This window comes from Pseudarthrobacter cremeus (assembly GCF_051857465.1).
GTDB lineage: Bacteria > Actinomycetota > Actinomycetes > Actinomycetales > Micrococcaceae > Arthrobacter.
Map to the genome: position 1 here is coordinate 1 of NZ_JBPZHC010000011.1, position 56,072 is coordinate 56,072.

Below are 56,072 nucleotides of genomic sequence, written 5' to 3' on the forward strand. Positions count from 1 at the left end.
CCAACAAACTCAACAACCGGCCACGCCCCACACTGAACCTCGAGACCCCCAAACAACGTATGCGCCAACTCATCGCCGCCGCAGCCTAGCCCCAAAGTTGCAACGACCCATTGACTTTGAGCGCGGTTTTCGGGACTTATCTGACCCCGCGTTGCTGTGGCGCCTTGGCTTTGGGAGCCCTGGGAGTCTTGGGTTCCTTCGGCGGCAGGCTGGCAACGTGGTCAAGCGCCTTACTGATCCAGGCGCGGACGCGCGCGTCGTCGCCGTCGCCCTCTTCATTCCAGACCTCCGGCAGGCCGGTGTAGCCGCCCATGGGCCGCTCGGCGGGCCCGAACGGGACGGTCCGCTCTGTGCTTTCGAGTACTTCCCGGTCCGCGTCCGCCAGCTTCACGCCGATGGTGGGCCCGAACAGGCCGGCGAACATGTTGCCGTTCACAAACGCTCCGAGGTTGCCGAACATCGGCTTCACCACCACCTGCGGATGTTCCGGGACGACGGAACGGAAGCGTTCCTTGTCTGCATCAGACGCTTTGGCCATTTCCATAATTCCTCCAGGGTTGGTACGGCGTGGACCTGTTGGCAGGATATGCCTGCAGCAGAGGGAGGTACAGGACCCCCGAATGGGCAGTGGTAAATACTTCCCGGAAACTCCTGTACAGTTGATTTTGTTGTTGTGTTTATGCAGTTGGTAGTTCAGGCAGTACGCGCGGTCGAAAGTCCGCGTTCTTCTGAAGTAGCGGTTTTGAACACCCCACACCGGAGGACCCGAAAGTCGGGACTTTTCCTCCACCTTCACGAAGGACAAAAATAATGGCTACTGGTACCGTCAAATGGTTTAACGCTGAAAAGGGCTTCGGCTTCATTTCCCCCGATGACTCCTCACAGGACGTTTTCGCTCACTACTCCGCGATCGCCTCTTCCGGCTTCCGCTCACTCGAAGAGAACCAGAAGGTTTCCTTCGAAACCGAGCAGGGCCCCAAGGGTCCCCAGGCCGTCAACATCCAGGCACTCTAATTCATTAGAGACTCTGGGGCCTTAGGGTTTCATTTTCAAAAGCAGGGCCGGTCACTGACCGGCCCTGCTTTTTTGTGTTCTTTTAACCCAGGTGTGCTTTATTCGTCGCTGCTTTATTCGTCGCTCACTCGTCCGGGCTTGGACTCCGCACGTCTTCGTCGCCGATATCGGCAGCGCCCAGGGCGGCAGCCGCGGCCGTGTGGACGGCCTCATGCTCACGGACCCGGATCTCCGGGTGGTGCAGGTCAAGGGCCGGGCGTTCCGAGCGGATCCGGGGGATGGAGGTGAAGTTGTGGCGCGGCGGCGGGCAGGAGGTTGCCCACTCGAGCGAGGCGCCGAAGCCCCAGGGATCGTCGACTTCCACCCGGTGGCCGCGGCGCCACGTCAGGTACACGTTGAACAGGAACGGGATCATGGAGGCGCCCAGAAGGAAGGACGAGATGGTGGAGAACTGGTTCATCCAGATGAAGTTGTCCTCCACGAGGTAGTCGGCGTAGCGGCGGGGCATGCCCATGACGCCGAGCCAGTGCTGGATGAGGAACGTTCCGTGGAAGCCCAGGAACAGCATCCAGAAATGGATCTTGCCCAGGCGCTCGTTCAGCATGCTGCCGGTGAACTTGGGCCACCAGAAGTAGAAGCCGGCGAACATGGCGAACACCACGGTCCCGAACACCACGTAGTGGAAGTGGGCCACCACGAAATAGGTGTCGGAGACGTGGAAGTCCAGCGGCGGTGAGGCCAGGATGATGCCGGTCAGCCCGCCGAAGAGGAACGTGACGATAAAGCCCAGGCTCCACAGCATGGGCGTTTCGAACGTCAGCGAACCGCCCCACATGGTGCCGATCCAGTTGAAGAACTTCACGCCCGTGGGCACCGCGATGAGCATGGTCATAAAAGCGAAGAACGGCAGCAGGACCGAGCCGGTCACGTACATGTGGTGGGCCCACACCGTCATGGACAGGGCGGCGATGGCAATCGTGGCGTAGATCAGGCCCTTGTAGCCGAAGATCGGTTTCCGGCTGAAGACCGGGAAAATCTCCGAGACGATGCCGAAGAACGGCAAGGCGATGATGTACACCTCGGGGTGGCCGAAGAACCAGAACAAATGCTGGTAAAGGATCGGGCCGCCGTTTTCGGGATCGTAGATGTGGGCGCCGAAGCGGCGGTCCGCACCGAGGGCGAACAGCGCTGCGGCCAGCGGCGGGAAGGCCATGATCACGAGGATGGACGTGACCAACGTGTTCCAGGTGAAGATCGGCATCCGCCACATGGTCATGCCGGGGGCGCGCATGCAGATGATGGTGGTGATGAAGTTGACCGCACCGAGGATGGTGCCGAAACCGGACAGGACCAGGCCGAAGACCCACAGGTCACCGCCGACACCGGGGCTGAACAGCGTGTTGGAAAGCGGATTGTAGGCAAACCAGCCGAACGATGCCGCCCCCTGCGGCGTGATGAAGCCGGACATCGCGATGGTGGAACCAAAAAGGAAGAACCAGAAAGCCAGCGCATTGAGCCGGGGGAAAGCCACGTCGGGGGCGCCGATCTGCAGCGGCATGACAAAGTTCGCGAACCCTGCAAAAAGCGGTGTGGCGAACATTAGCAGCATCGCGATGCCATGCATGGTGAAGAGCTGGTTGTACTGCTCCTTGGTCTGCAGGATCTGCATGCCGGGCTGGAACAGCTCGGCGCGGATCAGCAGTGCCATCACGCCGGCAAGCAAGAAGAACACGAACGACGTGATCAGGTACATGTAGCCGATGGTCTTATGGTCCGTGGTGGTGATCCACTTGACCACGACGCTGCCTTTGCGCCGGGGTACTACAGCCGGCGCGGCGGTAGCTGCGACGCCTTCAGATGTATGTCCGGTAATGGCCATTTCTTACCTCACAGATCCCTCTGCAGAGCAGTCGGGGCCCCTTTCCTGAGCCCTTACTTTGCAGGCTACTCGGATGTGGGGCGCCCGGAAAGGGTTTCGGCAAGCTCAGCCGCGGTCAGTGCAGTCCCATGGCGTTCCGGACCTCGTTCAGGATGTGCTGCATGGCGGTTTCGGCAGCAATCGCGTCCCCGCTTGCCACGGCCGCTGCAACATCCTCGTGGGCCTGAATTGCCTCACTCCGCGGCTTGAACGGCATCAGCCCCTGCCGCGTCCGGCTGGTCAGCACCTCGGCCACCATGGCGTCCAGCGCCATGAACATCTCATTGCCGCAGCTCGCCAGCAGCAGGCGGTGGAACTCGATATCGGCCGCGAGGAAGGCCTCCAGTTCGCCGGCCTCGCCCAGGCGGCGCAGATCGGCAGCAAGGGAAACGAGCCTGGCGCGTTCAGCGGCGCTGGCCCGGCGGGCGGCGCCCGCCGCGGCGATGGGTTCGACGGCGATGCGGAGCTCGGTGAGGCTGCTGTACTGGATCTCGCGCCGGTCCGAGGCCAGCCGCCACCGCACCAGCTTGGGGTCGAACACATTCCAGAGCCGGCGCTCCTGCACGACAATTCCCACCCGCCTCCGCGAGTAGACCAGGTTCATGGACTCCAGGACCTTCATGGTGTCCCGCGCTACTGTCCGGGAGATGCCGTACTCGTGCTGCAGGAAATCAAGGGTGAGGCGGCTGCCCGGAGCGAGGGTGCCGCCGGCGATGGCTGAGCCAACCGCCTCAAGAACCCGTTCGTGCATTGCGGGGGAGGCCCCGCCGTCGTGCGTGTTATCCGCGTCCTGAAGTGTCGCCGTCGACATCTTTCCTGCCTTCCTCTGCGCTGCGCGCCCTCCCAGCGTACCCAAAAATAACCCAAAGGTATGACTTGTGACACCTAAAGATAGTATCTGTGGCAGAAAATGGTGATACCTTATCTCCCGGCGCACTTTCCACCGTGCGCTACGAGCTTCTTCCCTAAGCCAACGGCGTCTTCTTCGGAGGTAAAACATGCAGAATCAAGCCACCCACCTGGTGGTGATGGGCGTTGCCGGATCGGGCAAGTCCACCATCGCGGCAGCCCTGTCCCGGCAGCTTGGCTGGGCCTGCGCCGAAGCGGACGAGTTCCACCCGCAGGCCAACATCGACAAGATGTCCCGGGGCATTCCCCTGCAGGACGGGGACCGGTGGCCCTGGCTTCAGCTGATCCAGGACTGGATGACCGCCAAGGCCCAGGCCGGCGAGTCCACCGTCCTGACCTGCTCCGCCCTCAAACAGAGCTACCGCAGGCTCCTGTCCGAAGCCGACGGACGCGTGCTGTTCATCCACCTCGACGGCGGCCCCGAGCTGATCGGCGAGCGGATGCAGGGCCGTGAAGGACACTTCATGCCGCCCGCTCTCCTGCCCAGCCAGCTCGCCACGCTGGAGCCACTGACCGGCGGCGAACTCGCCGCCGGCAGCCTGCGCCTGGACATCTCGCAGTCCCCGGAGGAGCTCGTCCGGGCGGTCATCGCCGCGCTCAAGCTCCCCGCCCCGCACGCGTCCTAACTTTTCACATCCCCAATTAGTTCAGTTTCAAAGGAGAATCATGGTCATCGAAGGATGGACCCAAACGCTGGGAGCAGTCCCCCTGCTCCTCATCGCCGCGGCAGCAATTCTGGTGCTGCTGTTCCTGATCATCAAGCTGCGGATGCACGCACTCGTCGCCCTGATCGTGATCAGCCTCGCCACCGCCTTCGCCACCGGCATCCCCGCCAACCAGGTGGTGCCGGTTCTTATCAACGGCTTCGGGACCACCCTGGGCACTGTGGCGCTCCTGGTCGGCCTGGGCGCCATGCTGGGCCGGATCGTTGAAACCAGCGGCGGCGCGAAAGTCCTCGCCGACTACCTGATCGGCGTCTTCGGCGAGAAGCGCGCCCCCTTCGCCCTGGGCCTGGCGTCCCTGATCTTCGGCTTCCCCATCTTCTTCGACGCCGGCCTGGTGGTCATGCTTCCCGTGGTCTTCGCCGTGGCACACCGCCTGGGCGGGGGAGTGCTGCGGTACGGCCTCCCGGCTGCCGGCGCATTCTCCGTCATGCACATCTTCCTGCCGCCGCACCCGGGGCCCGTCTCCGCGGCCGCGTTCTTCGATGCGAACATCGGCCTGGTCCTGATCGCAGGCCTCATCACCGCCATCCCCACCTGGTACGTCACCGCCTACCTGTTCGGCCTGTGGACCGGCAAGAAGCTGGTCCTTCCGGTCCCGGAGATCCTGGGCCACGCCAGCGCCGAAGCCGAGTCCCACCCGCCGCGTTTCCGCACCATCATCGGCCTGCTGCTCCTGCCGCTCGTCCTGATCTTCATCAACACCGGCCTGAACACCCTGGCCTCCTCAGGCGTCCTGTCCGAGGGGGTCAAGAAGGAACAGTGGTTCCAGATCCTGCGCACCATCGGTGAAACCCCGGTGGCCCTGCTGATCGCCGTCCTGGTGGCCGTGTACGTCCTGGGCAACCGCCGCGGCAAGGACTCGGGCGCCATCGAGAAGCTGCTCGAATCCTCACTGGGCCCGGTCTGCTCCGTTATCCTGATCACCGGCGCCGGCGGCATGTTCGGTGGCGTGCTCCGCGCCTCCGGCATCGGCGCCGCACTGGCCGACGTCCTGGGCAACCTGGGCATCCCGCTGATCCTGGCCGGCTTCCTGATCTCCGCCATCCTGCGCATCGCCCAGGGCTCGGCCACCGTGGCGCTGACCACCACCGCCGGCCTGATCGCCCCTGCCGTGGCCATGGCCGGCCTGACCGGCATGCAGGTGGCCGCACTGGTCATCGCCGTGGCCGCCGGGTCTGTGGTGGTCTCCCACGTCAACGACTCCGGCTTCTGGCTGGTGGGCCGCTTCTTCGGCATGGACGTCAAGACCACCCTGAAGACCTGGACCGTGATGGAAACCCTGATCGGCGTCATGGGCTTCGCCATCGCGGCGGTCCTGTTCATGCTCGCCGGGGTGGCGGGCTGACGCCCCAACCCCAGCCAACGGCTGACTGATTTGCTGCGCGGGGCGGCCGGTGGGAACACCGGCCGCCCCGCCGTCGTTGTGCCAGCGGCACCCTTTTTCGGGAACGAACCAATCAAAGGACACCCCTTGACCCCTCGCACCATTGTGATCACCGGCGCCAGCGACGGCATCGGCGCAGCAGCCGCACGGACCTTGGCGAAGGCAGGGGAGCGGGTGGTCGTCGTCGGCCGTTCCGCGGAGAAGACGCAGGCCCTCGCCAAGGAACTCGACGCCGACTACTTCGTCTGCGACTTCGCCGACCTCGCCCAGGTCCGCACCCTTGCCGCGCAGCTGAAGGAGAACTACCCGCGGATCGACGTGCTGGCCAACAACGCAGGCGGCATCATGGGCAAGCACCTGCGCACCGTGGACGGCAACGAATCCACCTTCCAGATCAACCACTTGGCTCCGTTCCTGCTCACCACGCTGCTGATGGACACCCTGACGGCCAGCAAAGCCAAGGTCATCAACACCGCCAGCGGCGCCAACAGCTTCGGCAAACTGGACCTCTTCGACCTCAATGCCGAGCACACCTACTCCACCAACCGCGCCTACGGCACGGCCAAACTCGCCAACATCCTCTTCACCTCCGAGCTGCACCGCCGCTTCGGCGAGCAGGGAATCACGACGGCGGCGTTCCACCCCGGCGTGGTGCGCACCAACTTCGCGGCAGAGTCCACCAGCCCCTGGCGGCACGCCTACAAGACCCTGCTCAACCGCTTCATGCTGACACCGGACCAGGGCGCCGACACGCTGCTGTGGCTGATCAAGGGCACCGCCGGCACCGACTGGATCTCCGGCGCCTACTACTACAAGCGCGCCCTGGCCAAGGCCAACGCGCAGGCCTATGACGCCGAGCTGGCGCGCGGGCTCTGGGACGCGAGCGAAGAGCTGGTCAAAGTAGCCGTCTGACCGGTCCGCGCCTCAGGCTCCGGCCGCCAGGGCCTCGCCGATGATCCGGGCGCCTTCGGGAAAGGCGCCCGGATTCGGGCCGGAATAGTTCAGCCTGATGTACGGTCCGGCAGGTTCGGCTGGGAACCACTCCGTTCCGGCGGCGATGATGACCCCTGCGTCCTCGCAGCGACGGGCAAGCTTGGCGGCATCGGTCCCGTCGGGCAGGCGCAGCCACAGGTTCAGCCCGCCGTGGGGCAAGCCTTCAAGGTGGGCCTGCGGGACATGCTGGCGCAGGCTGGCGGCGAGAAGGTCGCGGCGTGACAGGAGCTGCTGGCGGAGGCTGCGTAGGTGCGTCTGCCAGCCGGGCTGGGTCACCACATCCAGTGCTGCAGCCTGCAGGAGGCCGCTGACGTACATGGACTCGGCGGCGCGCTGGGCGAGGATCCGCTCACGGGCGGGGCCGCGGGCGATGACGGCGGCGATGCGGATGGCCGGGGACACGCTCTTGGTCAGCGACCTGATGTAGACCACATGGCCGGAGTCGTCCCGCGAAGCTACGGGCACAGGACTGGTGGAGATGCCGAAGTCGTGCGCCCAATCGTCCTCCACCATAAAAGCTCCGTGCCGTCGCAGCAGCTCGAGGACCTCCTCGCCCCGCCCCGTAGCCCACTGCGCGCCGGTGGGGTTTGCGTAATTGGGCTGGGCGTAGAAAACCCGTGCCCCCGTCTCCTCAAAGGCGCGGGCCAGCTCGGCCGGATCTGGCCCCTCCGGACCGCTGGGCACCGGCACCACGCGCACGCCCGTCTGGGCTGCCGCCAGGATGGCACCCCAGTACGTGGGTGACTCCATCAGCAGCGGCTGGCCCGCGCCCACCAGCGCCCTGAAGATGGAGCTGAGCCCGCTCTGGCTGCCCGGCAGCACAATGACGTCGCTCGGCTGGGGCGGAGTGATCCCGGCCAATGTGGAGGTACCCAGCTCGTGGGCAAACCACGACTGCAGCTCCGGGAGCCCTGCCGCCGGAGGACGCGAGAGGGCGGCATCGCCACGTGCGGCCCGCGTCAGGGCAGCCCGGACCAGCCGCTCCGGCAAAAGCTCACGGTCCGGATACCCCGAATGGAACGAGATGGCGTTGTTCGGCACATCACGCATCGTGTTCGACGCGGAAGGCAGCACCGACTGCGGGGAACGCAGCGCAGCAGTCTGCCAGCCGTAATCCGAAGGGCGCGCCGTTCGGACGGCGCGCATGAACGTCCCGACGCCGGGCCTGCTCTCGATCAGGCCCTGGGCTGTCAGGGTCTGAAGCGCCTTCTGCACGGTCACCGGGCTGGCTTGGTACGCAGCCACCAGTGACCGGGTGGACGGCAGCCGCGATCCGGGGGCCGCCGAATTCATCCACTGCTGCAGTGCAAGAACAATCCGCGAACTGCTATCGTTGTTCATGAAGGCTAATAGTAGCGCTACTCTCCCGGTTAGCCCAGTGGTACTGCCCCGGTCCGTCACCGGGATCTGGTGGGGACTCTTGGGAGTTTTGGCATTTTCGTTCACCGTGCCGTTCACCCGCCTGGCGGTCTCCGGCCTGTCGCCGCTGTTCATCGGGTCCGGTCGGGCAGTGGTGGCCGCGGTGCTCGCCGCCGCGGCCCTTGCCCTGACCCGGCAACAGTTTCCTTCACCCCGGATCTGGGCGCGGCTTGCGCTGGTTGCCGGGGGCGTCGTCGTCGGCTTCCCGCTGCTGACCTCCTTTGCCCTGACCTCCGTGGAAGCAGGACACGGCGCCGTGATCATCGCCCTGCTGCCCGCGGCCACCGCCACGGCAGCGGTGCTCCGCACGGGTGAACGTCCGCCCGCAGCATTCTGGGCGGTCCTGATCCTAGGCTCGCTGGCCACCATCACGTTCGCCTTTGTACAGGCAGGCGGAATCGGGCGGCTGCAGTGGGCGGACCTGCTGCTCCTGGCCGCAGTCGTTGCCGGGGCGATCGGATACGCCGAAGGCGGACTGCTGGCGCGGGAGCTGGGGGCGTGGCGGACCGTCTCCTGGGCGCTGGTCCTGGCCTCGCCGCTGATGGTGGTCCTGGCAGCGCTGGCCATTGCCGACCAGCCGCCGTCGGCCTCACCCCTTCAATGGGGCGCTTTCGCCTATCTCGGCGTGGTGAGCATGTTCCTGGGCTTCTTCGCCTGGTACCGCGGTCTCGCCATCGGCCCCATGGCCCAGGTGAGCCAGATCCAGCTCATCCAGCCGGTCCTGAGCATCTGCTGGGCGGCAGTGCTACTGGGGGAGGCCCTGACCTGGAGTACGGTCATTGGCGGCCTGGCGGTCATAGCCTGTGCCGGCGCAGCCGTCCGTGTCCGGCTTTTCCGGCCGAGCACGCCCCCCGCTGAGATCCACCCTGAACGAATCCCCACCCCTTGACAGGACCTGCCATGTACATTCCAGCTCACTTCGCTGCCGATTCTTCGGACGTTGACCAGCTCCTTAGCCACCCGGCGGCGGCCAACCTGGTCACCATGACCGCTGACGGGCTCCTGGCGACGCTGCTGCCCTTCGTTTACGATCCTTCTGCGGGCGTGCACGGTGCGCTGTACGCGCACGTCGCCCGGAACAACCCTCAATGGTCCAGTGCGCCGATCGGCGATGCGATGGTCATCGTGCAGGGACCGGACGGCTACATCTCGCCTTCCTGGTATCAGTCCAAAGCCGAACACGGCCGGGTGGTGCCCACCTGGAACTACTCGACGGCGCACGTCTACGGCAGGCTGGTCATCCATGATGACACCGGCTGGCTGGCCGGGCACGTCCGGCAGTTGACCGACCTGCACGAGGCGGGCCGGGAACAGCCATGGTCCGTGGACCATGCGCCGGAACGCTTCATCGCCGGGCAACTGCGAGCCGTCGTGGGGATTGAACTGGTCATCAGCCGGATCGAGGCTAAGGAAAAAAACAGCCAGAACCGCTCCGACGCCGATGCGGCCGGGGTGGTGGCGGGACTTCTGGCGGGCGGGCAGGAAGCCAGCGCCGCCTCCGTCGGGCGTTGCCGCCGGAAAGCCTGACCCGGACGCCTGAGCCGGGGCTATGAAGCCGTTGCCCTGACCTGGCCGGTGGATTCGCGGAAGATGAGCTTCATCGGGGCCAGGGTCAGGCCGTCATCGGTGGGCTGCCCGCCGCGGATCCTGGTGATCAGTTCGCCCATGCTCCGGGCGCCCAGCGCCTCCAGGTCCATGTGCACCGATGAAATCGATGGGATGAAGTACTTGGATTCGGCCATGTCGTCCCAGCCGAACACACTGACCTGGTCCGGCACCGTGATGCCATGCTCGTGCAGCGCGCGGATCACTCCCATGGCCATGGTGTCGTTGGCGGCCACCACAGCAGTGACGTCCGGCAGGGCGGCGATGTCCTGCCCGGCGGTGTAGCCGGAGGCGGAGGACCAGTCCCCGGCCGCGATGCCCAGCGACGTCAGGCCCAGCTGGGCGATGGTTTCCTCATAGACCGCCAGGCGGTTCCGGGCGGATGGCCAGGCGGAGGGTCCGGCCACGTGGAAGAAATTCCGGTGGCCGAGGGAGGCCAGGTGCTCCACGATCTGGGCCGCTGCGCTGCCGTCCGCGAGGCTGCCACGGGCACGCATCCGGTTGTCATACTCACCGGCCACCACCATCGGCACATTGGGCGCCTCGTCCGGGGATGCACCGAGCTTGGCCGGCCGCGGAACGAAGGAGAGGATGCCGGCGATGTCATCAGCGGCGAGCAGTCCCTGGAGTCGGCCGGCGCGGGCCTGGGCTGTTCCTTCCATTGCCACCACGTCTATGCGGAAGCCGGCGGCATGAGCAACCTCCGCGGCGCCGTTGAGCATGCGGAGGGGGAAATACAGGGACGCCTCCGGCACCACCACCACGAGCCGGTACAGCTCGCGGGAACGCAGGGACCGTGCCGCGAGGTTTGGTGTGTAGTTGAGTTCAGCCAATGCCTTTTCCACGCGATCCAGCGTTGCGGGTTTGAGCTTGGCTTTGTCCTTGAGGTAACGGGACACGGTCTGGTGCGATACGCCTGCCAGCTCCGCCACGTCGTAGATGGTGGGTGCCTTAGACCGGCCAGGTCTTACTGCTGACTGCACCATGGCGTCCCTTCAGATGTTCTTCCAGCGGCCGTCGCGGGAGGGATCCGGCTCCAGCCTAATCCCTCCCGCATCACCGCAGCCCGCGCGGGCGTCCGTGGCTCAGGCGGGTCCGCCGGAGTCCCATTTCTGCAACAGGCCGCACATGCCGAAGATCCATTCCGGAGTGGCCGGCGCTGTCCGGGACACCCCCGCATCCTTGAAGTGGCTGAATCCGCCCTCGGCCAGGTCCGCCAGCCACTGTTCGGTCCGCGCGGCTTCGGGCGCGATCCTTTCGCGCCAGAGTTCCTGCCAGCCCGGGACCCGGTGCTGGATGAGCCGGACGGCATCGCGGTGGAAGCGTTCGACGGCGGCGAAGTCGCCCGCCTGCGCAGCCTCCTTGAGCCGGTGGTAGCCGGCAAGCGCCGCGTCCCGCCGGGTGAGTGCAGAGTCGCCCAGCGAGTCCGACGCTGGGACCGGACCGCCGTCGAGCGCTGCGGTCCGGGCGTACCGTTCCGGGTCAGCCACGATGTCCGCCTCAAAGGTCAGGACGGCGTCGCCTGCTTCGGGGAGTCCGGCGTTCTGCATGATGGCGAGGATGTCCAGCCCGCCGGTGTTGATGATCCGATGGATGGTTCCCGGGCTGAACCACAGCAGGTCGTTGGAAGCCAGTTCGTGGGATTCGTAGCCGGAGGCGGTGATGGTTTCCACCCGCCCGGTTCCGCCCAGCACCAGGTAGGCCTCGGTGGAGGCGGTGTGCAGGTGCGGGGAGCCGCCGCAGACGCCGTCGGCCGCCTCCCAGTCGTAGACGCCGAGCCGGGTGAGGGCCACCGCGCCGGGGAAGGCAGCGGCCTGCCGGGTGACGGTCATGCGGTGGCCTCCAATGGCTGCTGGCGGAGCGCATCACCGGCGGCGGCCGCAAGGTTCTCCAACCGCTCCCCGTCGGAATCGCCGTCGGCAATCACCACGGCGTACCGGTTCTTCATGGTGGCGCCGGTGGCGAAGATGACTTCGGCGCTGAAGAAGGGGGCGGGCCCGAAGCAGGCGAAGGGCTCGGACCGGGCGAACCATTCAGGCGGGTGCTGGGCGTTGGCAGTGTCGTCGACGATCAGTACGGTGGAAAATCGGCAGGTGTCATCGTGCTGGCCCACGAACGCGAGCCACGGACCGCGGGTGCCCCTCAGTGCCTCGCCGGTGGCTCCGCCCGGTCCGGCGATCCTGCCGCCGGCGAATTCGCGCGGTCCGCGCCAGAACAGTCCGCCGTAGCCGGCGTTCTCGCGGCCTTCGGTGGTGGGGGAGCCGATCTGGACATCGGCCCCGGAAACGTTGGTCATCTCCGTTTCGAAAACCAGCGTCCAGGAGTTGCCGTCCTGCCCGGGGCTGATCCGGATGCTCCGGGTTTCATCCACCACGTGCTTGCCGGCCTGGGTCCACCAGCTCAGCGCGTGGGTGAAACTGAACGAGCCGCCGTCGAGCCCTGCGTCGATCACCCGGTCGTGGCGCATGGCGCCGTTGTTGGGCAGCCACTTGTAGTCCTCGCCGCGGCGGAAGCTGGGGCCGCCCCAGAAGTTATCCTCGCCTAAGTGGGGCAGTGACCAGGCGATGCCCTTGTGCCAGACGTGGTCCCAGGGGCGGTAGACGCTGACGGTCTCGCCGGCGGTGGTCCGCAGCGGGTGGAAGAACGGCCGCGGTGATTCGCGCTGTTCGTCGGTGGCGTCGTAGGTGTAGGTGGCGATCTCCAGGTCCCCCAGGGAGACGGTCAGGGACTGGTTGTCATCGCGCCAGGACAGGGCGGTTGCGGAGTTCATGCGTTGAGTGCTTCCTCTTGTTTCCAGGGTTCCAGATGGCCGTCCATGCGGGTGAAGAACGGGCTGGCTTCGTCGATCTGGCCCCGGGCAATGGTGTTTCCGCTGACGCTGGACGCGTAGATCGCGGCGGCCAGTTCCATGGTCGCGTAGGCGTCACCGATGGAGACCGGCGCGGCCTCGCCGCGTTGCAGGCTTCGGATGACCGCTGCATATTGCGCCGTGTGCCCGCTTTGCTGGTCCTCACCCTGGGCCCAGAGTCCGACGACGGCGTCCTGGCCGGGTGCCGGGGTCACCGTCCAGTTGTCGTCGGTGTAGCCGTAGAGATGGTCAAGTTCAACGGTTGCGTTTTCGTAGTCCAGCCTCAGGTAGGATGTCTCGCGCGGCGAAATCACGGAGTTGATGATGGTGGCGATGGCTCCGGATTCGAACCGGACCACAGCGGCTGAAGCATCCTCGGTATCGGTCTTGCGGGCGAGCTTGCCGGCGAAGGCTGTGACCTCGGCCCAGGGTCCCCACATGTGGAGGAGGAGATCGAACTGGTGGATGCCGTGGCCCATGGTGGGGCCGCCCCCCTCCACGTCCCATAGGCCGCGCCACGGCACATCGAAGTACGGCTGGTCCCGGAACCAGAGGGTGTTGCACGTTCCCACCAGCTGCCTGCCCAAGGCACCTGAGCGCTGCAGGGCCAGGAGCCGCTGGGCGCCGGAGCCGAACCGGTGCTGGAAAATGCAGCTCAGGGACCCGGCGGAGGCGGCTTCGGCGGCTTCGAGCTGCCGCATCTCGTTCAGGGACAGGGCCGGCGGTTTCTCGATAACGGCATTCAGGCCGTAGGAGAGCGCCTCGAGAGCCAGGGGGAAGTGGCTCGACGGCGGGGTGCAGATGGCGACGAGATCCAGGCCGCCGCCGTCGGCCGCTTCCGCAAGGCTGGCTGCCGTGCGGGTGATGCCCCATTTGGCCGCGAAAGCCTCCGAGCGTGAGGCGTCGATGTCGATGGCCACGGCCAGCTCCACGCCCGGCTGCTGCAGGGCTTCGGCGTGGGCGTTGGCGATGCCGCCGGTGCCGATGAAGGCGACGCGGATTGGTTTGGTGCCTTGGGTGTCAGTCATGGTTACTTCCGGAGTGAGGACGAGAGTTCGTCGATGAAGGGCTGTGCGGCTTTTTCCGGGGTGGTGCGTTCGAAAAGGATGTCCGAGGTGTAGCGGCTGAGGATGTCCGTGATGGCGCTTCCGCCGGCCGGGGTGATGGGCGGGGCGGGCCGGACTTCGTCGGCGATGGCGTTGGTGAAGCTGATGGCGGCCTTGTCTGTGGCGCTGAGCTTGGGTGCGATGGCTTCACGGATTTTGGTGTTGGCCGGGATGCCGCGTTCGGTGAGCATGATGTCCGCGGCGGTCTGGTTGTTGGTCAGGTAGTTCAGGAACTTCTCGGCGGCCTTTTGGTGCTTGGTGCGGGAGGACACGGACCAGAACATGGAGGGCTTGTAGTAGGCGCCGGCTTCCTTGGACGTTGATTCGCCGGGCAGGCGCAGCAGCTTCAGCTCCTGGCCGGCAGCGCCCGAGTAGGCGGTCAGTTGGGTGCTGAAGACACCGGCAAACCCCATCTGGTTCTTGGCGAGGGCGGTCTGGTTCAGGGACGCCGAGGCGTTTTCGATGATGGCCGAGGGCTTGGGGCCGGCGCCGGACTTTGAGAGCTCCACGGTGTGCTTCCAGAACGAGACCAGGGTTTCAGGCTTGATGACCACCTTGCCGCCGTCGTCGTAGAGGCGGTCCCCATTCTGGCGCGCCCAGATGTAGAGGTCCTGGTCGCCGTACTGGACGCCGACGCCGGTGCCTGCTCCGCTGGCGCTGACCTGCTGGCCGATCTTCCGGTAGTCCTCCCAGGTCCACTTGGTGTCATCGGGCATGGCCACGCCCGCCTTGGCGAGGACGCTGGGGTTGGCCGCGATGCAGAAGGTGGCAACGCCGGTCACGAGGCCCACGAGTTTGCCGTTCACTTCGCCGCTCTTGAGGGTGTCCGGTGCGATTCCGGTGGTGTCCAGGCCGGTGAGCTTCTTCATGTCCAGGAGTGCGCCGCGGTCGCCGTATTCGCGGACGTATTTCTCGTCCATCTGGATGACGTCCGGCGCGTCGTTGGCCGCCACCTGCGTGGCGAGCTTGTCCCAGTATCCGTTCCAGTCGCTGTATTCGCCCACCACCTTGATGTTGGGGTTTTCGGCCTGGAACGCATCGATGACCTTCTGGGTGGCCTTTTGCCGGGCATCGCCGCCCCACCAAGTGAACCGGATGGTGACCGGACCGGTCTCCTCGGCGGCGGGCGTGCCGCCGGCGGCGCAGCCGGACAAGGCCAGGACCGAGGCTGCGACGGCGGCTGAGAGCTTCAGGTAGGTCCGGCGGGTGCGGATGTGGTTCATGGGGTTCCTTTCAGGAGCGGCGTCGACGTCGGCGCCTGATGTGGTGGGGAGCTACTTGATACCGGTGGTGGCGATGCCCTTGACCAAAAATTTCTGGCCGAGGAGGAAAGCGATGAAGACGGGGAGCAGGGAAACGATGGACATGGCGAACAATGAACCCCAGGAGGTGGAGGCCGTGGCATCGACGAAAGCCCGCAGTGCCACCGGGACGGTGAACATCTTCGGATCCGTCAGGTAGATCAGCTGGCTGAAGAAGTCGTTCCAGGTCCAGATGAAGGTGAAGATGGTGGTGGTCGCCAGGGCCGGGACCATGAGCGGCAGGATCACCTGGAGGAAAATGCGGGGATGGCCGGCGCCGTCGATCCTGGCAGCTTCGTCCAGGTCCTTGGGGATGCCGCGGATGAACTGGACCATCAGGAACACGAAGAACGCATCGGTGGCGAGGAGCTTGGGGACGATGATCGGCCAGAACGTGTTCACCCAGCCGATCTGGGAGAACAGGATGTACTGCGGCACGATCACCACATGGAACGGCAGCATGATGGTCAGCAGCATCGCCCCGAACAGCCACTTCTTGCCTTTGAAGTTCAGCCGGGCGAACGCGTAGGCGGCCATGGAGCAGGACACCAGGTTGCCGATGATGCAGCCCAGCACCACCACCGCAGAGTTCAGCAGGTAGGTGGAGAACGGGCTGGCCAGGGCGTTCCAGCCCTCGCTGTAGTTGCCCACCTCGAACGTGGAGAGCAGCAGCCCTGGTTCCCGGAAGATCAGATCGTTGGGCCGGAGCGAGGAGGCGATCATCCAGAGCAGCGGGTAGATCATGGCCAGTGCCGAGACGATCAGCAGCAGGTGCTTACCGACATCGCGGAGGCGGACTGCAAAGCGGGACTTCGGCCCGCGCCCAGAGGTCTTGGGCGGGTCTGCGTCAGCGCCGCCGGGACGGAGAATGGCGGGCCCGGGGGACAGGGGCTGGATTTCAGTCGTCATAGAACACCCAGAACTTTGAGGCGTAGAAGTTGATGGCGGTAAAGGCGCCGATGATCAGCAGCAGGACCCAGGCCATGGCCGAGGCGTAACCCATGTCGAACTGGCCAAAGCCCTTCTGGTACAGGTACAGCGTGAAGAACATCGTCGAGTCCGAGGGCCCGCCGGTGCCGCCGGAGACGATGAACGCCTGGGTGAAGGACTGGAATGCGCCCACGATCTGCAGGACCAAGTTGAAGAAGATGATGGGGCTCAGCAGCGGCAGGGTGATCCGGAAGAACTGCGCCGCCTTGGACGCCCCGTCCACCTGCGCGGCCTCGTAATACATGACCGGGATCTGCCGGAGGCCGGCGAGGAAGATGATCATGGGGCTGCCGAAGGTCCAGATGTGCAGCAGGATGATGGTGCTCAGGGCCGTGCTGGGATCGGAAATCCAGCCCGGGCCTTCGATCCCCACTAGCGCCAGGAACTGGTTCACCAGGCCGGTGGTGCCGAAGATCTGCTTCCACAGAATGGCGACGGCAACGGAACCGCCGAGCAGGGAAGGCAAGTAGAACACGGACCTGTAGAACGGCAGGCCACGGATGCCACGGTCCAGCACCATGGCGATGAACAGGGCCACGGCCAGTTGGAGCGGGACGCCCACCAGGACGTAGATGAACGTGACTCTCAGGGAGTTCTGCAATCGCGAGTCTTCCAGCATCCGGCTGAAGTTTTCGAAACCTACGAGGTTCGGCTCCTGCAGGAGGTTGTAATCGGTAAAGGACAGATATAGCGAGATCAGCATGGGGCCAAGGGTGATGGCAACAAGTCCCACCAGCCACGGAGCCAGGAAAACAAGTGCAGCTTTCGTGTCCCGGGCTTCAGCGACCATGCCCTTGCCTTTGAGCCTGCTGAGCTCGGAGAGGGCGCTCACCGAGCAGCCTCGGCCCGAGGGATGCTGGCCTGGGAAACGGCGCAGCTCTCCCTTGGAGTGGAAGTTGAATGCATGTTGGTTCCTCACTCGGCGGGACGGTACACGGCGACGTGGGCGGTCTTCCGGTTTCAACGGCGATGTTGCATTGGACGCGAATGGCGGTGCTCTTGACCGACGATGCGCCGGCTTCCGACCAGAAAGTGATCGGTAACACAATTATGGTTATCGATCACTTTCTTGTCAACGGATTGCCAGTCTGATCTTTTGAGGCGTCCCCTTCACAGTGAAGGGGCGGGTGGTGGGCCGCCCCTTCACTGTGCCTGTTTTGATGTATCGCCGGGAGGAACCTGGCTTAGGAGGTCGGCGTTCAGGGAGCCAGAGCCGCGCAGACGTCAATGAACGGGCCGGAGGTACTTACCAGCGTGAAAACGCCGTCGGTGCCAACGGTGTAAACGATCTTGCCCGTGTACTGGATGGTGGAAGGTCCGGCGGGCACGTCGCTCGGGAACATGATCAGGCCGTTGTGTCCGGTGGCAGTCACAGTTTGAGTGCCGTCGGGGTTGTAGACAGTTTCCGTGACAGATCCGTCGGTCCTGATGGTGATGGACTCGCCAGCTACCGGCTTCTTGGGATTGGTTCCATAGTTCGTGTAGGTGTTGACCGTGCCTTTGCCGGCTTGAAGGAGGCGAACCTTGTTGCCATTCTTGTCGAAGAATTCCTTGGTGTGCGTAATGGTGCCCGTCCACGACCATTCAAGGTTGAAGTCCGGGCACGCCCAACCGATCGGCAGAAAAATGCGATTCTCGTCGGCGGCCGAGGCCGGTTGGGCAGGAGCCAAGGCCGCGGCGGCAAGAGCCGAGGCCGCCAGTACACGGGTAATGCTGCTTGTTTTCATCGGAATTCCCTTCGGAGGTAACGCGGGTTGGTTTTCTTAGAGTGGCCCCGCGGACTTAACCGGTCCTTAATCTCCTGCGGAACACTGGACCCTCCGCCTGCCCCGGGAGCATGATGGGTTTGATGTGGCCGGATTTCGAGGCTGCATCAGGTGTCAGGGCGGGCGCTGTGGGGCCGCTGGTCGATGAGCTCTACAGGTCCGGGCAAGCAGCCCCGGACCTGCGGCCGGTCGGTGAGGGGTGCTCGGCGATGAGCGCACTGTGGATCAGGGCCCTGGGTCCGTTGGAGGTTGTAGCCGACGGCGCCTCTGTCTCCGTGGGCAGCAGGAAACTGAGGATCGTCCTGGAATGCCTGGCGCTGCGGGCGAACTCGGTGGTCGCCGCTGACTTCCTGGCCGAGGCAGTCTGGGAGGGCCGCCCGCCGGCCCAGCCGGGTCCCCAGCTGCAGGTCTACGTGGCAAACCTGAGGCGCCTGCTTGAGCCGGGCCGCCCCAAAGGCGTGACTTCCCGGCGCCTGGCCAGCCGGCCGGGCGGCTACCTGCTCACAGTTGCCGAAGACGAACTTGATTTGCTCCAGTTCCGGGAGCACGTCGCCGCCGGAGAGTCGGCGGTCCAGGCGGGGGACCTGTCCGGAGGCGCGGACCGTTTGCGCCAGGCCGTTGAACTCTTCACGGGGCAGGCCTTCCCGGACCTTGCCGACGTCGAACTCCTGGGCCCGGACCTGGACGAACTGGACGAAGCCCGGCTTGACGCCCATCAGGACCTCAGCGACGTCGAGCTTGCCCTGGGGCGGCACAGCACTGTGGTGGTTGAACTGCAGCGGCTGGTCCAGCAGCACCCGTACCGCGAGCGGCTGTGGGCCTCGCTTGTGCTCGCCCTCTACCGCTCTGACAGGCAGGCCGACGCCTTGGCCGCGTGCCGCGAAGCAAGGAGCATCTTCGCGGCGGAACTGGGGATTGATCCCGGAGCGCGCTTGCGGGAACTTGAGACGCTGGTGCTGCGGCAGGATGCATCGCTCGCGGCCCCGGCGGCCGACGGGCACCGGCGGATCAGGCAGCGCCTGAACAACCTGCCGGCCGGGCTCACTCCACTGGTTGGCCGGGATGCGGAACTGGGGGAGGTGTGTTCCCTCTACCGTTCGGAGGGCTGCAGGCTGGTCACCGTGACGGGTCCGGGCGGGACGGGCAAGACCCGCCTGGCCATGGCGGCGGCCTCACGGCTCGGTGAGCGGATGGCCGACGGCGTGGGCTGGGTTAATCTCGCCCCGCTCACCCAGGCGCAGCAAGTTCCGGGCGCCATAGCCGCCACCCTCGGCCTCGAAGACCGGGCCGGTGACGATCCGCTGAAGGCTGCGTCCCGCTTCCTGCGTGCCCGCCGGCTTCTGTTGGTCCTGGACAATTTCGAGCACCTGGAGGATGCCTGGCCCGTCGTGCTGGACATGCTCACCGCCGCCCCCGAACTCCGGATCCTGACCACCAGCCGCAGACGCCTTGGCCTCCGCGCCGAGTACGAATACGAGCTCGCACCCCTGGCCCTGCCGCCCCTCGACCCGCCGCTGCCGCCGAAGCAACTGCGGGAAGTGCCTGCCGTCAAGCTGCTCGTCACCCGCGGCCGGGCAGTCCGTCCGCATTTCGACGTCGACCACGGCAACGCACGCGTGCTCACCCGGCTGTGCCACCTCTTGGACGGCCTCCCGCTCGCCATCGAACTGGCAGCTGCCCAATTGCGGGATCGCAGTGAGGCTGCACTCCTGAAGGATCTGGGGATAAGCCTGGCTGCCCTGCCCGCAGCTTTCCGGGACCTCCCGGACCGCCAGCGGACGCTGACGGCGACGATTGCGTGGAGCTACGACCTGCTTGGCCCGGATGAGCGTCTGCTGTTTGACCAGCTGGGGGTCTTCGCAGCCGACCCGGCCGAGACCGCCGTGGGCGCGGTCTACGAGGGAAAGGCGGCTGCGGGATCGGCTCACGACGAACTGCTGTCCGGCGGGCCGCTGTCCGAAGAACTGCTGTCCGCGCTCTCACGCCACAGCCTGCTGCGCCGCTATACCGATGGCGCAGGAGAACGCCGGATATCGATGCTGCATTCGATCCGCGAGTTTGCCCGGGAGAGGCTCTGCCTGCTGGAGGACCCGGCCGCTGTCCGGCGCCGGCACGCCCGGCACTACCTGGGCATGGCCGAGAGGGTGGGCCCGCAGCTGTGGGGGAACGGTCAGCTGGAGGCGTTCCGAACGCTGCATTCGGACGCGCCGGACCTGCGGGCCGCACTCCTGTGGGCCACCGGGCCGGCCGGTTCCACAGACGTGGCGCTTCGCCTGGTCGGGAGCCTCTGGCACTACTGGGAACTTACGGGCGACGTGGCCGAACAGCACCGGATCGCCGTGGCGCTGATGGAGGAGATGCCGAACGCTTCCGCTGCGGCGTTGGCACCGGCGCTGAGCGGAACAGCCACGTTGTGCTGGACAGTGGGCCGGTACGACCAGGCCGCCCACTTCCACCGCCGGGCGCTCCAGGCGTTCCAGTCAGCCGGGAACGGTCCTGGCGTAGCGTGGAGCACCATGTGCCTGGCGACGCAGGCAGCCCAGCAGGACGACTCGGTCACAGCCCGGAAACTGGCTGAGGAAGCCTTGTCGATGCCGCAGGCAGGGCCGCTCACCCGCGTGGCCGCTTTGATCATCCTGGGCTTGTTGGCGTTTTACGCCGGTGACATCGCACGGGCACTGGACCTGAGCCGCGAATGCGTCGAACGGGCCCGGCCCCTCGGCGAGCGGGCGCTCCTCGGGAACACCTTGCTTAATCTGGCCGACGCCACCGAGCGCGACGGCGATTACGACGAAGCAGAACAGCTCCTGTATGAGGCTCTCGGCGCGGTGCTCGAGCTAGGCGGGCAGGGCAACGTGGTGGCTTTCCTCGAGTCCCTCGCCGGCGTCTACGTCGCGCAGCACCGCGTCGAACGGGCCATCCGAGTGTTGGGCGCCGCTGCCGCCTACCGCGCTGACCGGGGCTTTCCGCTCTCAGCGGCAGAACGCCGGCGGATAGACGCAATGATTGACAAGGCGCGTGCCGAAGCAGGCCCTATCCGTTTTGGCCTCGCCTGGGCAGCGGGCAACGCCCTGACACTGGCTCAGGCAGTCCAGGAAGTGCAGCGTGGCAGGCGCACCCGCTCTGGCTCCATCACCGACCACCAGCCGCAGTACTCTGCGCCGCCAAACCACGAAAGCGCCCAGAATCCTGCGCCGTGGTGACCGTGGCCTAGCCTAGTCCGGCATGTTCTGCCCGCGCCGCGTAGCCGAGGTGGCGCTTGATGTCCTCGAGCTCCTCAGTGAGATCGTCCACCCTGAGCTTGTATCTACGGAATTCGCGGTGCCGGCGTTTTGCTTCCAGATATCCCCCCACCAGCGAAGCAAGCCCCAATGGCAGGGAAGCGGCCAACGCCCAACCGGCTGCCACGAAGAACTCCATCGCCACGGGAAGGGCAGCCTGGAAGTCCACCACCTGGTTCACTGTGCCAACCACTCCGCCGAGGAAGGAGTCCAGGGGCTCCAGGAACTGACCCACCATGGGGGTCTCCGTCAGCGCAGGGGCATTAAGGCGGTCCTCAGCCTTGGAGCCCCACCGGGAGTCGCCCACATGATTCAGAACGTAGACGCCCGCCCCGGCGCTGGCAACCGCAAACACGAGCACGGAACGCAGCGCGGCGAGATCGAATCGGCGTCGGTTCAGGAAAACCGTCAGCAGCCCGACGGCGATGGCAGAAATCCACGTAAGGGCTTTGAGCCAGTCGAGGCTTACCCAGCTTAGTACGTCCACAGCTACCGCAATTCTTTAGAACTTCCAGTGGTGGAGCATACCCCTTCCACGCCGACGGCACGATTATCCCGGTAATGCTGGACAAACAGCGAAATCACCATAACCTAGGAAATGATCAGTATGCTTCCTATTCGGATATGAGGGTGATTTTGATGCACAAGACATCAGCGCTGGGGCTGGCTGCAGCGAGCGTCCTGGCCTTGGCCGCCTGCACAGGCGGCGGCACCGGACAGAGCCCGTCGCCCACCGCTATCACCACCAGCGCAGCCGCTGACAAGGTCTACACCGAAGGCGAACTGCGCGAACTCATCGCCGGCACACAGGATGGGGAAGGCAACGAACTGAAGCTCTACTCGCAGGAACAGGTGGCGCAGGGGAGCAATATCGCCAACCTCCTGATGAGAACGGCGAAAGTGGAGCCGGCGGACTGCAAGTCGATCGCCACCGCGGGGCTTCTGGACAAGGTCGACGACGGCGACGTGGCAGTCGCCCTCTCCGAAAGCTCCCAGCCGCGCACCCTGTCCGCCCGGTCCGGCAGCAAAGGCCCGGACGCCGTCGGGCTGCTCAAGGAAGTCAGCGGCAAGATGGGTCAGTGCGCCAACTTCAGCGTGGAGGCCCTCGGCCAGCGCTATGAGGTCTCAAGCAAGGAACTGCAGGCGGACACCAACGCAAAGGAGACCTTTGCCACGGTGAGCAAGCGGAGCACCGGAGAAATGCTGATGCAGGTTTCCGGTGCCGAGGGCAGGCTCCTGGTGGTGGCCACCAAGGGCGGATCTGACCTGGCCGATGACGACCAGAAGGAGCTCGAAGACCTGGTGAACGAGGTACTTGCCAAGGCTGACGGCGGCTCCGCGACAGCCAGTGCGCCACCCACCGGCACGTCCACCAGGACCACCAGCCCCACTTCAACACCAACCCCCACACAGACCGAAAGCCGGATGTCACCCGCTCCCACCGTCACCGTAACGGCAACCCCCACGCCTTAGCGGGGTTCCCGGGAACCCCCTATTCGGCCAACAGCCCGTAGGTGCTGATGACGTTGCCCTTGCTCGTCCTGTACTGGTCCTTCAGGCTGAGCCGGGTGGTGGGGTCGCCCGGCTCGAAGAGGTGCCGGCCGCTGCCGGCCACCACGGGATGGGTCATCAGGGTCAGTTCATCCAGCAGCCCTGCGAACAGCAGCTGCCGTGTGACTGAAATGCTGCCCATGACGGCGATTTCGCCGCCGTCGCGCGTTTTCAGTTCTTTGACGAAGTCCTCCAGGGGGCCCTCGATCAGGTGCGAGTTCTGCCATTCCAGCGGTTCCTTCAGTGTCCGCGAGGCCACGAACTTCTCGATCGGGTTGATGAACCGGGCGAAGTCATCATCAACCGCTGCAGTGGGCCAGTAACCAGCCCACTCCTGGTAGCTGACCCTGCCCAGCAGCACCGTGTCCACGCGCTCCATCATGCCGGTCATGCCTTTGCCCAGGTCCTCGTCGAAACTGTCGAACTGCCAGAGATTCGGCTCTGACACCACCCCGTCGACGGAGTGGAACAGGCCAGCAGTCAGTTTGCGCATAGGGACCTCCAAGGTGACAACGGGAAGGGCAGGACGGCAGGGGTGCCGGTTACTCAACGGTAGATCCCTGCCTGCCGAGGGGGAAGGCCACGCCGGCATAAGTTACGTTCGTCACCCCCTCCTGCGTGTTGCGCAAATCCGTGCCCAAGCGGTCGCATACTGGTCTTGATGCGGCCACCGGCCGCAACCCCCGGCCAGGCAGGAGGAAGTGCATGGAACCCCTCAAGAAGATCGTCAAGAACCAGTATTTTCCTGCTGCCGCGGTGCTCGCTGCAGTCATTCTGTTCTGGGTCATCGCCGCCTTTGGCGGACTGTCACTCCTCAACAACAACCAGCCGCCCATGGCGACCCTCACCTGGATGTTGTTCGTCTATGGCGCCGCCGTCCTGACACCGCTGGCAGGAGTCCTCGCAGGCATGGACCTGGTCCGCCGCTGGCTCCGCAACCGGGAGTCCGCGGCCGCCTACGACGACGACGCCTGGGTTGCGCCCGAGGCGGAGCCGGGCGTTGAGGTGCAGCCCGAGCCGGTGGCGCCCGCTGAGGTGCAGCCCGAGCCGGTGCAGGCCGCTGAGGTTCAGCCGGCAATAGACCAGCGAGCAGCGAACCAGCAGGCAACAATCCAGCCAAAGAGCCAATCCCTCAAGAAACCGGCACAGTCAAAGCAGCGAAAGAAAGCTGCCTAAAGGCGTGCCAGCGAGTCGAGCGCCTGCCGGGCGTTCGCCAAGGCCTGCTCGAACCGGTGGCCCGGCTCCGGGTGCGAGAACAGGTATCCCTGCAGCGAATCGCAGTCGAGTCCGATCAGGTAATGTGCCTGCTCCCTGGTTTCGATTCCTTCGGCCGTGACAGTCAGGCCCAGGCTGTGCGCCATGTTGATCATGGAGCTGAGGATGGGTAGCCGTTCGCTTCCGGTGCGCACCATGGACACGAACGTCTTGTCGATCTTGACAATATCCACGGGCAGGTCCTGGAGCCGGCCCAGCGACGAATAGCCGGTGCCGAAGTCATCCAGGGCAACCCGGGCACCTGCCTCGCGCAGGCTGCCCAGCTGGCGGATCACGTGGCAGTCGGGGTCGAAAAACACACTCTCCGTGACCTCCAGGACCAGCTGAAAGACGGCCACCCCGCTGACCTCGGCCAGTTGCAGAACGCGTTCATCAAAATCCGGGGCCTGCAACTGCACGCCGGAGACATTGACGGACAGCGACCGGGACGGATCTTCGCTCAGCCACGGGGCGATCCGCTTGAGGCTCTGGGCCATTACCTCGGTGCCGATTTCGTTGATCAGGCCGCTGCGTTCCGCCATCGGAATGAAGACGCTGGGCGGGATCCGGTCACCGCCGCGGTCCCAGCGCGCCAGCGCTTCAAACTTGACCACGCGGCCCATGCGCGGTGACACGATGGGCTGGAGGTCCACCGAAATCTCACCCCGCGCCACGGCCAGCTGCAGGGCAGCCTCCAGTTCCGTACGCTGGACCAGCGCCGTCATCATGTCCGGATGGAACCTCAGGAAGCGGTTCTTGCCGGCAGCCTTGGCCGCATACATGGCGATGTCGGCCTCACGCAGCAGTTCCGACGGGACAAGGGCTTCCTTGCCGATGGAGGCCAGTCCCAGGCTCAGGCTGGGCCGCAGCATGGTTCCTTCAATCCACACGGGCACATTCAGGCAGCGGACAATGCACGCCGCAGTGGCTTCCACGTCCGGGCAGGCCGTCAGCAGGACCACGAACTCGTCCCCGCCCAGCCGGGCCACGACGTCGGCGGTTGGGGTACAGCCGCGGAGCCGGCGCGCCACCTCCACGAGCATGTCGTCGCCGGCCTGATGCCCCAGGACATCGTTGACTTCCTTGAAGTCGTCGAGGTCGATCAGCAGGACGTCGACGGACTTGAGGCGTGGCTCGAGCAGGGCAGTTGCGAGTGCTTCGTTGAATACGGCACGGTTGGCCAGCCCCGTCAGCGGGTCCTGGAACGCCAGTGTCCTGAGCTGTTCTGCCTGCGCCGCGAGGTCACGCATGGCCTGCTGGGCCTGCTCCTGGGCTTCGCGGCGCGGCGTCACGTCACGGAAACTCCACACCCGGCCCACGATCCGGTGCCCCACTTTCTGCGGGCGCGAGTACCTTTCAAAGGTCCGGCCGTCCGCCAGATCCACCACATCGTGGCTCTCCGCCGCCGGGTTGTCCGTCACCTCGGCGATGCGGGCAAGGAAGGCCTCCGGATCATGGACCTGCGACATCACCACGCCCATGGCGGGATCCTCCGACCCGGCGTTCATGTATTCGGGCGGTATGCCCCACATCTTCAGGAACTGGTCATTGAGCCCGGCCACTTTGCCCGCGGAGCTGATCACCACGATCCCGTCGGCGGTGGACTCGAGGGTTGCCGTCAGGAGGGACATGGCTTCGCGCAGGTCTGCGTCCGCTTCACGGCGGTGCCCGGTGCTCCGGACTGAAACGAGCAGCAGCTGCGAGCCGCCGTCGTCGAGCAGTGAACCGGCCATTTCGGCGGGGAACTCAGTGCCGTCCCGGTGAAGTCCATAGACTTCACGCGGCGGCAGCGGTGCATCAGGCTGTGTGCCCAGGTGCTGCCGAAGATGGACGGTTTCGTTCCGGAATCCCTCCGACAGGAGCAGCCAGTGGTTGCTTCCGATCAGCTCATCGCGCGTGTAACCGAAGAGCCTGCATGCTGCCGCGTTCGCGAGCTTGATGGTGCCTTCGGGGCTGACGGCCAGGAGCGCATCCGGGCTGGCATCCAGAAGCGCACCGAAAGCGGGTGCCGCTAAGTCCTTGTTTTTTTGCCGCCTGGATCCCCCCATGCGCAACCACCCCCACGCACATCATAAAGTGCAGCCGGGGGTGATGTAACGCACAATGGGTCAGTTTCGAACTTTTTCGGTCAGGCCGGGCGCGGAATCCGCCTGGTCAGCGGCCTTGGGTTCCGCGCCGGCGTTGGTGCCCAGTCCGCGGACCACCCAGCCTTCGGACTGCCAGGCCGCCGCGTCGAGCACGTTCCGCGCATCCAGGAGCACCCGCCGCCGCACCAGTCCGCCGGCGACGGCCGGGGAAAGCCGGCGGTATTCGTCCCATTCCGTCAGGAGCAGCACCAGCTCGGCACCTTCCAGGGCCCGCGCCGTCGAGGCCTCAAACCGCAGCTGGGGAAAGCGCAGCCACGCGTGGTTGATGGCCTTCGGATCCGTCACCGTTACGTGCGCGCCGGCAGCAGCCAGCTGGACGGCGACATCCAGGGCCGGGGAGTCGCGGATGTCGTCCGTTTCCGGTTTGAAGGACGCGCCAAGGATGGTGACGGCCCGTCCGGAAAGCTTGTTGGCGCACAGTTCTGCGGCCTTGGCCACGGTCCGGGTCCGCTGGCGAAGGTTGATCGAATCAACCACGCCCATCCAGTCATTGACCGGATCCACACCCAGGGCCGCCGCCTGCGTCCGCAGGCTTCTGATGTCCTTGGGCAGGCAACCGCCGCCGAAGCCCAGGCCGGCGTGCATGTAGCGGCTGCCGATCCTCGGGTCCATTCCCATGGCCTCGCTGAGTTCGGCCACATCGGCGCCCGATGCATCGCACAGTTCGGAGATCGCGTTGATGAAACTGACCTTGGTGGCCAGGTACGCGTTGGCGGCGGACTTGATCAGCTCCGCAGTGGCGAAATTGCAGACCAGCCGCGGGATGCCGGCGTTCAGCAACGGCTCATAGACGGCATCCAGCGCCGCCGCCACCGCACGCGGCGCACCGGTACGCGGGTTGAACGCAGCCGCACGCCCGCCGGCCACGCCGTAGACCAGCCGGTCCGGAACCAGCGAGTCCTTCACCGCGGTGCCCTGGCGCAGGAACTCGGGGTTCCAGCCCAGCTGCACGTCCGGGCGTCCCGCCAGGACTCCCTGGAGCATGTCCACCGTGCCAACAGGCACCGTTGATTTACCCACCACGACGGCGCCGCTCGCCAGGTGCGGGAGCAGCGCCCCGGTGGCGGAGACGAGATAGGTGAGGTCAGCGCCGTCGGACGTCTTTGACTGGGGCGTCCCCACGCACAGGAAGTGGACCTGGGCCTTGGCGGCGTCGGCGAAGTCGGTGGAGAAGGTCAGCCGGCCGGTGCTTCGCCCGTCCTTGAGGAGCTCGTCAAGGCCCGGTTCGAAGAAAGGCGCCTGGCCGCGGCCGAGCTGCCCCACCTTCGCGGCGTCCACATCGATGCCCACCACGGTGTGGCCCATCGAGGCGAGGGTGGCGGCGTGGACAGCGCCGAGGTAGCCGCAGCCGATCACGGAAATTTTCACAGGGACACTCCACTCTTGGTTTGGGCCGGCTGAACCACAGGAAGGCCGCGGACTGGCTCAGCCACCGGTTCCCCGGTGATCACGGAACGGTAATGCTCCTCGAGCAGGCCGCACAGCGCCGGCCACGTCCTGTCCTGGACCGAGGCGTGGGCTGCCGCGGCGAACGCACGGCGCTTGGCGTCGTCGCCCATCAGGTCCATCACGTGGGCCCGGAAACCGCCAAGGTCCCCGGGCTGGTACAGCCAGCCGGTGCGGGAGTTTTCCACGAGGTCCAGCGGTCCGCCGCGTCCGGTGGCCACCACGGGTACGCCCGATGCCATGGCCTCCTGGATGGTCTGGCAGAACGTCTCGAACTCGCCGGGATGGACGAACAGGTCGAAGGAAGCCACAGCCTTGGCCAGTTCCTCCCCGCCGAGGAATCCGGTAAAGACGGCGCGTGGCAGGGCTTCCTCCAAGGCTGCCCGCTGGGGACCGTCACCTACGATCACGAGCCTGGAGTTCGGGACGTCGGCCAGCGCCGCCAGGTCCTCCACCTGCTTTTCGATCGCCAGGCGGCCCACGTACCCGATGATCCGCTCACCGCCGGGGGCCACGGAAGCCCGCCACCGCGCGTCGCGCTTTTCCGGTGAAAACCTCGCGGTGTCTACGCCGCGGCGCCAAATGCCCACCCGCGGGATCCCCCGGCCGCGCAACTGGTTCAGCGCGAAGGTGGACGGCACCAGGGTCCGGGTGGCCAGCAGATGGATGTTCTCCACCCGGTTCCATGCCCAGTTCTCCAGGAACGGCACACCGTACCGTGCGGCGTAGCTGGGGACCTCGGTCTGGTAGATCGCGACGGTGGGGATGCCCAGCTGGTGCGCGGCCTGCACGGCCCGCCAGCCCAGGACAAACGGGGAGGCGAGGTGGACGATGTCGGGTGCGTAGTCGGCAAGGATTCGCTTGACCCGGTACACACCGCCCATCGCCACCCGCACATTGGTGTAGCCGGCCAGCGGAACAGCCGGGAGCCGGTGCACCGTCGCGCCGTGGACCACCTCGGCGGTCCCCGCGAACTCAGCGACAGCATGGGTTGAGGGCGCAATGACCAGGACGTCGTGACCCTGACCCTCCAGGTGCTCCAGCACCCGCAGGATCGAGTGGGTCACCCCGTTCATCAGCGGCAGGAATGACTCGGCAATAATTGCGATCCTCACCCCTCCACGGTGGGCCCGCAGACTGACGGGGCGGGGGAGGGGGTGTTACGCCGAGGGAAAGGTTGGGTGAACAGGTGGGCCCCGCACAGCAGAAACGTGGCACAGCGGAAAGCCGGTGCAGCTGTCCGCGGAATCGCGTCAACTGCACCGGCCAGTAGGACGAATATTCAGAACTTACAGATCTTCTTCATTCGCGGCTCCTATTTCCCGGCTGGTTATTTCCGGGTTTACCGCCTATCGCTGGCCATATTCCTTGAGAACAGCCAGCCGGCACCAATCATCAGTACGCCCAATGCAAGGTGGGTCCAGTTGTCCGTCATGTTCAGCGCCAGGAAATTGGCCGCCGAGTTCACTCCGACACTGAGACCGAAAATAGCCAGGACGATGTACAGTGCGCCGGCCCCAATGAGGAAGTTCCGTGCGCCGTGTTCGGTGCGGGACATTGCCCAGCCGGTTGCGCCGATGGCCAGCTGCACAATATTCAGCAGCATGGACACCTGGAACAAGTTCAGGAACATAGCGTGGGAATCAGGTCCAAGGAACCTCAATTCGCTGTACTGCGTGGTGATACCGGGGATAAAGCCCAGGATACCGACCAACAACAAAACAATACCCACACCCATGCCGGCGTTCTGGACGTCTGCCCGCCCAAAATGTACGCCGTGTGCATGTGGGGATGCGGTAGTCATTTTCTGCCTCCAACCACTGATTGCGGACATACCAATTTTACGGCCGCCCTGTGGAAAAAGCGCCGTCCAAGCCGCAGGATGAGCTAGTTCTCTTAGCTGGAATGAGCCTGTCGCAAACGGGTGGGAAGGCCCGGCCGTGACACCATGGAACACGATGAAACTGCGCGCTGATCAGACCGGAGACCGTGGCCTTCCCATGCCCTTGTGGCTGCAGGGAGCAATCGAAACGGCGCAGGCGGCCATCATCTCTGTCCTCCTGGTGGTGACACCCATCGTGGCTGTCTGGGCCACGGCCGGATTCCAGCACACGGGCTTCGACGCCCTGGCTGCCCTGGCCGGCCAGGCCTGGCTCCTGATCCACGGCGTGCCCCTGCAGCTGGCGCTCGTCGGCCCGGGAGCCGCAGGCGGCCCGGGCTCGGGCATGCTGACCCTGGTACCGCTGGGCCTGACCCTTATTCCGTTCCTGCTTGCCTGGCGCGCAGGACGGCGCCTCGCGCGCGCCTCCTACACTGACCAGCTTTGGCAGGCGCTGCTCGGTTCCTGGCTGGTCTACTCCGCGTTCGGGGCGGCCACCGGCTTTGTCTGCCGCACTCCCGACGTCGTCATTAACCTCTGGTACGCCACGGTGATCCCGCTGGTTCCCTTCGCCCTGGGCATGGTGATCGGCGCCCGCCGCGAGGCAGGCTCGTGGAGCCGCCTGATCGGCGTCGACGCCGTCGACTGGATTTCGCGCACCAGCCAGCACTCGCGCTGGGCCGGGTCCTACCTCGGTTCCGCCGCGAAGGCCGGGTTTCTGGCGCTCGCCTCGGCGCTTGCGCTCGCGTGCGCCCTGCTCGCGGTGGACTTCTTCATCCACTGGAACCTGGTGATTGCAGTCTATGAAGCGCTCGACGCCGGCGCTGTCGGGGGCGCGGCCCTCACCGTTGCGCAGCTCGGGTACCTCCCCAACCTGGCGGTCTTTGCCCTTGCCTGGGTGTCGGGCTCGGGTTTCGCCATGGGGGTCGGCTCACAGGTGGGACCGCTCGGAACGGCCGCAGGGCCGCTGCCGTCCATCCCCGTCTTCGCGGCCATCCCGACAGGCCCGCTGGACTACGGGTTCGTGGCGCTGGTGGTGCCTGTCCTGGCAGGTGTGCTGGCCGGTTGGTGGTTCCTGCGCGAAGGGGAAAACCATTTTGACGAGTGGCTGTCCATCAAGGTGCGTTTCCGGTGGTTCACGGCCGCTGCGTCCACCGTGGCGCTGGGGCTGCTGATCGGGGCGGTGTCCGGGCTGCTGGCCGCCCTGCTCGCGTGGCTGGCCCGCGGCTCAGCCGGACTGGGGCGCCTGACATCCATCGGACCCGACCCGCTCTGGACCGGCATCTGGATTGCCGCGGAGGTGGGCATCGGCGTCGTGATCGGTTATGCCGCGGGGCCGTGGCTGGAACGCCGCCAGCAGGTGGAAGAGGAAGCGGAACTGGTCCGATAGTTCCCGCCGCTCCGCTAGCGGAGGCCCGGCAAAGAGCTTTCAAGCTGGACACGGCAGTTGGCGAGGGCCTGGCCGGTGATGGCCTGCCGGGAGCACGCCTGGAAGTCCTGGATCTGGGCGAAGAACACCGCGGTCACCAGAATGACCAGCACCATGACCACCATGACCACAAGCCCGGAAATGGTGCCGACGAGGACCAGCCTGGACTCCTTCAGCTTCGCGGACCGGACCAGCAGAAGGACGCCGATCACCAGGCTCGCGGCGGTCAGGATACCCGTGAGCCAGAGGTAGCTGACATCGAGTTGGTAGACGAAGAACGCACCCAGCACCGTGACGATGAAGATCCGGAACAGGTTGTGGGTTTTGCCGAGCGAGGTTTTGGCGGCCTCGCTGAGCCGCGGCTTGGTCCGCTGCTGTCCAGCCGGTTCGGGGGAGGGGTTCATGTTTTCCAGCCTACGCGAGCCTGCCCATAAGCTAGACCCATGCGCATCGTAGTCCTCGTTTCCGGAACCGGCTCCAACCTCCAGGCAGTCATCGACGCCGTCAAGGCGGGGGAGCTGGACGTGGAAATCGCTGCGGTGGGAGCGGACCGTGAAGGGACCTTCGGCGTCGAACGCTCCTCAGAGGAGGGGCTGGAGACATTCGTCGTCAACTTTAATTCCTTCCCCACCCGGGCCGAATGGGACGCTGCTCTGACGGCGAGGGTGGCTTCCTACGCCCCGGACGTGGTGGTTTCCTCGGGCTTCATGCGCATTGTCAGCGCCGAGTTCATCGATGCGTTCAACGGCAAGTACCTGAACACCCACCCGGCCCTGCTGCCTGCCTTCCCCGGCGCCCACGGCGTCCGCGACGCCCTGGCTTACGGCGTGAAGGTCACCGGCTGCACGGTGCACTGGGCCGATGCCGGTGTGGACACCGGCCCCATCATCGCCCAGGAAGCGGTGGCCATCGAGGACTCCGACACCGAGGAAACCCTGCACGAACGCATCAAGGTGGTGGAGCGGCGCCTCCTGGTTTCCACTCTCGCGTCCCTCGCCGCCGATGTGTCGCGTCAGGCCCAGCGCTGACGCTGCGGAGCTGATCCGGGCAAGCCGTGCCTCCGTGGCCGGCCCGGCACAGGCCGGCCCGGCACGCAAAAGGCGCCGCCCCCTTTGAGGGGCGGCGCCTTGTGTGAAACTGTTCAGTGGTTAGGCGCGGGTGCGGGCCCGTCCGGCCACCGCGCCATAGATCAGCAGGACGATGATGGCGCCCAGAATGGAGAGCAGCCACGTCCGGAGGTCGAAGAAGTCACCCAGTCCGCCACCGAAGATCAGGGAGCCGATCCAGCCGCCCAGGATGGCCCCGACAACGCCGAGGACCAGCGTGATCAGCCAGCCGCCGCCTTGCTTGCCTGGCAGGATGAGTTTTGCAATAGCCCCCGCTATCAGGCCCAAAATGAGAAACGCTAAAAAGCCCATGTTGCCACTTCCTTCTCAGTCAGTTGTGCCAAACCCCCATGCCGATTCCCTAAGTTAATCAGTGTGCTTACCGTTCCGCAAGGTTTCAATTATCACGGGATGACTGCTATTTACGGAAAGAGTCAAGTGCTTAGACCGCTACTCGAGCCGGCGCTGCCTGGTCTCCGGTGAGAAGAACGCCATCCACAGCACCGCCAGCAGGACCAGCCCTCCCGCCAGGGCGAACGATGTGGCCAGCCCAAGTTCCGGCCAGAAGTAGTTGGCGAAGATGAGCGGGCCGAAGCCTGCACCCAGGCGCGAGAACGTTGAGGCCCAGCCGAACCCGGTGCCGCGGAGTTCGGTGGGGTACAGCTCGGACACATAGGTGTACAGGACCGGTATGGCCACCTGTACCAGGAACCCGAACACCAGCAGCCAGAACACGGCAGCGGTGGGGATATCCACCACGAAGGCGACGATCACCAGGGTCAGTGCTGACAGCGGGCCGGTGATGGCAAGCAGCCATTTGCGGCCGACGCGCTCCACCAGCAGCGCCGCCACGATCACGCCGAGCAGGCCCACTGCGGCCATGGACGCCGTGGTGATGAACGCCTTGTACTCCGCGAAACCGGCGCCAATCAGAATCCGTGGCATCCACGTCAGGGACAGGTAGTAGACCAGCAGGATGCTGAAGAAAAGTGCCCAGGCGGTGGCGGTGATCTTCCAGTTAAACTGCCAGACCATCCGCAGCTGATGCCAGGCGCTCCCGGCGGAGAGACGCGGAACGTCCTGCGGGTCCGGGAGGCTGTAGGCGCGCGGCTCGGCGCCGGTGGCCGCCACCAGCCCGTCGATGACTTTCGCCGCTTCGTCACGCCTGCCCTTGCGGATCAGGAACAGCGGCGATTCCGGAACACTGCGCCGGATCCAGAACACCATGAGTGCGGGCAGGACCATGACAAGCATGGTCAGGCGCCAATCGCCGAAGATGCCCACCAGCGCGGCGGACACAAAACCGGCAAGGGCCGCGCCGACCGGCCACCAGCCGTCCATGGCCGTCAGGACCTTCCCCCGCTGCTTCCGGGGGGTGAATTCACCCACCAGCGCGTAATCGACGGGAATGCAGCCACCCAAGCCGAAGCCTGCCATGAACCTGAACACACAGAACCAGACGAAGTCGGGGGAGAAGGCACCCAAAACGGTGAAGAGCGAGAAGATCAGCAGGGTTGCCGTGAAGGCTTTCTTGCGGCCGATCGTGTCCGCAATGGTGCCCCACACGAAGGCACCCAAAGCCATGCCGATCAGGTTGGCCGTGCCCACCCAGGCCACCTCGCCCGGAGCCAGGGCCCAGTGCGTGGACAGCAGCGGAATCAGGATGCCGTTGAGCGTGACATCCCAGGCGTCGAACATAAAGCCGAGGCCGCCAATCAGGAAAATCCGGCCCTGGACTTTCCACCGCCACGGCAGTTCCTGCACCACCTGTTCGCCGCTGGGCACAGTCGTATAAGTATTCATTGAGGCCTCCTGCCTAAATCTTAGAGGCACCCCGCAGAGCGGGACGGGCGACGGCGCGGGGCCGCAACGCGATAAACTGGCCGTATCCCCACCAACCGCGGCCCTTGCCCGCGAGATAAGACGGAGACTTTTGTGAGCTTGCCGCAGCCTGACCGTGTATCCATCGACCGAGTTCCCATCCGCCGGGCACTGATCTCGGTCTACGACAAGACCGGTCTGGAGGAGCTCGCTGCGGGCCTGCACGCAGCCGGCGTGAAGATCGTCTCAACCGGCTCCACAGCCAAGAAGATCGCCGCAGCCGGCATTCCGGTCCAGGAAGTCGAGGAAGTCACCGGTTCCCCGGAAATGCTCGACGGCCGCGTCAAGACACTGCACCCCCGAGTGCACGGCGGCATCCTCGCGGACCGCCGCGTCCCGGCGCACATGGAAACGCTCGCCGGCATGGAGATCGAAACCTTCGACCTCGTGGTGGTGAACCTGTACCCGTTCGTCGAGACGGTCAAGTCCGGCGCACCGCAGGACGACGTCGTCGAGCAGATCGACATCGGCGGTCCCGCCATGGTGCGCTCCGCCGCGAAGAACCACGCCGCCGTCGCCATTGTGGTTGACCCCGGCTTCTACGGTGACGTTGTCACCGCGGCCGCGGAAGGCGGCTTTGACCTGAAGACCCGGCGCCGGCTGGCCGCCAAGGCGTTCGCCCACACCGCCTCGTACGACAATGCCGTGGCCACCTGGACTGCCAGCCAGTTCCTCGATGAAGACGGCGACGGCGTCATCGACTGGCCTGCCTACGCCGGCCTGTCGCTGGAGCGCTCCGAGGTCCTCCGCTACGGCGAAAACCCGCACCAGCAGGCTGCGCTGTACGTGGACAAGGCTGCTCCCGCCGGCATCGCGCAGGCGGACCAGCTGCACGGCAAGGGCATGAGCTACAACAACTTCGTCGACGCCGACGCAGCCCTGCGCGCCGCGTTCGACTTCGCTGAGCCGGCAGTAGCCATCATCAAGCACGCCAACCCCTGCGGTGTGGCTGTTGGATCCGCTGACGCGGCGGACCCGATCGCGGACGCGCACGCCAAGGCCCACGCCTGCGATCCCGTCTCCGCGTTCGGCGGCGTCATCGCAGCCAACCGCCCGGTCACCGCCGGCATGGCGCGCACCGTTGCGGGCATCTTCACCGAAGTGGTCATCGCACCGGCATTCGAACCCGAAGCCGTGGAGATCCTCTCAAAGAAGAAGAACATCCGCCTCCTGACCCTCCCGGAAGGCTATGGCCGCTACCCGTCCGAGTTCCGCCAGGTCTCCGGGGGCGTGCTGGTCCAGGTGGCCGACAAGGTGGACGCCGACGGCGACAACCCCGCCAACTGGACCCTTGCCGCGGGCGAAGCCGCGGACGAGAAGACCCTCGCGGACCTGGCCTTCGCCTGGACCGCCTGCCGTGCCGCCAAGTCCAACGCCATCCTGATCGCAGCTGACGGTGCCGCCGTGGGCATCGGGATGGGCCAGGTCAACCGCCTGGACTCCTGCCGCCTCGCCGTGGAGCGGGCCAACACGCTGGGCGTAACGGTGGAGTCCGACGTCGAAGGTGCCGGGGGTGCCTCAAACGCAGACACTGCCGGCGCGCCCGAACGTGCACGCGGCGCCGTCGCGGCATCGGATGCGTTCTTCCCGTTCGCTGACGGCCTGCAGATCCTGATCGACGCCGGCGTCCGCGCCGTGGTGCAGCCCGGCGGTTCGGTCCGCGACGAGGAAGTCATCGCCGCAGCCCACGCGGCCGGCGTCACCATGTACTTCACCGGTGCCCGCCACTTCTTCCACTAAGCCCACCACGAACGACGGCGCCTGTCCCCGCTGAGGGGACAGGCGCCGTCGTGGTTTAACGCGTTAATCCTGCAACGCGGGGTCACTTTTAGCCCCTTCGAGCCCTATTTTTGGGCGTTTAGTGACCCCGCGTTGTTCAGTTTTAGGCTGTCTCGGCAGTCATATAGGCGGCCTCGATCTCTGGACCCCAGAACGGGCCGTACATCACCGGGAAGCGGTTGTAGCCGTAGCTGTTCACGGAATTTTGGATGTTGCTGGTTCCGATCAGCCATGGGCCGCCGGAGGAACCGCCGGTCATGTCGCAGGGGATGCCCTGGGACATGAACTGTGCGTTCCTGGAGTCATCGACAGCTGTTCCCGTGCAGCTCATGAGTGATCCGCCGTCAAAAGGCTTGTCCGCCGGGTAACCGAAAGCCGTGTAGCTGAGGCCGCGGGGCGCATTGAACAGGACAGCGGACTCATCCACGACGTCGGACAGGAGCTTCCCGGTATCCACCTGCTTCACCACGGCGAAGCCGGTGTCGAACTGCATGTTCCCCGAGTCCTTCCACCCGGACGGGACATGGTAGGACTCCCCGGTCCACGCGCCGTAGGGTGCTGTGCCGTTGAAGTAGCCGGGGACAAAGATGAACCTGCTGGGCAGCTCCGCGCCGCCAAAGAGACAGTGCCCGGCAGTGGCCACAGTGCTTTTGTTGCCGGAGGTCACCGCGTTGCCTGAGCACACGTAGTCCGCACCGTCCAAGGTGAAAAAGACCTTGCCGACGTGGTCCATGCCGCTGGCCGGCTTCGCGAGGGTGGGCTTTCCCTTGGTTCCCTTGTCTTTGCTTGCCCCGCTCGTCTCGACCGAAACTGCGCTGGACCTGTCGCCGCGTTCCAGCGACTTGTCGGCCAGGAGGTCGCCCGGAAGCGCGGCCTGCATCCGGTCCGGGGTCCAGTAATCCGCCGCTCCGGTGCTGTCCACCCTGGCGCTGAATACTGAGGGCTTCGCCTTCTCATCAGAGGCGGAGGGGGCGGCGCCGGCACCGCCGGCCCCGACCAGGGCCAGCGCGGCGGCCGCGGAGAGACTCAAAAAGCTGGCAGCCAGAGACCGGGTGCGCGTCATTATTTTCCTGTCAACAAAGGTGGAGGGAAGGCTCCCAGTTGGCCCGCCCTGAAACCAAAGTAACCTATCGGGGCATGACAGCTTTGTAAATAGCGTCGAGGCCTCTTGGCTGCGCCTACTTGACTGTCATAGCGGCAACCTCGGGCTGCTTCTCAACGTACTTATACTTGACCATCAGGGATCCAAGGTCCGCGAGCACCTTGGTGGGAACCTCGGCGTTGAAGGACTCCATCTTCAGGTTCTTCGCCACAGCGGCATCCATGTTCATGAACTTCGGCAGCAGTGCCCGCAGTGCGTCCGGATTCTTTTCGGCCTTCTCCAGGATTTCTGCCATGGCCTCCTTGAACGACTTCACCGTCTCCGCGTTCTGGGAGGCAAAGTTACCGCTGGTGAAGCTGACCATGGTGGGCAGTCCGGGCAGCGCCACCTGGTTGGGGCTTCCCACCAGGACGTTCTTGGGATCGGCCAGAGCCTTGGTCAGGAAGGGCTCGGGAAGCCAGATAGCCTCCACCGATCCGCGGTCGAGTTGGGCCTGCATGTCAGGGAACGGCATTTCGACGAACTTGATTTTGGCGGGATCGGCGCCGGCTTTCGCAGCGCTTTCCATGATGGTGAGATCGCCCTGGGTCTTCAGGGTGTTGACGGCCACGGTCTTGCCTTCCAGATTCCCGAAGGAGGAGATGCCGGAGGCCTTGGCGGCCACCACGCCGTTGATATCCGCACCCTCGGCCTTGGAGTTGCTGAAGCCGGTGACGATCTTCATGTCCAGGCCCTTATCAACGGCCAGCATGACGGAGAGCGGATTTCCGACCGAGAAGTTCATGGTGCCTGTCGAGACGGCCGGCAGCATGGCCGCTCCGCCCTGGCCGGTCTGGAGCTCAACGTTGAGGCCGTGCCGGGCGAAGATGCCTTCATCGATGCCGTACTGGACTGCAACCGAGGGGGCAATGGACAGCACGCCGACGGAGATCTTCTTCAGGTCCCCGCGAGCGGCGCCCGATGATCCGGGGGAGGCGGTGGTGGCGGGGCCCGAGAGGGACCCGGAACCGCAACCCGTGAGTGCAAGGGCGGCGATGGCGCCGGCGGCGAGCAGCTGAGCGAGGTGCCTTTTCATGTGTTGACTCTTCCTTGAGTTCTCTGACGGTCCTGGTGGCCGCTGCCTCAGCGGGGCTGGCGAAGCAACAGTAAAGCGAACGGGCGACGACGGCGGCGGTGCAGCAACGCCGTCGTCCGCCGGAATTGCTGTGTGATGTCGCACACAGCCGATGTATCAATGTCAGCCCTGACTATTGAAAATGTCAATAGTGTATTTTCGTCATTAAGCGCGCCGTGCCGGACATCAACCATAGAATTGTTCAATGAACCGGCCCCCCACCACGGACAATGCGCCTTCCGGGGCGCTCGATCGACTCCTGGACGCCCCTCTTGCCGTCGAGATCGAATTCCTGACTGCGCGGGCGCGGGCTCTGGGCAGTGCCAGGGCCAATGCGTTGCTGCAGCCGCTTGACCTGCGGGTCCGTTCCTACGCCGTCCTCTCGCTGGCCTGCAGCGGCGCGGCTCCATCGCAGCGGGACCTCGCCGAATTCCTGCTGCTGGATCCGGGCCAGATCGTGGCGCTGCTGGACGGGCTTGAGCAGCGGGGTCTCGTAAAGCGTGAAACGGACCCCCAGGACCGCCGTTCCAAGGTCATCCGGGGTACGGCGAAGGGGCGCAGCCTGCTCGCCGAAGCGGCTGAGGCAACAGCGCGGGCAGAGGAGCAGTCACTGGCGGACCTCACCTCCGCCGAACGTGACCAGCTCCGTGAACTGCTGCGCCGCGTCGCCTTCCAGGGGCGGTAACGCAGCGCCCTCCCCCTTCACGGGTAGGGTTCAAAGCCGTCTCCTCGGGTAAGTTAACCATGGTGAAATAGCCGGATTTTCAAAAAATCAGCCGACCTTCAGGGAGACGCCCTCGCATGTCAAAGATTATCTATACCCACACCGACGAAGCGCCGATGCTGGCTACTTATTCGTTCTTGCCGATTATCGAAGCGTTTGCTTCGACCGCAGGTGTGGAGGTGGAGACCCGTGACATTTCGCTCGCAGGCCGCATCATCTCCGTGTTCGGTGACTACCTCACCCCGGAACAGCAGATCGGCGACGCCCTTTCTGAGCTCGGTGAGCTGGCAAAGAAGCCGGAAGCCAACATCATCAAGCTGCCCAACATAAGCGCTTCCATCCCGCAGCTGAAGGCCGCCATCGCAGAGCTTCAGGGCCAGGGCTACAACCTGCCGGATTACCCGGACAACCCTTCCTCGGATGAGGAGACGGCCGTTCGCTCCCGCTACGACAAGATCAAGGGCTCCGCCGTGAACCCTGTCCTGCGCGAAGGCAACTCGGACCGCCGTGCGCCGCTGTCCGTGAAGAACTACGCCCGCCAGAACCCGCACTCCATGGGAGCATGGTCCGCTGACTCCAAGACCAACGTTGCCACGATGACAGCCGACGACTTCCGCTCCAACGAGAAGTCCGTGGTCATCGAAGCCGAGGGCACTATCGCCATCCAGCTGGTCCGCGAAGACGGCTCGGTCAAGGTCCTGAAGAAGGCCTTCCCCGTTCTTGCCGGTGAAGTCATCGACGGTACCGTCATGCGCGCCGCCGCCCTGGACGAGTTCCTGAAGGCCCAGGTCGCCCGTGCCAAGGAAGAAGGCGTGCTCTTCTCGGCCCACCTGAAGGCCACCATGATGAAGGTCTCGGACCCCATCATCTTCGGCCACGTGGTCAAGGCCTACTTCTCTGAACTCTTCGAGACCTACGGCAAGCAGCTCGCCGCCGCCGGGATCAGCCCCAACAACGGACTCGCTGCCATCCTGAGCAGCCTCGAAGACCTGCCGGAGGATGTCCGCGAAGGCGTCCAGTCGCTGATCAAGAAGGGCCTCGAAGACGGCCCGGCCCTGGCAATGGTGGATTCGGACAAGGGCATCACCACGCTGAACGTTCCCTCCGATGTCATCGTTGACGCCTCCATGCCGGCCATGATCCGCAGCTCCGGCCACATGTGGGGCCCGGACGGCAAGGAAGCAGACACCCTCGCCATCCTGCCGGACAGCTCCTACGCCGGTATCTACCAGGTGGTGCTGGACGACTGCCGCGCCCACGGCGCCTTCGATCCCACCACGATGGGTACGGTGCCGAACGTTGGCCTCATGGCCCAGGCCGCCGAGGAATACGGCAGCCACGACAAGACCTTCGAGATCCAGGAAGCCGGAACAGTTCAGATCGTTGACGGTTCGGGTGCGGTGCTGGTCGAGCATGAGGTTGCCCCGGGCGACATCTGGCGCGCCTGCCAGACCAAGGACCTGCCTATCCGCGACTGGGTCAAGCTTGCCGTCACCCGCGCCCGCGCCTCCAAGATGCCCGCCGTTTTCTGGCTTGACGAGACCCGCGCGCACGACGCCAACCTCATCGCCAAGGTCCGCGAATACCTCAAGGACCACGACACCGAGGGCCTGCAGATCGAAATCATGTCCCCGGAGAAGGCCACCGCCTTCACCCTCGAGCGGATCCGCAAGGGGGAGGACACCATCTCGGTTTCCGGCAACGTGCTCCGCGACTACCTCACGGACCTCTTCCCCATCCTCGAACTGGGCACCAGCGCGAAGATGCTTTCGGTGGTTCCGCTCATGAACGGCGGCGGGCTCTTCGAGACCGGCGCCGGCGGATCGGCTCCGAAGCACGTCCAGCAGCTGCTCAAGGAGAACCACCTGCGGTGGGACAGCCTCGGGGAATTCCTCGCGCTTGCCGTGAGCTTCGAGCACCTGGCCACCACCACCGGCAATGCACGCGCCCAGGTCCTGGCCGACACCCTGGACAAGGCAACGGGCACGTTCCTGCTGGAGAACAAGTCCCCGAGCCGCCGGGCCGGCGAACTGGACAACCGAGGCAGCCACTACTTCCTGGCGCGCTACTGGGCCGAGGAACTGGCCCAGCAGACCGAGGACGCTGACCTCGCTGCTTCGTTCTCGGCTATTGCCAAGGAGCTGTCCTCCAACGAGGAGACCATCGTGGGCGAACTGGCTGCAGTTCAGGGCTCCCCGGTGGACATCGGAGGTTACTACAACCCGGATGACGCCAAGGCCTCCGCCGTCATGCGTCCCTCTGCCACGCTGAACAGGGTCATCGCCACCCTGAACTGAGCTCCCTCACCCTGACGGACACTTAAAAATGCAGCGCCCCGGGAAACCCGGGGCGCTGCATTTCTGCTCGGGGAGCGCCGCCGTCGTGCGTGACGGGGGCGCTCCCTCCTCCGGTTCAGTCCTTACCCGTTCTTGCCTTTGCCTTTGCCCTCGCCGGCTTTGCTGTTGTCCGCGGGTGCGGGAGCCGGGGCCGGCGCCACAGGCGCGGTGCTTTCCTGGGCGGCTGCCGCTGCCGCGGCGTCCGCGTCTGCCTTGGCCTTCTCTGCCGCTGCTGTTGCTTCCGCAGCGGCCTTCGCGGCCGCGGTAATAGCCGCGTTGAGGTCGGCCCGGACGGCGGTGATGACCGTCATGACGGTACGGCGGCGTTCGTCGGAAACCTTGCCCTTTTCCGCCGCCGCCGCCAGCTCGGTTTCCAGTCCGTCCAGGGCCGCCAGCGCTGCCGCATGGTCATTTGCAGCCGCCGCCTGACTGACTCCCAGGACCCGTTCCTGAAGCTGCCTGGCAGTATCCCGCTGCAACCCCGTCTCCACGGGAGCGCAACTGGCCAGTGACGCCGCCAGTACCAGTGCCGTGGCAACCTGAACCACTCCGCGCGCTACGGAGCGCTGGCCTTTGGGCCCCCAAAACGTCACGGTTCAACACTCTTCTGGAGTTCCTGGAGATGCTCGCCCAGGGTGCCGGTGACCGTGGGGTAAGGCACGACGTCGGGCGTCAGCTGTGGGGACAAGCTGGCGGTGAGAGCCACCGCACCGGCCGCCAGTGCAAGGACGATCAGGATGGCCAACAGCCAGACCCTCCGGCGGCGGTTCACCCGCTCAAGCCACGTCCGGGAGCGGATCTCCGATGAGCCGTTGGGACCTGTCATCCGCTCGGCATGGCCGGGGCCGTCGTCGTCCAGCTCTTTCAACGAAAGGGCGGGGGAAGGCAGCTCTGAGGTGATCGTCGGAGCCCGGAACGGCATGGCCGGCAGCACCCGCGTTGGTTCCGGAGTGAGTTCGCCGGGCGTGGACACCGGCGAGACGAGGGCCTGGCGCAGCACCGTCTCAACGTCCGCTGCTGACGGACGCTCCAACGGCTCGAGGGCTGTCATGGAGCGGATCAGGTCCGCCCATTCCGACGGGAGATCCGCGGGAATCTCCGGTGCGCGGTGCAGCCTGGCGACGGCGGATTCCACTGCGCTGCCGGGGTATTCGATGGTCTGTTTGATGCATTCGAGGAGGACCAGCCCGAACGAATAGATGTCAGTGGCCGGTGTGAGCGGTGAGCCCATGGCCTGCTCGGGGCTGAGGTACGCCGCGGTCCCCACCATGGTGCCCGTGGCAGTCAGCCGTGTTCCGTCAACGATCCGTGCGATGCCGAAGTCTGTGAGTTTGGGCCGCAGCGGCTCGCCCGGGCGGATCTGCACCAGCAGGATGTTGCCGGGCTTGATGTCGCGGTGGATGACCCCGAGGCTGTGGACGTAGGCCAGGGCATCGGCGATTCCTGCGCCGATCACGGCGAGTTCGTCCAGCGGAACAGGGCTGTGCCTGATCCGGCTCCGCAGGTCCTGTCCGTCCACGAGTTCCATGGTCAGGAAGGGGCGCGGCTCATCCGGAATGCGGGTGTCGATGCCGGCGTCGAAGAGCGTCACAAGGCTGGGATGGTTCAATGTTGCCAGGAGTTGGATCTCAGCTTCCTGGCGTTTGAGCTCATCAGCATCGGGAGCCTGGGGTGCGAAGAGCTTCAACGCGACGTCACGGCCCAAATTCTCGTCCCGCGCGCAATAGACGGACGACATTCCGCCGCGACCGATTACCTCACCGAGCCGATAACGTCCGCCAACCACTTCATTCTTGATGGAGCTAGGCGATTCCGCCACCATGACCGTTCCTCCCGGTGCGCTGCGGCACTGTATACCCAATTATACGGGCGAGTAGCCCCCACGCAGACCTCGCCCTGATGATAGGTACCCACTTTTCAGGCAGATAACGGGAGGGCCGCCGCGCCGGTGAAGGCACCGCCCCGGGGCACACCGACGGCCCGGCTGAGAAGTCGTCAGGACCTGCTCAGCCGGACCACCGGTCACAAGGTTGCGTGCTGGTAGTTGTGCTCTCCGGTAGCCCACCTCCTTTCAGGAAACACTGACTGTTGCCGGCGAACGGCGGGGTCTGAGTCGGTTAGGAGGTCCTGCGCTTCCGGAGGAACAACAGCCCGGCCACCATCAGAACCAGGGCGATGGGGACAAGAGTCATCTCGACGCCGGTCTTCGCCAGGGTTGCGGTGCCGCCCTGGCGCGTGGTGCTGTTCATCTTGCTCCCGGTGGTGCTGCCCGTGGTGCTGCTGGCGTCCTTGCCGGCGGCCGGAACCGAACCGGTGATGACGCCGGCAGGAACTACGGTGATTCCGGTAGTTGTTGTGCCGGTTGTGCCCGTCGTGCCGGTGGTGCCTGTTCCGGTAGTGCCGGTCGTTCCCGTTCCTGGGGTGTCAGTGCCGCCAGCGATGCCGGTTCCCGGGTCTGTGGTGTCCGTACCAGGGGTTTCGGTCACGGGGTTGTCAGTACCGGGCGTTACTGCCCCGTCGGTGCCTCCGCCAGCGATCACGGAGGCATCGAGATCGATGTTTGCCCCATCAAGGACACCGGAAGTGCCCAGGCCCAGGTCGATGGCTGCGGCGACGTCGGCGGTGGTTCCGCTGCCGTCGGTGGTGCCTAGGACGTTGTTCCCGAGTCCGAGGTTGATGTCGGCGGCAGCCGCGACGTCGGCGGTGGTTCCGCTGCCGTCGGTGGTGCCCAGGACGTTGTTCCCGAGTCCGAGGTTGATGTCGGCTGCTGCGGCGACGTCGGCGGTGGTTCCGCCGCCGTCGGTGGTGCCTAGGACGTTGTTCCCGAGTCCGAGGTTGATGTCGGCTGCTGCGGCGACGTCGGCGGTGGTGTTGCCCGCGTCGGTTCCGGTCAGAGCAGCGTCCCCGAGTCCGAGGTTGATGTCGGCGGCAGCCGCGACGTCGGCGGTGGTTCCGCTGCCGTCCGTGGTGCCTAGGACGTTGTTCCCGAGTCCGAGGTTGATGTCGGCGGCAGCCGCGACGTCGGCGGTGGTGTTGCCCGCGTCGGTTCCGGTCAGAGCAGCGTCCCCGAGTCCGAGGTTGATGTCGGCTGCTGCGGCGACGTCGGCGGTGGTTCCGCTGCTGTCGGTGGCGCCGAGGGTGCTATCCCCGAGTCCGAGGTTGATGTCGGCTGCTGCGGCGACGTCGGCGGTGGTTCCGCTGCCGTCGGTGGTGCCGAGGGTGCTATCCCCGAGTCCGAGGTTGATGTCTGCGGCAGCCGCGACGTCGGCGGTGGTTCCGCTGCCGTCCGTGGTGCCCAGGTTGTTCCCGAGTCCGAGGTTGATGTCGGCTGCTGCGGCGACGTCGGCGGTGGTTCCGCTCCCGTCCGTGCTTCCGAGGACGCCGTCCCCCAGGCCGAGGTTTGCGTCCACCACGGCGACGACATCCGCTGATCCAGTCGGCGTTGGGCCACCCAGCAGGTCCAACGACGTCGTGTTGGCGGATGTCGCCGCCGAGACCAGGGCGGAGGCGGAAAGGTCCGGCCCGCTGATTGTGTCCGCAGCGCTCGCTGCGGTGGCGCCGAAGGCTAGTAGCCCGCCGGCAAAGAGGGTGCTGAGCAGCCCCCTGCGAAGGTTGCAATGCATGAGTTTTCTCCTGAGAAGTTGAGGTGGGGCGCCGATAAGCGCCCTTAGGCCGCGTTTTGCCCATGGAAAAGGGCAGCAGGGCTCAACTAGTCAGGAGAAGAACCGGGGTCGAACGACACCGGTGAAGGGGCATGTTCAGGTGAGGCGCTGATGGGGAAAGCTCCCGGCAGCAAAAGGTTCAGGCCGAAATCGTCCACCCAGGCTGCAGCGCTCGTGGGGCCGGAGGGCGAAGCGCCGCTCCCAGCACCGGAAGCCGGAACTGCAGGGACCGGAGCCAGCGGTGTCGAAGGATCGCCGGTCCACGGGCTTCCCGGGGCGGCTGAGCGCATGGCCGAGCTTGTCGATCCGGCTATTGCTGCCGTCGTCGCGAGGCTTACTTGGGGCACCACGAAAGTGCTGTCTGAGGTGCCGGGATCACTTGCCAGGCCCACGTCAGTGGCCTCCGGAGTCAGCGCGCCCTCCGCCAAGGGCGAGTCCTCGGCGGCGGAAATCCCGTTCACGGGCACGCCGGTCAGCGTGACCGGCAAGCTGGCTGTCACAGGCGCAACCGCGGCCGCCGTCAGCTCCACGACGGGCTGCAGGACAGGCTCAAGAACGGGTACGGCATCAGCGAGCGGAGGAACGACGGTTTCAACCAGTCCCGCAGCAACGGAATCGGCTGCTAAGGCGACCGGGGCTGCGAGGGAAGTGACGGTATCTGCCGGGACCACGATGTTCAGTACCGGTACGGCAGCTACGAGCTGGTCCGCCGTACCGGCCACGGAGCCTACCAGCGGCTGCACAAGCCCGGCGGAATTTGCAGGCAACCCTTCGGGAGAAACAGCCGCCTGAAGCGGCGCAACAGCACCCGTCAGCGGAACCGAAAGGGAGGAAACCGAGGACGTCACCCCGCCGAGGAGGGAGGCGGAGTCTGCGGACGCGTCCGCCAACGCAGGAGTAGAAGAAAGTGTCAGCCAGGCCGCGGTTGCCGCGCCTGCGAGCAGGATGGGCCGGAGCGCACGCCACGGCGATAGAGATATAGCCATGCGTACCACCCCCAGTACCGTTGAAATCGACGATTTGAACAGCGTATGACTTTTCTGTGCAGCCCGTCTAGGGAAAATGAGAATTAACCCAGCAAACTTACTAATTGCTATTACGTCAGCATTATTAAACTATGCCCGGACGTCAGGCCGGTTGACGCGGACTGTCACCGATTCGCCAGAACAGGATGTGCTTCGTCAGTGCTCATCATTCGGGTAGCTGACGCCCAGCTGGCCGCGGACGCCGTCGAAAAGACGCATGGTCTTGACCGAATCCTCCAGCGGCATCACCGGGCTTTCCGTGAGGCCCTGCTGGATGCAGCGGGTTACTTCGCGGAGCTCGTAGGCATAGCCACGGCCGACGACGTCGAACGGCTCGGTGCGCTGCTCGCCCAGGCCGATGCCGATCACCAGTTCCCGCGGGTTGTTAATGGAGCCCACGCTCTGCAGGTACCCCAGGCTTCCGGCCACCGTTGCGGTCCGGGGGCCATGGGCGAGGAGGGAGGAGGTCAGCTGGGCCTGGGCGCCGTGGTTGTAGCCAAGGGTCAGCGCGTTCTGCGCGTCAACGCCGTCGTCATTAATGAAACCGGTGGCGCTGACCGTCTGCGGGAATCCCAACGTTCCCACCGCCCAAAGCAGCGGGTACACCGCGATGTCCAGGAGCGCACCGCCGCCGTCCTTCCGGGCCCAAAGCCTGGACGTGGTGGAGTAGGGCGCCGGGAAGCCAAGGTCAGCCATCACCCAGTGCACCTCACCCAGTTCGCCGGAAGCGGCAATCTCGAATACCCGCTGCATCCCCGGCAGGAACCGGCTCCACACAGCCTCCATGAGGAAGAGCTTCCGTTCGCGGGCCACGGCCACCAGTTCGCTGGCTTCGCGGGCATTGATGGTGAACGCCTTCTCACATAGCACGTGTTTGCCGGCGTTCAGCGCAGCGAGGACGATCTGATGGTGCTGTGCGTGCGGGGTAGCCACGTAGACAACGTCCACGGCATCATCGGCGAGCAGCCGCTGGTAGCCGGTGACGCCGTGCTCGTCCCAGTAAGACCTGCCGAAATCGTAGGCCGTGGCGAAACTCTCCGCTGTGTCCCGGGCGCGGGAACTGACGGCGTAAAGCTCCGCATCACGCAGGAGGGCCAGGTCCTGCGAAACCGACCGGGCAATCCCGCCGGTGGCGATGACGCCCCAGCGTAATGGCCTTCCGGTGGCGGACTGGGGGTCCTGGTCGGACTGGGTGGACAACCACGGCTTGGCTATTAGCGGGCTCATGGTGCCATCCTCTCACCCGGACCAGTCCGAACGTCAGACCAGGGCCCGGGCGGATTCCTCCGTCAGCCTGCCCTGCTGGAGCCGGAAACGGCGGTCGGTCTTATTGGCCAGCGCCCTGTCGTGGGTGACCACCAGGATGGTGGTGTTGTGGTCACGGCTCAGCGCGCTCAGGAGTTCGATGATGTGGTCACCGGTCTGCTCGTCCAGGTTGCCCGTTGGCTCGTCTGCGAGGATCAGCTTGGGTTCGTTGGCCAAAGCCCGGGCGATCGCCACGCGCTGCTGCTCGCCGCCGGAAAGGCGGTTGATCCGCCGGACCTGCTTGTCCGGGTCCAGCTGCACCTGCGCCAGGAGGTCCCTGGCCCGCTCCAGGCGCCGCGATTTACGCATTCCGGCGAACTCCATAGGGAGCATTACGTTGTCCAGGGCGGACAGGTTGGGGATCAGGTTGAACTGCTGGAACACGAAACCGATGTCCCGGCGCCGGTACTCGGTCAGCTTGCCGTCCGGCATGCCGGCCAGGCTGACACCGTTGACGACGACGTCCCCGCTGGTGGGTTTGTCCAGCGCACCCAGGAGCGACAACAGGGTGCTCTTGCCGCTGCCGCTTTTGCCCACAATGGACGCCAGCGTGCCCTGCTCCAGGACGAAACTCACGTCGTTGACCGGCTTGATGGTGCGGTCACCGGAGTTGAAGGTGCGGACCAGGTTCTTGACTTCAATCATGGCTATTCTCCTCGCAGAACTTCGATGGGACGGATGCGTGCCGTGAGCAGCGCGGGGACGAGCGCGCCGATGATGGCCACGCCGAACACCGCGGCGATTCCGGCAGCGATGACGCCGGGGGAGGCGCTCGCGGTGACTGACGTCAGGAGTTGGGAGGCGCCACCCAAGGGCCCGCCCGGTCCGCCCGGGAAGCCTGCGCCGCCTGGCATGCCAGGGCCGCCGGCCGCACCGGCCATGGCAGCACCGCGCCCGGCGGTGGTGGCCGCCGTCGTCGTCGTGGTGTTGGTGCTTATCAGTGCAGAGGCGATGCCGCCGCTGGCGAACGAGGCGATGGCGGCGCCCACCGCGCTGCCCATGGCCACCAGGACCAGGGCTTCGAGCACAAACTGCAGTCCGATGGTGCGGTTGGGGGCGCCGATGGCCTTCAGAACGCCGATTTCGCGCCGGCGTTCACGGACAAGCATCACCATGATCAGCAGGATGATCAGCCCGGCGGTGCCCAAAGCTGCGACAAAGGCGATGAAGGAGATGTTCTTGACGCTACCGAGGGAGCTGACCGCGGTCTCCAGGCTCTGGCCCTGGGTGACGTCGGCCTTGTCGGTGCCGAGTGCCGTTTCCAGTGCTGTCTTGGCGGACTGAACGTTCTCCATGCTGTTGACCTTGACGATCATTGTGGACAGCTCGTCCGGGAGCCCGGCGAGGGCCTGCGCCGCCGGGAGAGTCACGTACAGGGCGTTGTTGCCGAACGCGGTGCCGGAATCGAACAGGCCGGCGACGATGTACGTCTGGCCGTTGATGGTGAAGGTGGACCCTACGGACAGCCCGTTCTTTTGGGCCAGCGTGGTTCCCAGCAGGGCGCCGGTGGATGCAGCCGAGTAGTCGCCCAGGCCGGTTCCCTCGGTGATGGTCAGCGCCTTGCCGGTGCTGTCCATCTCGGCACCGATTCCGGTTGCGGTGATAGGCAGCGAGCGCACCGGCTGAGTAGTGGTTGTGCCGGTGGCAGCCTGGTTCCGGCCGCCCAGCGTACCGGCGTCGACGGCCGCGGTAAGGCTCGTGGTCAGCGTTGCCGCGGACGAGCCGCCCGGGCCTCCGGGGCCTCCGCCGCCCGGACCGGTTTGGCCGGCCGCAGTCTGGGCGGCTGCCTCGGTGGCGTTGCGCAGCCTGAGGGAAGATGTCCCGACGACGGAGCTCACGTTGGGGACTGCTGCTGCGGTTGCGGCCTGCTCGGCGGTCAGCGGTTCGCCGCCGCCTTCAAATCCCTGGCCGCCGGCCGGGTTGACGGTCAGGACGGTGCCAACAGTGGAATTCAGCTCCTGGACTTTGGCCGCGACGGCCTGGTTGGCCACCAGCATGGCGAGGGCAAGTCCGATCGCGACGGCCAGCACTGCCACCACCGCGGCCGTTCGCACTTTGTTTCTGAAGGCATTGCCGACACTTCGGGCAAGGACGCTCACTGTACTCCTAGGATCCGGGCCGGCAGAAGGCCGGCGACTGCTCCTACCCTCGCGGCCCTCGCTGTGCGGGAAAGCGGCTGAAGCTGTGTTTGGCCTGTGAAACAGCGCAGGGAGTGCCAGAGCGTCGGGTGAAAGTCTGCAGGGAGTGCCAGAGCGTCGGGTGAAAGTTGGCAGGGAGTGCCAGAGCGCTGGAAACAGCAGAATGCCCCCGGATCCTGTGCGGAGCCGGGGGCATTCTGGGGAAGCAGGGTGTTACTTGGTCAGCGGGCCAAGTACCGGATCGTCCACGTAGGCCGTCTTCACGTTGGCGGCGGTCACGATGACCGGCGGCAGCAGATAGGCGGGTACGGTCTTCACCGTGTTGTTGTAGGACTTGTCGTCGTTGACCTCAGGCTTCTTGCCGGCCTGGAGATCCTTGACCATGACAATGGCGTGCTCAACGAGCTTGCGGGTGTCCTTGTTGATGGTGGAGTACTGCTCGCCGGCGATGATGGACTTCACGGACTCAACTTCGGAGTCCTGTCCGGTGATGACCGGGATCGGCTTGCCGGCAGCCTTGACAGAGGTGATGGCGGCCCGGGCCAGGGTGTCATTCGGCGAAAGAACGCCGTCCAGGGAGGCTGACCCGTAGGAACCGGTCAGGAGGGTATCCATCCGGCGCTGGGCGTTCTCAGCCTTCCAGTCCTGCGTGACGGCCTTCTCGAACGTCGTCTGGCCGGACAGCACCTTCACCGTTCCGTCGTCGATCTTTGGCTTCAGGATGCTCATGGCGCCGTCGAAGAAGACCTTCGCGTTGGCGTCATCCGGGGAACCCGCCAGCAGTTCAATGTTGTACGGTCCGGCCGGCTTCTTGGCCTTCATCCCGTCCAGCAGGGCCTGGCCCTGGAGCACGCCCACCTTGAAGTTGTCGTAGGCCACGTAGTAGTCCACGTTGGGGGTGTTCAGCAGGAGACGGTCGTAGGCGATGATGGTGGCGCCTGCATCCTTGGCCTGCTGCAGCTGGGTACCCAGCTGCGAGCCATCCAGGGCGCCGACGATGATGACCTTCGCGCCCTTGGAGATCATTGCACTGATCTGGTTCTGCTGCTCAGCAACGCCGTTGTTGGCGAACTGGACTGTGGGTTTGAAGCCTGCGCTGGAGAGGCCGTCATTGAACAGCTTTTCCGCCAGGACCCAGTTTTCACTGGTCTTCTTGGGAAGTGCGACGCCGATGGCGGAGTCCTGTGCGAAGCCGCCCGTTCCACCGCTGGTGCCGGTGGCGCCGGGCTCGGCCCGTCCGCAGGCCGTCAGCGCCAATGCCGCGATCGCAGCTATCGCTGCTGCCTTTCCTGCTTTACCAATCATTCGCATTTCTTGGTCCACTTTCTTTTTAGGGGTTTTGTTCCGGAACCTGAACAGCTCAGGCATCCCGGGAAATGGTCTCTTTAGTGGAGGTGACCTCGTCCGGCTGCAGCGGGGAGCCCGCCCCGCTGGATGTGCGGAAGTTCTTCATCATCAGCCCGATGATCGATGCCCGTCCCTGCGACTTGTTGTAGACGTCGATGGCTACGGCTACCAGGAGCACCAGGCCTTTGATCATCGACTGCCAGTCGGCGCCGACGCTGAGGAGCTGCAGGCCGTTGTTCAGCACGGCCATGACCAGGCCTCCAACAATGGAGCCGATGACGGTACCCACACCGCCGGTCACAGCGGCGCCGCCGATGAAGACTGCGGCGATGGCGTCGAGTTCCCAGCCGGTGCCGTCCGAGGGGCCTGCGGAGGTGGACCGGGCCACGAAGATCATGCCGGCGAGCCCGGCGATGATGGACATGTTCATCATGACCAGGAAGTTGATCTTCTTTGACTTCACGCCGGAGAGTTCCGCCGCGTGGCGGTTGCCACCGACGGCGTAGATGTGCCGGCCGACCACCGTCTTGGAGGAGACAAAGCCGTAGATCAGAACCATCACCGCAAGAATCAGGCCCGGGATCGGGAAGGACGTGCCGGGGCGGCCGGTGGCGAACAGGTACGTGGCGAAGAGAATTGCGCCGCAGATCAGGACCAGCCGCAGGATCATCACCCAGGTTTCGGAAACTTCAGCTCCGAGGGCCTTCGCGGTGCGGCGGCGGCGGAGTTCGCTGTAGATAACGAAGGCGACGCCGGCGAGGCCCAGGAGCAGTGTCAGGTTGTTGTAACCGGTGCTCGGCCCGATCTCGGGGAGATAGCCGGCACCGATGTACTGGAACTCGCGCGGGACCGGAATGGAGTTGGACTGGCCTACAAACTGCTGGGCCCCGCGGAAGATCAGCATGCCTGCCAGGGTCACGATGAATGCCGGGATCCCCACATACGCAGTCCACCAGCCGTGCCATGCCCCGATGAGGGCGCCGAGGCCCAGGCCCAGCAGGATGGCCAGGAACCAGGGGATGCCCCAGTCGCGCATGGCGATGGCCACCACCATCCCCACGAAGGCAGCCACTGAGCCAACCGAAAGGTCGATGTGGCCGGCGATGATGACCAGCACCATGCCGATGGCGAGGATGAGGATGTAGGAGTTGCCGTTGAAGAGGTTGATGACGTTGCCCGGGGTGAGCGTGATGCCGCCTGTGAGCCACTGGAAGAGAACTATCAGAGCCACCAAGGCAAAGATCATCCCGAACTGGCGGGTGTCACCGCCGAAGAGTTTCTTGAGCGCGTTCATTATTTTCGGTCCTCGTATCTGGAAGGTTCTGGAAGGCTCCAGAGGATTAGGCGGCGGCTTTGCGGGCGGAGGTCATGAGCTTCATCAGGCTTTCCTGGCTCGCTTCCTCTTTGTCGAGCACGCCGGTGATGGCGCCCTCGAAGATGGTGTAGATCCGGTCGGAGAGCCCGAGCAGTTCAGGCAGCTCGGAGGAAATCACAATCACGCCCTTACCCTGGTTGGCGAGTTGCTGGATGATGCCGTAGATCTCGTACTTGGCTCCGACATCGATGCCGCGGGTGGGTTCGTCCAGGATCAGCAGTTCCGGGTCCGTGAACATCCACTTGGCCAGGACAACCTTTTGCTGGTTCCCGCCGGACAGCTTGGCTACCCCTTCCTCCACGGACGGAGCCTTTGTCCGAAGTGACTTCCGGTACTGCTCAGCGACTTCAAACTCCTTGTTGGTGTCCACGACGCTGCGCTTGCTGATCTTCTCCAGGTTCGCCGAGACCGTGGTGGTTTTGATGTCGTCGAGCAGGTTCAGGCCCAGGGATTTCCGGTCTTCGGTGACGTAGCCGAGGCCGGCGTCGATGGCTTGGTGAACATTTTTGAGTGTCACTTCCTTGCCATGCATGTAGATCTGTCCGGAGACAAAGTGGCCGTAGGACCGGCCAAAGACGGAACGGGCCAGCTCGGTGCGGCCTGCCCCCATGAGCCCTGCGAATCCCACAATCTCCCCGCGCCGTACGAAGAAGTTCGAGTTCTTGCAGATCATCCGGTCCTGGATCTGCGGGTGTGCCACGTTCCAGTTTTTGACCTCGAAGAACACTTCGCCGATCTTGGGCGTGTGGTCCGGGAAGCGGGACTCCAACGCCCGTCCCACCATGCCTTTGATGATGCGGTCCTCGTCAACGCCGTCGGCCTTGACATCCAGGGTTTCGATTGACTTTCCGTCACGGATGATCGTGATGGAGTCGGCGATCTGCTCGATCTCGTTCAGCTTGTGCGAAATGATGATCGAGGTGATGCCCTTGCCCTTGAGGCCCAGCATCAGATCCAGCAGATGCTGTGAGTCCGACTCGTTCAGCGCCGCCGTGGGTTCGTCCAGGATCAGGATCTTGACTGACTTGTTCAGCGCTTTGGCGATCTCCACCAGCTGCTGCTTGCCAACGCCGATTTCCTTGATCGGGGTTGCGGGGTCCTCGCGCAGGCCCACCCGGGCCAGCAGCTCGGTGGAGCGCAGCCGGGCCTCTGCCCAGTCAATAACGCCGCGCTTGGTGGGTTCGTTGCCCAGGAAGATGTTCTCCATGATGGAGAGCTCCGGGATGAGTGCCAGCTCCTGGTGGATGATCACGATTCCGGCATGCTCGCTGGCCCGGATATCCCGGAACTGCTGAACCTGTCCCTGGTAGACGATGTCGCCGTCGTAGGTGCCGTAGGGGTAAACGCCGGAAAGCACTTTCATCAGCGTGGACTTGCCGGCGCCGTTTTCGCCGCAGATGGCGTGGATTTCGCCGGCTTTGACGCTCAAGCTTACTTCGGAGAGTGCTTTGACGCCGGGAAACTCCTTGGTGATGGAGCGCATCTCCAGGATGACCGGGTCGGTGTGCGTGGTGTGGGACGTCATTTTGCCCTTACGCCTCCAATGCATGACTTCTTTGTCCGCCCAGCAAAGCGCGGGGGCGTCTGATGAAAAAGTAAACTTGATCACACGGGTTGTCGTCAAGTCTTGAACGCAATTACCGGATAACAACTTGGTCTACATGCGCCGGATCCCGGCGTGTTGGAATACCAGTGCTGCCGCTCCGAGTGCCTCCGCACGGTCCCCCAGCGAGGACATTGTCAGTGTGGTGGTCTCGCCGATTACGGGCACGGCATGCCGGATCAGCCCGCGCCGGATGGGGTCCAGGAGCACGTTACCCAGCCCTGCCAGGGGCCCGCCCACCACGATGACTTCAGGGTTGATCAGGTTCGCCACATTGCCCAGCGCCCTGCCCACGGCCAGGCCCGCGTCATCCACAACCCGCAGTGTTGCCGAGTCGCGGGCGAGGGCCTTGGCGACGATGTCGGCGGGCGTGAGCGGCCGGTCCTCACCGCGGCTGAGGAGTTCGATCATGGTGGTGGTGGAAGCTATGGTTTCCAGGCAGCCGCGGTTGCCGCACCGGCACACGAGGCCCTGTTCGTGGATGGTCGCGTGGCCTATTTCGCCGGTGATCCCCACATGGCCGTAGTAGGGCGCGCCGTTGAGGATCAGTCCTGCTCCGATGCCTGAGCCGATCTTGAGGAACATCAGGTTGCTGACGCCGGTGTGTGGCCCCCAGGTCACTTCGGACCAGGCGCCCAGATTGGCGTCGTTGTCAACGAACACGGGCATTTGGAGGGTGTCCTCCAAGTGCTGGAGGATGTTGATCCCCACCCATTCGGGCAGGATCGCGCCTTGCGCGACGGTGCCCGTCCGGCGGTCGATGGGCCCGGGAATTCCAACGCCGGCGCCCACCACGGCGCTGCGTTCCACGGCGTTTTCGCTGAGCAGTTTGTCCAGCAGTACGACGGCCGCCTGGATGCCCTCCTCCGATTGATGCCCCAGCGGAAGCATCACTGATTCCTCGGCGATCACGTGGTAGCTCAGGGATGCGAGAACCACGCGGAGGTGGCGCCGGCCGAAGTCGATTCCCACGGCAACTGCGCCGTTGCTGTTGAGCCGTACGTTCAGGGCCCGGCGGCCCGAGCTGGTGATCGGTTCGGTGGAGGCCAGTCCCGAGTCCTGCATCACTTTGACGATGTTGGAGACGGTGGCAGTGGACAGTCCGGTCTGGCGTGCCAGCTCGGCCTGAGTGGACGGGCCGCTCATCAGGGTCTCGATGATCCGCTGCTGGTTCAGTTGCCTGAGGGCGGACTGGGACCCGGGATTTTTAGGCTTGCTCCTCGCTGAGCGCGATGTGGCGGACATGAAAAGAAGATTGCCCTATTTTGACGCTTGTAGTCAAGAAGTTAACGCAGTTGTCTTCCTGCGGCCGTGGTCGGGTGAGCGGAATCCGCGACTAACCGTGCAGTTCCCGGTGCGCGCGGGCCAGTTCCACATACCGCGCGGCGTTCTGCTTCACGCCGTCGAATTCCTCGTCGGTGAGTTCCCGCCTGACCTTCGCCGGGACGCCGGCCACCAGCGAGCGCGGCGGCACGACGGTCCCTTCCAGGACCACCGCGCCGGCTGCCACGAGCGAACCGCTGCCGATCACCGCGCCGTTGAGCACCGTGGCACCCATGCCGATGAGGCAGTCATCTTCCACGGTGCACCCGTGGACGACGGCGGCGTGCCCCACGCTGACGCCCGCCCCGACGGTGCAGGGGAAGCCCGGGTCCGCGTGCAGCACCACGTTGTCCTGCAGGTTGCTGCCCGCGCCCACGCTGATGGCAGCCGTGTCAGCCCGGACTGACACGCCGTAGAAGGCGCTGGAGTCCTCCGCAAGGGTTGCCTTGCCGATGATCGAAGCCGTGGGGGCGATGAAGGCGGATTCGTGGACGGCCGGAGTGTTGCCGGCGAAACTGTGAAGGGGAGCCATATGCCCAGCCTAGGACACGGGCCGGGACTGCGGGGGAGGGGAGCCCGGGGTGCGGAGGATCAGGAACTGGTAGTGCTGCGTCCAGTGGCCGGCCCCGGGACCGGACTCGGCGCCTTCGCCTTCGGGCCAGGAGACGAAGTCCTCGATGGCACCGTGCCGGCCAAAGACGTTGAGTACCGTCGCGTCGCTCCGCCTGCTGAAAAACCGGCGGGGTCCGGCGTCGTCCTCCGGGTTCAGGACCTCTTCGTCCTCACCGGACCACAGGCCGACGGCGATGGGTGCGTTGGGTCCCGTCACGCGGACCAGTTCGCGCATGACCCGGTCGATGTCACTGGCGGGGATGTGCAACAAGGTGCTCATGGTCCACACCGCCGGGAAGGCGCCGTCAGCGAAGGGAAGCTGCCTGGCGCTGGCGACCGTTACATCCAGGCCCTTCGCCCTCGCCCGCCGCACGTATTCCTCGGACAGGTCCACGCCCGTGTAGTGGATGCCCGCCCGGACGAACTGCAGGCCGTCCAGCCCCGGGCCGGAACCGACCTCAAGGACACTGTGGCGGCCTTCAGCCTTCAGCAGGCTGATGAAACGGTCGCGTTCGTCGGCCCTCCGCGGGGTGGGGGGATGTTCCGTGCCCGACGCCGCACGGCGGTTGTAGAAGTCAGCGAGGCGCCTCTCGCTTGCCGGCTCTTCCGCCCCGGCCTCAGCCCCTGCATCCACGGTTGGCCCCCATCCATTGGCTGGTCGGTCAGTTAAAGACC

General features: G+C 65.3%; 51 protein-coding genes (1 of these 51 running past the window's edge). 14 read left to right on the plus strand and 37 right to left on the minus strand.

All coding sequences use genetic code 11. The features are described 5' to 3' along the window. Positions 1–136 precede the first annotated feature (136 nt). Entirely contained in the window at positions 137–544 is a 408-nt protein-coding gene (locus ACS5PJ_RS18145) for a TfoX/Sxy family protein (protein ID WP_439436261.1), read from the minus strand. Between the two features lie 266 nt (positions 545–810). Here ACS5PJ_RS18145 and ACS5PJ_RS18150 point away from each other — a divergent pair, with 266 nt between their 5' ends. After that, entirely contained in the window at positions 811–1,014 is a 204-nt protein-coding gene (locus tag ACS5PJ_RS18150) for a cold-shock protein (RefSeq protein WP_024365339.1), read from the plus strand. 124 nt (positions 1,015–1,138) lie between these two features. On the opposite strand, the gene ctaD is transcribed toward ACS5PJ_RS18150, so the two are convergent. Next, a complete protein-coding gene (ctaD, locus tag ACS5PJ_RS18155) occupies positions 1,139–2,893 on the minus strand; it encodes an aa3-type cytochrome oxidase subunit I (protein WP_439436262.1) in 1,755 nt (584 codons plus the stop codon). 115 nt (positions 2,894–3,008) lie between these two features. Beyond that, positions 3,009–3,743: a FadR/GntR family transcriptional regulator gene (locus ACS5PJ_RS18160; RefSeq protein ID WP_439436263.1), complete on the minus strand. Its 735-nt coding sequence runs from the start codon at positions 3,741–3,743 to the stop codon at positions 3,009–3,011. A 187-nt stretch (positions 3,744–3,930) separates the two neighbouring features. On the opposite strand from ACS5PJ_RS18160, the gene ACS5PJ_RS18165 reads away from it, so the two are divergent. From ACS5PJ_RS18165 to ACS5PJ_RS18175, 3 genes are all read left to right on the plus strand, one after another. Continuing rightward, entirely contained in the window at positions 3,931–4,467 is a 537-nt protein-coding gene (locus tag ACS5PJ_RS18165; RefSeq protein WP_439436264.1) for a gluconokinase, read from the plus strand. 40 nt (positions 4,468–4,507) lie between these two features. After that, complete coding sequence (locus tag ACS5PJ_RS18170) at positions 4,508–5,911, plus strand: GntP family permease (RefSeq protein ID WP_439436265.1); 1,404 nt, start codon at positions 4,508–4,510, stop codon at positions 5,909–5,911. Between the two features lie 126 nt (positions 5,912–6,037). Next, positions 6,038–6,862, plus strand: coding sequence for an SDR family NAD(P)-dependent oxidoreductase (locus tag ACS5PJ_RS18175; protein ID WP_439436266.1), 825 nt, complete (start codon positions 6,038–6,040; stop codon positions 6,860–6,862). 12 nt (positions 6,863–6,874) lie between these two features. On the opposite strand, the gene ACS5PJ_RS18180 is transcribed toward ACS5PJ_RS18175, so the two are convergent. After that, complete coding sequence (locus ACS5PJ_RS18180) at positions 6,875–8,284, minus strand: aminotransferase-like domain-containing protein (protein ID WP_439436267.1); 1,410 nt, start codon at positions 8,282–8,284, stop codon at positions 6,875–6,877. Between ACS5PJ_RS18180 and ACS5PJ_RS18185 the strand changes: the two genes are divergently transcribed. Both ACS5PJ_RS18185 and ACS5PJ_RS18190 read left to right on the plus strand, forming a co-directional pair. After that, positions 8,283–9,251, plus strand: a complete 969-nt coding sequence (locus tag ACS5PJ_RS18185) for a DMT family transporter (protein ID WP_439436268.1) — start codon at positions 8,283–8,285, stop codon at positions 9,249–9,251. The two genes, ACS5PJ_RS18180 and ACS5PJ_RS18185, sit on opposite strands and share 2 nt — an antisense overlap. An 11-nt stretch (positions 9,252–9,262) precedes the next feature. Beyond that, a complete protein-coding gene (locus ACS5PJ_RS18190; RefSeq protein ID WP_439436269.1) occupies positions 9,263–9,889 on the plus strand; it encodes an FMN-binding negative transcriptional regulator in 627 nt (208 codons plus the stop codon). Positions 9,890–9,909: 20 nt separating this feature from the next. Here the strand turns inward: ACS5PJ_RS18190 and ACS5PJ_RS18195 are convergent, their stop codons facing one another. The 8 genes from ACS5PJ_RS18195 to ACS5PJ_RS18230 all read right to left on the minus strand — a co-directional run bounded on the left by ACS5PJ_RS18195 (position 9,910) and on the right by ACS5PJ_RS18230 (position 17,939). After that, on the minus strand, positions 9,910–10,953 hold the full coding sequence (locus ACS5PJ_RS18195; protein WP_439436270.1) for a LacI family DNA-binding transcriptional regulator: 1,044 nt from the start codon (positions 10,951–10,953) through the stop codon (positions 9,910–9,912). 99 nt (positions 10,954–11,052) lie between these two features. Further along, the gene (locus ACS5PJ_RS18200; RefSeq protein ID WP_439436271.1) at positions 11,053–11,799 is read right to left on the minus strand and encodes a cupin domain-containing protein; all 747 of its coding nucleotides are present in this window, start codon (positions 11,797–11,799) and stop codon (positions 11,053–11,055) included. Further along, on the minus strand, positions 11,796–12,737 hold the full coding sequence (locus ACS5PJ_RS18205; protein ID WP_439436272.1) for a DUF6807 domain-containing protein: 942 nt from the start codon (positions 12,735–12,737) through the stop codon (positions 11,796–11,798). Before ACS5PJ_RS18205 ends, ACS5PJ_RS18200 begins: the two co-directional genes overlap by 4 nt. Further along, positions 12,734–13,843: a Gfo/Idh/MocA family protein gene (locus tag ACS5PJ_RS18210; RefSeq protein WP_439436273.1), complete on the minus strand. Its 1,110-nt coding sequence runs from the start codon at positions 13,841–13,843 to the stop codon at positions 12,734–12,736. Before ACS5PJ_RS18210 ends, ACS5PJ_RS18205 begins: the two co-directional genes overlap by 4 nt. Before the next feature lie 2 nt (positions 13,844–13,845). Beyond that, positions 13,846–15,144, minus strand: coding sequence for an ABC transporter substrate-binding protein (locus ACS5PJ_RS18215; protein WP_439436274.1), 1,299 nt, complete (start codon positions 15,142–15,144; stop codon positions 13,846–13,848). Positions 15,145–15,195: 51 nt separating this feature from the next. Beyond that, a complete protein-coding gene (locus ACS5PJ_RS18220; RefSeq protein ID WP_439436275.1) occupies positions 15,196–16,131 on the minus strand; it encodes a carbohydrate ABC transporter permease in 936 nt (311 codons plus the stop codon). Then, positions 16,121–17,044: a carbohydrate ABC transporter permease gene (locus tag ACS5PJ_RS18225; protein ID WP_439436276.1), complete on the minus strand. Its 924-nt coding sequence runs from the start codon at positions 17,042–17,044 to the stop codon at positions 16,121–16,123. Before ACS5PJ_RS18225 ends, ACS5PJ_RS18220 begins: the two co-directional genes overlap by 11 nt. A gap of 367 nt (positions 17,045–17,411) precedes the next feature. After that, complete coding sequence (locus ACS5PJ_RS18230; protein WP_439436277.1) at positions 17,412–17,939, minus strand: hypothetical protein; 528 nt, start codon at positions 17,937–17,939, stop codon at positions 17,412–17,414. A gap of 122 nt (positions 17,940–18,061) precedes the next feature. Here ACS5PJ_RS18230 and ACS5PJ_RS18235 point away from each other — a divergent pair, with 122 nt between their 5' ends. Beyond that, positions 18,062–21,181, plus strand: a complete 3,120-nt coding sequence (locus ACS5PJ_RS18235; RefSeq protein ID WP_439436417.1) for an AfsR/SARP family transcriptional regulator — start codon at positions 18,062–18,064, stop codon at positions 21,179–21,181. Positions 21,182–21,188: 7 nt separating this feature from the next. On the opposite strand, the gene ACS5PJ_RS18240 is transcribed toward ACS5PJ_RS18235, so the two are convergent. Further along, the gene (locus ACS5PJ_RS18240) at positions 21,189–21,746 is read right to left on the minus strand and encodes a hypothetical protein (RefSeq protein WP_439436278.1); all 558 of its coding nucleotides are present in this window, start codon (positions 21,744–21,746) and stop codon (positions 21,189–21,191) included. A 152-nt stretch (positions 21,747–21,898) separates the two neighbouring features. On the opposite strand from ACS5PJ_RS18240, the gene ACS5PJ_RS18245 reads away from it, so the two are divergent. After that, positions 21,899–22,732, plus strand: a complete 834-nt coding sequence (locus ACS5PJ_RS18245; protein WP_439436279.1) for a hypothetical protein — start codon at positions 21,899–21,901, stop codon at positions 22,730–22,732. A gap of 19 nt (positions 22,733–22,751) precedes the next feature. On the opposite strand, the gene ACS5PJ_RS18250 is transcribed toward ACS5PJ_RS18245, so the two are convergent. Continuing rightward, positions 22,752–23,303: a dihydrofolate reductase family protein gene (locus ACS5PJ_RS18250; RefSeq protein WP_439436280.1), complete on the minus strand. Its 552-nt coding sequence runs from the start codon at positions 23,301–23,303 to the stop codon at positions 22,752–22,754. 212 nt (positions 23,304–23,515) lie between these two features. Here ACS5PJ_RS18250 and ACS5PJ_RS18255 point away from each other — a divergent pair, with 212 nt between their 5' ends. Then, on the plus strand, positions 23,516–23,986 hold the full coding sequence (locus ACS5PJ_RS18255) for a hypothetical protein (protein ID WP_439436281.1): 471 nt from the start codon (positions 23,516–23,518) through the stop codon (positions 23,984–23,986). Here the strand turns inward: ACS5PJ_RS18255 and ACS5PJ_RS18260 are convergent. The 4 genes from ACS5PJ_RS18260 to ACS5PJ_RS18275 all read right to left on the minus strand — a co-directional run bounded on the left by ACS5PJ_RS18260 (position 23,983) and on the right by ACS5PJ_RS18275 (position 29,461). Then, positions 23,983–26,112 (minus strand): putative bifunctional diguanylate cyclase/phosphodiesterase, encoded by a 2,130-nt coding sequence (locus ACS5PJ_RS18260; protein WP_439436282.1) that lies wholly within the window; start codon positions 26,110–26,112, stop codon positions 23,983–23,985. The genes ACS5PJ_RS18255 and ACS5PJ_RS18260 overlap by 4 nt on opposite strands. Positions 26,113–26,172: 60 nt before the next feature. Next, positions 26,173–27,579: a UDP-glucose dehydrogenase family protein gene (locus tag ACS5PJ_RS18265; RefSeq protein ID WP_439436283.1), complete on the minus strand. Its 1,407-nt coding sequence runs from the start codon at positions 27,577–27,579 to the stop codon at positions 26,173–26,175. Then, positions 27,576–28,772, minus strand: a complete 1,197-nt coding sequence (locus ACS5PJ_RS18270; RefSeq protein WP_439436284.1) for a glycosyltransferase family 4 protein — start codon at positions 28,770–28,772, stop codon at positions 27,576–27,578. The genes ACS5PJ_RS18265 and ACS5PJ_RS18270 overlap by 4 nt, the downstream gene beginning before the upstream one ends. Positions 28,773–28,999: 227 nt before the next feature. Further along, on the minus strand, positions 29,000–29,461 hold the full coding sequence (locus tag ACS5PJ_RS18275) for a DUF4383 domain-containing protein (RefSeq protein ID WP_439436285.1): 462 nt from the start codon (positions 29,459–29,461) through the stop codon (positions 29,000–29,002). 154 nt (positions 29,462–29,615) lie between these two features. On the opposite strand from ACS5PJ_RS18275, the gene ACS5PJ_RS18280 reads away from it, so the two are divergent. After that, positions 29,616–30,926, plus strand: a complete 1,311-nt coding sequence (locus ACS5PJ_RS18280; protein WP_439436286.1) for a cell division protein PerM — start codon at positions 29,616–29,618, stop codon at positions 30,924–30,926. Positions 30,927–30,940: 14 nt separating this feature from the next. On the opposite strand, the gene ACS5PJ_RS18285 is transcribed toward ACS5PJ_RS18280, so the two are convergent. After that, positions 30,941–31,369, minus strand: coding sequence for a hypothetical protein (locus ACS5PJ_RS18285; RefSeq protein WP_439436287.1), 429 nt, complete (start codon positions 31,367–31,369; stop codon positions 30,941–30,943). A 39-nt stretch (positions 31,370–31,408) separates the two neighbouring features. On the opposite strand from ACS5PJ_RS18285, the gene purN reads away from it, so the two are divergent. Beyond that, positions 31,409–31,993, plus strand: coding sequence for a phosphoribosylglycinamide formyltransferase (gene purN, locus ACS5PJ_RS18290; protein WP_439436288.1), 585 nt, complete (start codon positions 31,409–31,411; stop codon positions 31,991–31,993). A gap of 120 nt (positions 31,994–32,113) precedes the next feature. Here the strand turns inward: purN and ACS5PJ_RS18295 are convergent, their stop codons facing one another. Both ACS5PJ_RS18295 and ACS5PJ_RS18300 read right to left on the minus strand, forming a co-directional pair. Next, complete coding sequence (locus tag ACS5PJ_RS18295) at positions 32,114–32,383, minus strand: GlsB/YeaQ/YmgE family stress response membrane protein (RefSeq protein ID WP_439436289.1); 270 nt, start codon at positions 32,381–32,383, stop codon at positions 32,114–32,116. Between the two features lie 138 nt (positions 32,384–32,521). Further along, entirely contained in the window at positions 32,522–33,874 is a 1,353-nt protein-coding gene (locus ACS5PJ_RS18300) for an MFS transporter (RefSeq protein WP_439436290.1), read from the minus strand. Positions 33,875–34,006: 132 nt separating this feature from the next. On the opposite strand from ACS5PJ_RS18300, the gene purH reads away from it, so the two are divergent. Further along, on the plus strand, positions 34,007–35,692 hold the full coding sequence (gene purH / locus ACS5PJ_RS18305) for a bifunctional phosphoribosylaminoimidazolecarboxamide formyltransferase/IMP cyclohydrolase (protein WP_439436291.1): 1,686 nt from the start codon (positions 34,007–34,009) through the stop codon (positions 35,690–35,692). Between the two features lie 142 nt (positions 35,693–35,834). Here purH and ACS5PJ_RS18310 read toward each other — a convergent pair whose 3' ends face one another. After that, a complete protein-coding gene (locus ACS5PJ_RS18310; protein ID WP_439436292.1) occupies positions 35,835–36,794 on the minus strand; it encodes a trypsin-like serine peptidase in 960 nt (319 codons plus the stop codon). Between the two features lie 115 nt (positions 36,795–36,909). Next, complete coding sequence (locus ACS5PJ_RS18315) at positions 36,910–37,908, minus strand: ABC transporter substrate-binding protein (protein WP_439436293.1); 999 nt, start codon at positions 37,906–37,908, stop codon at positions 36,910–36,912. 244 nt (positions 37,909–38,152) lie between these two features. On the opposite strand from ACS5PJ_RS18315, the gene ACS5PJ_RS18320 reads away from it, so the two are divergent. Beyond that, positions 38,153–38,632 carry a MarR family winged helix-turn-helix transcriptional regulator gene (locus ACS5PJ_RS18320; protein WP_439436294.1) on the plus strand — a complete coding sequence of 160 codons (480 nt, stop codon included), beginning with the start codon at positions 38,153–38,155 and terminating at the stop codon, positions 38,630–38,632. Positions 38,633–38,748: 116 nt separating this feature from the next. Then, positions 38,749–40,968: an NADP-dependent isocitrate dehydrogenase gene (locus tag ACS5PJ_RS18325; protein WP_439436295.1), complete on the plus strand. Its 2,220-nt coding sequence runs from the start codon at positions 38,749–38,751 to the stop codon at positions 40,966–40,968. A gap of 122 nt (positions 40,969–41,090) precedes the next feature. Here the strand turns inward: ACS5PJ_RS18325 and ACS5PJ_RS18330 are convergent, their stop codons facing one another. The 14 genes from ACS5PJ_RS18330 to purU all read right to left on the minus strand — a co-directional run. Beyond that, positions 41,091–41,600 (minus strand): hypothetical protein, encoded by a 510-nt coding sequence (locus ACS5PJ_RS18330; RefSeq protein WP_439436296.1) that lies wholly within the window; start codon positions 41,598–41,600, stop codon positions 41,091–41,093. Beyond that, complete coding sequence (locus ACS5PJ_RS18335) at positions 41,597–42,829, minus strand: serine/threonine-protein kinase (protein ID WP_439436297.1); 1,233 nt, start codon at positions 42,827–42,829, stop codon at positions 41,597–41,599. Before ACS5PJ_RS18335 ends, ACS5PJ_RS18330 begins: the two co-directional genes overlap by 4 nt. Positions 42,830–43,124: 295 nt before the next feature. Beyond that, the gene (locus ACS5PJ_RS18340; protein WP_439436298.1) at positions 43,125–44,630 is read right to left on the minus strand and encodes a hypothetical protein; all 1,506 of its coding nucleotides are present in this window, start codon (positions 44,628–44,630) and stop codon (positions 43,125–43,127) included. An 86-nt stretch (positions 44,631–44,716) separates the two neighbouring features. Next, positions 44,717–45,655, minus strand: a complete 939-nt coding sequence (locus ACS5PJ_RS18345; RefSeq protein ID WP_439436299.1) for a hypothetical protein — start codon at positions 45,653–45,655, stop codon at positions 44,717–44,719. Between the two features lie 195 nt (positions 45,656–45,850). Continuing rightward, the gene (locus ACS5PJ_RS18350) at positions 45,851–46,921 is read right to left on the minus strand and encodes a Gfo/Idh/MocA family protein (protein WP_439436300.1); all 1,071 of its coding nucleotides are present in this window, start codon (positions 46,919–46,921) and stop codon (positions 45,851–45,853) included. Positions 46,922–46,954: 33 nt separating this feature from the next. Further along, the gene (locus tag ACS5PJ_RS18355) at positions 46,955–47,644 is read right to left on the minus strand and encodes an ABC transporter ATP-binding protein (protein WP_439436301.1); all 690 of its coding nucleotides are present in this window, start codon (positions 47,642–47,644) and stop codon (positions 46,955–46,957) included. Between the two features lie 2 nt (positions 47,645–47,646). Further along, entirely contained in the window at positions 47,647–49,098 is a 1,452-nt protein-coding gene (locus ACS5PJ_RS18360) for an ABC transporter permease (RefSeq protein ID WP_439436302.1), read from the minus strand. A 252-nt stretch (positions 49,099–49,350) separates the two neighbouring features. Next, positions 49,351–50,448: a substrate-binding domain-containing protein gene (locus ACS5PJ_RS18365; protein WP_354146992.1), complete on the minus strand. Its 1,098-nt coding sequence runs from the start codon at positions 50,446–50,448 to the stop codon at positions 49,351–49,353. 49 nt (positions 50,449–50,497) lie between these two features. Next, complete coding sequence (gene mmsB, locus ACS5PJ_RS18370; protein WP_439436303.1) at positions 50,498–51,778, minus strand: multiple monosaccharide ABC transporter permease; 1,281 nt, start codon at positions 51,776–51,778, stop codon at positions 50,498–50,500. Positions 51,779–51,824: 46 nt separating this feature from the next. Further along, positions 51,825–53,384: a multiple monosaccharide ABC transporter ATP-binding protein gene (gene mmsA, locus ACS5PJ_RS18375; protein WP_439436304.1), complete on the minus strand. Its 1,560-nt coding sequence runs from the start codon at positions 53,382–53,384 to the stop codon at positions 51,825–51,827. 132 nt (positions 53,385–53,516) lie between these two features. Beyond that, positions 53,517–54,707, minus strand: coding sequence for an ROK family transcriptional regulator (locus ACS5PJ_RS18380; RefSeq protein ID WP_439436305.1), 1,191 nt, complete (start codon positions 54,705–54,707; stop codon positions 53,517–53,519). 91 nt (positions 54,708–54,798) lie between these two features. Beyond that, complete coding sequence (locus ACS5PJ_RS18385) at positions 54,799–55,317, minus strand: gamma carbonic anhydrase family protein (protein ID WP_439436306.1); 519 nt, start codon at positions 55,315–55,317, stop codon at positions 54,799–54,801. A gap of 9 nt (positions 55,318–55,326) precedes the next feature. Further along, entirely contained in the window at positions 55,327–56,031 is a 705-nt protein-coding gene (locus ACS5PJ_RS18390) for a class I SAM-dependent methyltransferase (RefSeq protein WP_439436307.1), read from the minus strand. 28 nt (positions 56,032–56,059) lie between these two features. After that, on the minus strand, positions 56,060–56,072 hold the end of the coding sequence (gene purU, locus ACS5PJ_RS18395; RefSeq protein WP_439436308.1) for a formyltetrahydrofolate deformylase. It continues 848 nt past the right edge of the window; the window shows 13 of its 861 coding nt (coding positions 849–861); the start codon falls outside the window, past its right edge — the gene reads right to left on this strand; its stop codon occupies positions 56,060–56,062.

What these genes read in the sequence shown, in the direction of transcription:
- ACS5PJ_RS18145 (WP_439436261.1), bottom strand. Translation starts at nt 544, where the DNA reads ATGGAAATGGCCAAAGCGTCTGATGCAGACAAGGAACGCTTCCGTTCC.
- ACS5PJ_RS18150 (WP_024365339.1), top strand. Translation starts at nt 811, where the DNA reads ATGGCTACTGGTACCGTCAAATGGTTTAACGCTGAAAAGGGCTTCGGC.
- ctaD (WP_439436262.1), bottom strand. Translation starts at nt 2,893, where the DNA reads ATGGCCATTACCGGACATACATCTGAAGGCGTCGCAGCTACCGCCGCG.
- ACS5PJ_RS18160 (WP_439436263.1), bottom strand. Translation starts at nt 3,743, where the DNA reads ATGTCGACGGCGACACTTCAGGACGCGGATAACACGCACGACGGCGGG.
- ACS5PJ_RS18165 (WP_439436264.1), top strand. Translation starts at nt 3,931, where the DNA reads ATGCAGAATCAAGCCACCCACCTGGTGGTGATGGGCGTTGCCGGATCG.
- ACS5PJ_RS18170 (WP_439436265.1), top strand. Translation starts at nt 4,508, where the DNA reads ATGGTCATCGAAGGATGGACCCAAACGCTGGGAGCAGTCCCCCTGCTC.
- ACS5PJ_RS18185 (WP_439436268.1), top strand. Translation starts at nt 8,283, where the DNA reads ATGAAGGCTAATAGTAGCGCTACTCTCCCGGTTAGCCCAGTGGTACTG.
- ACS5PJ_RS18180 (WP_439436267.1), bottom strand. Translation starts at nt 8,284, where the DNA reads ATGAACAACGATAGCAGTTCGCGGATTGTTCTTGCACTGCAGCAGTGG.
- ACS5PJ_RS18190 (WP_439436269.1), top strand. Translation starts at nt 9,263, where the DNA reads ATGTACATTCCAGCTCACTTCGCTGCCGATTCTTCGGACGTTGACCAG.
- ACS5PJ_RS18195 (WP_439436270.1), bottom strand. Translation starts at nt 10,953, where the DNA reads ATGGTGCAGTCAGCAGTAAGACCTGGCCGGTCTAAGGCACCCACCATC.
- ACS5PJ_RS18200 (WP_439436271.1), bottom strand. Translation starts at nt 11,799, where the DNA reads ATGACCGTCACCCGGCAGGCCGCTGCCTTCCCCGGCGCGGTGGCCCTC.
- ACS5PJ_RS18205 (WP_439436272.1), bottom strand. Translation starts at nt 12,737, where the DNA reads ATGAACTCCGCAACCGCCCTGTCCTGGCGCGATGACAACCAGTCCCTG.
- ACS5PJ_RS18210 (WP_439436273.1), bottom strand. Translation starts at nt 13,843, where the DNA reads ATGACTGACACCCAAGGCACCAAACCAATCCGCGTCGCCTTCATCGGC.
- ACS5PJ_RS18215 (WP_439436274.1), bottom strand. Translation starts at nt 15,144, where the DNA reads ATGAACCACATCCGCACCCGCCGGACCTACCTGAAGCTCTCAGCCGCC.
- ACS5PJ_RS18220 (WP_439436275.1), bottom strand. Translation starts at nt 16,131, where the DNA reads ATGACGACTGAAATCCAGCCCCTGTCCCCCGGGCCCGCCATTCTCCGT.
- ACS5PJ_RS18230 (WP_439436277.1), bottom strand. Translation starts at nt 17,939, where the DNA reads ATGAAAACAAGCAGCATTACCCGTGTACTGGCGGCCTCGGCTCTTGCC.
- ACS5PJ_RS18235 (WP_439436417.1), top strand. Translation starts at nt 18,062, where the DNA reads ATGTGGCCGGATTTCGAGGCTGCATCAGGTGTCAGGGCGGGCGCTGTG.
- ACS5PJ_RS18245 (WP_439436279.1), top strand. Translation starts at nt 21,899, where the DNA reads ATGCACAAGACATCAGCGCTGGGGCTGGCTGCAGCGAGCGTCCTGGCC.
- ACS5PJ_RS18250 (WP_439436280.1), bottom strand. Translation starts at nt 23,303, where the DNA reads ATGCGCAAACTGACTGCTGGCCTGTTCCACTCCGTCGACGGGGTGGTG.
- ACS5PJ_RS18255 (WP_439436281.1), top strand. Translation starts at nt 23,516, where the DNA reads ATGGAACCCCTCAAGAAGATCGTCAAGAACCAGTATTTTCCTGCTGCC.
- ACS5PJ_RS18260 (WP_439436282.1), bottom strand. Translation starts at nt 26,112, where the DNA reads ATGGGGGGATCCAGGCGGCAAAAAAACAAGGACTTAGCGGCACCCGCT.
- ACS5PJ_RS18275 (WP_439436285.1), bottom strand. Translation starts at nt 29,461, where the DNA reads ATGACTACCGCATCCCCACATGCACACGGCGTACATTTTGGGCGGGCA.
- ACS5PJ_RS18280 (WP_439436286.1), top strand. Translation starts at nt 29,616, where the DNA reads ATGAAACTGCGCGCTGATCAGACCGGAGACCGTGGCCTTCCCATGCCC.
- ACS5PJ_RS18285 (WP_439436287.1), bottom strand. Translation starts at nt 31,369, where the DNA reads ATGAACCCCTCCCCCGAACCGGCTGGACAGCAGCGGACCAAGCCGCGG.
- purN (WP_439436288.1), top strand. Translation starts at nt 31,409, where the DNA reads ATGCGCATCGTAGTCCTCGTTTCCGGAACCGGCTCCAACCTCCAGGCA.
- ACS5PJ_RS18295 (WP_439436289.1), bottom strand. Translation starts at nt 32,383, where the DNA reads ATGGGCTTTTTAGCGTTTCTCATTTTGGGCCTGATAGCGGGGGCTATT.
- ACS5PJ_RS18300 (WP_439436290.1), bottom strand. Translation starts at nt 33,874, where the DNA reads ATGAATACTTATACGACTGTGCCCAGCGGCGAACAGGTGGTGCAGGAA.
- ACS5PJ_RS18310 (WP_439436292.1), bottom strand. Translation starts at nt 36,794, where the DNA reads ATGACGCGCACCCGGTCTCTGGCTGCCAGCTTTTTGAGTCTCTCCGCG.
- ACS5PJ_RS18315 (WP_439436293.1), bottom strand. Translation starts at nt 37,908, where the DNA reads ATGAAAAGGCACCTCGCTCAGCTGCTCGCCGCCGGCGCCATCGCCGCC.
- ACS5PJ_RS18320 (WP_439436294.1), top strand. Translation starts at nt 38,153, where the DNA reads ATGAACCGGCCCCCCACCACGGACAATGCGCCTTCCGGGGCGCTCGAT.
- ACS5PJ_RS18325 (WP_439436295.1), top strand. Translation starts at nt 38,749, where the DNA reads ATGTCAAAGATTATCTATACCCACACCGACGAAGCGCCGATGCTGGCT.
- ACS5PJ_RS18335 (WP_439436297.1), bottom strand. Translation starts at nt 42,829, where the DNA reads ATGGTGGCGGAATCGCCTAGCTCCATCAAGAATGAAGTGGTTGGCGGA.
- ACS5PJ_RS18340 (WP_439436298.1), bottom strand. Translation starts at nt 44,630, where the DNA reads ATGCATTGCAACCTTCGCAGGGGGCTGCTCAGCACCCTCTTTGCCGGC.
- ACS5PJ_RS18345 (WP_439436299.1), bottom strand. Translation starts at nt 45,655, where the DNA reads ATGGCTATATCTCTATCGCCGTGGCGTGCGCTCCGGCCCATCCTGCTC.
- ACS5PJ_RS18350 (WP_439436300.1), bottom strand. Translation starts at nt 46,921, where the DNA reads ATGAGCCCGCTAATAGCCAAGCCGTGGTTGTCCACCCAGTCCGACCAG.
- ACS5PJ_RS18355 (WP_439436301.1), bottom strand. Translation starts at nt 47,644, where the DNA reads ATGATTGAAGTCAAGAACCTGGTCCGCACCTTCAACTCCGGTGACCGC.
- ACS5PJ_RS18365 (WP_354146992.1), bottom strand. Translation starts at nt 50,448, where the DNA reads ATGCGAATGATTGGTAAAGCAGGAAAGGCAGCAGCGATAGCTGCGATC.
- mmsB (WP_439436303.1), bottom strand. Translation starts at nt 51,778, where the DNA reads ATGAACGCGCTCAAGAAACTCTTCGGCGGTGACACCCGCCAGTTCGGG.
- mmsA (WP_439436304.1), bottom strand. Translation starts at nt 53,384, where the DNA reads ATGACGTCCCACACCACGCACACCGACCCGGTCATCCTGGAGATGCGC.
- ACS5PJ_RS18380 (WP_439436305.1), bottom strand. Translation starts at nt 54,707, where the DNA reads ATGTCCGCCACATCGCGCTCAGCGAGGAGCAAGCCTAAAAATCCCGGG.
- ACS5PJ_RS18385 (WP_439436306.1), bottom strand. Translation starts at nt 55,317, where the DNA reads ATGGCTCCCCTTCACAGTTTCGCCGGCAACACTCCGGCCGTCCACGAA.